The sequence below is a fragment of the Treponema saccharophilum DSM 2985 genome (genome assembly GCF_000255555.1).
GTDB lineage: Bacteria > Spirochaetota > Spirochaetia > Treponematales > Treponemataceae > Treponema_D > Treponema_D saccharophilum.
The window spans coordinates 57,672-104,623 of the sequence record NZ_AGRW01000040.1 but is presented as its reverse complement, the minus strand read 5'-3'; the positions used below and the strand labels follow the sequence as shown (position 1 = coordinate 104,623).

The following is a 46,952-nucleotide window of genomic DNA, read 5'->3' as shown; positions in this document are numbered from 1 at the left end:
TGGGGCAAGCGTGCGCCGGTACGCGCGGGGGCGCGTGCCTACCGTGGCGGATGCGCGCGTGTTGATGGGGATTTGCCCGTTCTAAGAAGCGCTTGCTTGTTCCCTTGCCCGTTCTAAGTTCGGCTTAGTCGTAGCAAGCGTGCGCCGGCACGCGCGGGGGCGCGTGCCTACCGTGGCGGGGGGGGACGCGGATTGCCTAGTCTTTGCCCGTTCTAAGATTGTCTTGGTTGTAGCGTGCGTGACGACAAAAAAACGCCCTCCCCGAAAAGAGGAGGGCGCTTTCGTAATAGCCGGACGTTAGTTCTTTGCTGCCTTGATGCCGTCAAGTGCGGCGTTCAGGAGCGTGGGGAAGAAGAACGTGTGGGCGGTGCGGTCATAGAAGCCGAAATGCTCGCTCACGTCGCCGTTTTCCGGAATCTCCGTGGAGCCGTTGTCCCAGAGGATGGCGGTTATGCCGTTCTTCTTGGACGTCTCGAAGTAGTAGCGGTACCATGCCTCGCGCTCGGGGAGGTTGTTCTTGTTCGTCGCGCCGCACTCGCCGATTACGACGGGGACGCCGTTCTTCACGAACTTGCCGTTGAGCGCCTCGAACGTTCCCTTGAGACCGTCGCGCGCTTCCTGAGTGAACTTTGAGATGCCCGGGTTCTCTCCGGCGAACGGCCACGGGTCGTACATGTGGACGGAGATAATCGCGCGGTTCTTCGCTGAATCGGCGGGAAGGTGGAACGTGTCCGCCATCGCCGCCCACGGCTGCGCGACGTATCCCGGAATCATGAGGAAGCGGTCGGCGTTTTTCCCGCCGCTCGCGCGGATTGTCTTGATGCAGGCTTCCTCAAGCTCGATGACGATTCCCTGTGCCTTCGCGCAGTCGGGATGGCCCGCGTCGTACCACCATTCGCGCTCGTGGCCGACAAGGCGCGGCTCGTTGAGGAGCTCGAATATGAGGTGCTCGTCGTACTCGTTGTTGAACGTCGCGGCGACCTGCTCCCAGACCCTTGTGAGGAACGCGACAGAGCGCTCCTTCGCGGCTTCCGTCGGGTAGTACCCGCGTCCCATCTCGAAATCCTCGCTCGGGGCGGTGTCGTGGTGGACGTTGATGATGACGTAGAGCTTCGCCTTTATCGCCATGTCCACGACTTCCTTGCAGCGCTTGAGCCATGCCGGGTCAACGGTGTTGTTCCCGTCGATGATGTGGTTGTGCCACGTTATCGGAATCCTGACCGCGCCGAATCCTGCCTTCTTCAGCCCCTCGAACATGTCCGCGGTCGTTTTTGGCTGACCCCAGCACGTCTCCGACTCGATTCCGAGGTTGTCGTCGCTCCAGGCGTCGAGCGTGTTCCCGAGGTTCCAGCCGATTTTCATCTCGTCTACGATTTTCTGTCCGTCGACTTCCGGTGCCGGCGCGGGCGTGCTTGCGCATGATGTCGCGGCTACCGCCAATGCTGCGGCAAGCGTTGCCGCCACGGCAGACCGAACGAATCTTTTCATAATGCATCCTCCTATTTTTTTGCGGCGTCATCGTGTTCCGCCGCTCATGCGCTCCACCGTAACACGGTTTTTTGTCGGCGCGATAATAATTTTTTCCGTCATTTGCCAAAAAATTGCATTTTTCTTTCGCGGCCGGGCTTTTCGCGCGCGCTTGATTTTGTCGGGCGAAAAAGCTATCATCCGAATCCTGCATCGGGATTGAATCTCGGAACATTCCCTCCGTGTCTCATGCGCCATCTTTCCGGCGTAGTTTAACAATCTTTGCAAATCCATTTTTGAGGCAAGGAGTTTTTATTATGCCCAAATCGCTTTTTCAGGAAATTGTTTTCACAATCATCATGGTTTTCTTCATGGTCTACGCGCTCGTCTGCTACAACATTTCGCTCGCGACGGGCGGCATGTCGAACGCCGTCTTCCTCGGCGCGTTCCGCGAGCTTCCGATAATGGCGCCGATTGCGTTCGTCCTCGACATGCTCGTCGCAGGCCCGCTCGCAAAGCGCTTCACGTTCCGGATTTTTGACCCCAAGAGCGACAAGCCGCTTTTCATCATTCTCTCGATTTCCGTCTTCTCTGTGATTTTCATGTGCCCGATGATGAGCCTGTGCGCGACGCTGATTTTCAAGGGCGGGTTCCAGCGAGAGGCGGCCGCCGTGTGGCTCCAGACAACCGCGATGAATTTCCCGATGGCGTTCTTCTGGCAGCTCTGCTTTGCCGGCCCGATTGTCCGCAGGATTTTCTCGCTCGTCTTCCGCAACCGCTGATAGCCGCCCCGTCGATTTGCCGCCGGAAACAGTTTTTGTTGCGTGTCTACTTTTTTTTTATATAATGGTTCCATTCTTTATAAGGAGGAGTCACTATGAAAAAGTTGGCAAAATCAATCCTGGCGGCGGGGGCGGTCTGCATCGCGCTTTCCTTCGCGGCTTGTTCCGAAGACGACGAAGATGACGGAACGCCCGAAACGAAAGTCGAGCTTCCCGCGAGCAAGGGAGAAAACCCGTTCACCGGAAAATCGTGGAAAAAGGAATCTTCTGGGGAAGGCTATTCTGCTTCAACTACGTACGCGTTCGAAAGCGGGACTGTGACGAAGACAGATGCATGGAATGATGGCGAGGATTCCGGCAATAGCGAGACGACGTACAAATACACGTACGACGCGGACAAATCGCTCGTCTATCTTGCGCCCTCAAAGTTTTCCGGAACTGCGCAGGACGGAAAAGAATACAGCTATTCAAGCGTCAGCGAGGCAGAAGCTCTGCTGAAAGAATATGGATATACGGGCGACAATTTTGCTGCGGAAAAAGCCGGGTTTGCAGCAGATTTTGCGACAAAGACCGTGTACAAGTACGAGATTGCGGACAAGGCGCTCAAGCTTACGGAATACTTCGACGGGACGTTCCCGATAAGCGTGGAATTCGGTCGTTATGATTCCGAGAGCGGTCTTGCGATTTGGCTTTTAGGCGGTAAAATTTCAGTTTCCAAAAATTCCGAAGAGGGCGGGGAAGAAAAGTATTCCGTCTATCCTACGTTCGAAGGCGAAACGTTCAGCGGAACCGTCTACTCAGTCGGCGAGGACGAGGAGACCGATAGCCGCACGTTCACCAGTGTGGGCACGGTATCCGGGACTTATGCTGCTTCCGGCACCGGAACGGAAGGCTGCACGGTAAAAATCACATTCACCGCGATTCCGGATTCGATAAGCATAGTGGCTAAGAACACGGAATATACCCTCACGCAGGAGACAGGGGAAGACACATACACGCTCGTAGAGTAGCGCGCAGAAGCAAAAACAGCCCGCCGTTTGGGGATTTCCCATTTGGCGGGCTGTTTTTGTTTCCTGAATACGTCTTATTTCTGCGCCTCGTCGAGCATCCTGTACTGGGCATTTATCTCGGCGAGGATTGCCGTTCCGCCCTGCTTGTTCCACTGGTCGAACGCGTCCTGAAGCCCCTGCTCGTTGATTTCTCCGCAGATATATTTCGTCCGCGCCTCGTCAATCAGCTTGTCGAGCGACGCGCCCGATTTTGCGTATGTTGGCGAATTCACGAGGAACGACAGCGCGGGGTTGAACACGGCGTGCCGCTCGTTCTCCTTCAGGACGGAAAGCTCCTTGATTTTCCTGTCGTTCTGCTGTATCGACGGTTTCGCGTCGGAAAGCATGTGCGGTATGAAGCACTGCGTCTGGTTGAGCGCGGAATAATCCTTCGACGACGCCTTGTCGCCGTTGGGGACGATGTATCCCCGCTCGTTGAGCGTGTAGTTCACGTCTTTCATTCCGTATCCCGCGAGGACAATCATCTCGTCGTCGCACATTTTGTCGAGGTAGCGGAGGCACGACTCGACCTGCTCGCGCGTTGCCGCCGCCTTAGTTATCGCGAGGAATCCGTTGTATCCGCTTGTCGCGAGCGTGCGTCCGTTTATCGGCCCGACGAGCGTCATCTGCGCTGTTTTTGACGGGTCGACCACGGAAGGCGTCTTCGAGTTGATGAACGAATCCCAGATGCGGCGGCTTCCGTCCATTACGTCGATGAACATTCCCGCCTCGCCTTTCTTCACCTGGTCCTGCCATTTCTTGCTCTCGCGGCTGCGCCAGTCGCGGGGGATAAAACCCTCGTCGTAGATTCTGCGGAACCAGTCGAGCGCGTCCTTGTACTCGGCTGTCTGGTGGATGGGGATGATGTTCCCGTTCTGCTCGACCCAGCCGTTCCCGCAGCCGAACCATGTCTGCATGATGTCGAACGGTCCCGTGTAGTTGCACATCGCAAGGGCGAACGTGTCGTCGATTCCGTTTCCGTCTGGGTCGCCTTCCTTGAACGCCTTCATCATGTTGTAGACGTCCTCCGGCGTGCGCGGCTCGCCCAGCCCGAGCTTCTCCGCCCAGTCCGTCCTGTACGCGAACCCGTTCCTGCCGATGTCGCGCGCCTTGTAGAGCCCCACGAGCTTTCCGTTGACCTCAAGGCTTTTGCAGACGTTCTTGTTCGCCTTCGACAGGTTCGGGAATTTCTCGGAATCCCAGATGAATTCGTTGAGGTCCCAGAAAAGCCCCTTGTTCGCGGCGGCGACGATGGTCTGATCCATTTTGTTGATGTGCATTATCATCGGAAGCCCGGATGATGAGCCGAGCAGCGATTTCACCTTGTCGTTGTACTGGTCCATCGGTATGAACTGGAACTGCACCGATTCGCCCGTCCAGCGCTCCATCGTCGAGATGACGCGGTCGGAGTGTGGCCCGGCAAGCGGGTTTCCCTCCGTGTCGACGAGCATGAACGTTATTTTACCTTTTGACGAATTCTTTTGCGTCTCCCTGCATCCCGATATCGAAAGAAGGCAGACTGCGGCAATGACCGTGACAAAAAAATGCTTCATGCGGATGTTCTCCAAATAAAAATAGAATTGTATGGAATGAGCCAAAACCATTGCATCATAAATCCATAATGGCGACCTCCGCAAGAAGAGGGCAGTGCGTTTTGGGAATATTCCGTCATAAAAATCGTTTTTTTGTCAAAAAAATGAAGTTTTCCGGGGGATTTTTCTTCTTAAAATAGACTTGGAGGATAAAAATATATCAAAAAACTATTTGAAATATTATTATTCTGTCATAACCGTGATTAATTTTATAAAAAACCGTTTTTTTTTATATTAAAATAAATAAACATGACTTAGAATGATATTATGCGCAGTTTGAAATCAAAGTTGCTTGTAGTAATAATATCTGTCGTTGTCTTGTCGAACGTCCTTATCGGTATGGTTTCGCAAATAGTATCGCTGAACGTCGTCACGAAATCCGTGAATGAGAATCTTTCAAACGTCGCCTCGAAAATCGCATCGGAAATTTACGCGGTGAACGAGAAGCAGTTTTCTATGATGGAGTCGCTCGCCACCCAGCCGTTCATGAAGAATCCGGACGTCTCGCTTGAGGAAAAGAACGATGCTGTCGGCGCCATTGCGCGGCGCAACTTGACGAAATTCAAGAACGTGAGCTTCATCTCGAAGGAAGGACTTACGTATTCGCTCGGACATACGCTCCAGAATTCCGCGGGCGAGAAATTCTTTCAGGAGGCGATGGGCGGCTCGCGCGTCGTCCTCGACCCGGTGTTCGACAAGGCGGCGGGGCAGACGCTCATGTATTACGCCGTGCCCGTCTACAACGCGCACCACGTCCCGCAGGGAGTCATCGCCGCGATAACGTTCGGAGACACGCTCTCGCAGATTGTGTCCGTCATGCAGGTGGGAAAGAATTCGCATCCTGTTGTCGTCAACATGAAGACGGGCGCGATAATCGGAAGATTCGAGGGGGAGGGCGGTTCCGTCAGCATCCCGAGCGACATAATGCTCGATTTGCGCGCGGGAAGGAAAGGCTCCGCCTCGTACAAGGATTCGTCCACGGGGCAGCGCATGACGTGCGCGTTCCGTCCCGTCGGCGAGAACTGCGACTGGGCGGTGTTCTGCGCCGCACCGTATGAGGACTATTTCGGCGGGCTGACGCTCCTCTCGAAGCTCATTCCCATAATCCTTGCGCTCACCGTGTTTTCGGCGACCGTGGCGTGCGTCATCCTCCTTTCGAGAAGCCTCCGCCCGCTCAAGAACGTTGACGGCTCGATTCACGAAATCGCGACGGGAAACGCCGACCTCACGAAGAGAATCGACGTCAAGACGAAGGACGAGATTGGCTCCGTCGTCAATGGTTTCAATATTTTCGTCGGCAAGCTCCAGGCGATAATCTCGCAGGTCAAGACTTCCCGGAATTCGCTCAGCCGCGCGGGCGACGACCTCGACACGAGCACGCAGGAGACGGCAAGCTCGATTGCCGAGATTATCGCGAACATCCAGAGCGTCCACCGGCAGATTTCGATGCAGAGCGGAAGCGTGTCCGAGACGGTCAGCGCGGTCAACCAGATTGCGTCGAACATCGAGTCCCTGGAGAAGATGATTTCCCGCCAGTCGGAGGGCGTCTCTCAGGCGTCAAGCTCCGTCGAGGAGATGATTGGAAACATATCAGCCGTGACGCAGTCCGTGGAAAAAATGGCGGATTCTTTCAGCATTCTCCACGATGACGCGAAGCTCGGCGCGGAGAAGCAGGTCGCTGTAAACGACAGAATCAGCAAAATCGAGACGCAGTCGATAATGCTTCAGGAAGCGAACAAGACGATAGAGAACATCGCCTACCAGACGAACCTTCTGGCGATGAACGCCGCAATCGAGGCTGCCCACGCGGGGAATGCAGGGCTCGGGTTCAGCGTCGTCGCGGACGAAATCAGGTCGCTTTCCGAGACGTCGCGCGTCCAGTCGAAGACAATCGGAACGCAGCTCAAGGCGATAAAGGAATCGATTGTCGAGGTCGTCGGTGCGAGCGCCGATTCGAGCAGGGTGTTCAATTCCGTTTCCGAAAAAATCGAGGAGACCGACCAGCTCGTGCGCCAGATTAAGGCGGCGATGGCTGAGCAGAGCGTCGGCTCGAAGCAGATAATCGGGGTTCTTCGCACGATGAACGACAGCACAAGCGAGGTTCGGACGGCATCGCGGGAGATGTCGGAAGGAAACCGCGCGATTCTCGATGAGGTGAAGAACCTCAAGCAGGCGACAGACGCGATGCTCACGAGCATGGACGAGATGTCGATTGGCGCGCGCAAGATAAACGAGACGGGAACGGCGCTCAGCGAGATTTCGACGAAGCTGCGCGACTCGATTTCCGAAATCGGTGGCCAGATAGACCAGTTTACTGTCTGACGGGCTTCAATAAGAAATCGCTTTGCCCGGCTTTCCGGCTGGTGCATGATTTCTGGTGTTGTTCCGAATCGAGTTCAGCATGGCAAAATGTAAGTCAACCGTTTTTGCCGACAGAGCCGAGGCGCTCCCCCTGCCGTCATTGGCAGAATTGGGGGCGCATTTTTTTTTGCGCGCGTCTCTTTGAAAAGTGCCGGATGAAGTGGACGGTTCGGCTGTTTTTTATTATATTTGATACAATATAATTTTAGGGAGAACGATTTGCGATGGAAGAAATGAAGAATCAGGAATCGGGACGGACTGTTTTTAAGGGGCTATCTCTTGACGAGGAGCGCGCGCTGTATGGAATATCGAATGCCGATGTCGTCGACTGCCGGTTTGACGGTCCCGCCGACGGGGAATCCGCGCTCAAGGAGGCATCGCTCGTCAATGTGAGCGGGTGTTTCATGAACCTCCGCTATCCGTTCTGGCATCTTTCAGGCTCGAAAATAGCGGACTGCATTCTGACGGAAAAATGCCGTGCCGCCCTCTGGTATGACAAGGACGTGGAAATCGAGGGATGCCGGCTCGGCGGAATCAAGGCGCTGAGGGAATGCGACGGAATCTCAATCAAGAAATGCACGGTCGATTCGCCCGAATTCGCGTGGAAATGCCGCGATGTCGTTGTCGATAACGTCGAGATTCTCGGCTCCGAATATCCGTTCTTCGAGATTGAGCGCGCGCGCATGAGCAACCTGCGCATGAAGGGAAAATACTCGTTCCAATACTGCCGCGACATCGAGATTTCCTCGTCCGACCTCGACACGAAGGACGCGTTCTGGCATTCGAAAAACGTCACGGTGCGCGACAGCGTTGTGCGCGGGGAATACCTCGGCTGGTATTCGGAGAATCTCCGCCTCGTGAACTGCCGCATCATCGGGACGCAGCCGTTCTGCTACTGCAAGAACCTCGTCCTAGAGAACTGCACGATGGAAGGATGCGACCTTTCCTTCGAGCGGAGTTCAGTCGTCGCCGATGTTTCCGGGCGGATTGACAGCGTGAAGAATCCGCTTTCCGGAAGCATCCGCGCCGACGAAATCGGCGGGCTTATCCTCGAAAAGGGCGTCGTCGGTTTGTCGCCCGCAGAAATTTCGTGCCCGTCAATCTCCTCCGTCACGTCCGACATTCCCGAGGCGTGCTGATTTTTTGAATCTCGGTCGCGAGCGCGTTCGGCTGCAAAAAGGCGCTCGCGACCTGCTTTTCGACGGCCGTGAAGCCGGACAAGAATCTTTCCGAGTCCGAATGCATCCGTTACGCGAACGACTGGAACTGCAATCATATATTCTCAAGGTTTTTCTGGAATTCGGCCGCGTACCAAATCGATTGTCATGCGGCGCACAAAGGCGGAATCCGCGCGGACAATTTGGACGGAATCGTCGGATAGGAAAGGCCGCTTCTTAACGTGTTCCCGGTTTTGGGGCGGTCTTTCCTTTAACTAAATTGAAAACTTCCGCCGCCACAAAAACGGTGATATAATACGCGTATTTTATTATTCGATTCGGAAATGCGCCAAAACCGCCTGAGCGTGCGGGACGGCGCATAAGGAAAATGAAATGCGTTCGATAAAAAAAATCGTCTCGGCGCTCGCCCTCCTTTCGGCGCTGCTTCTCAGGATTTCTGCGCAGGAATGCGAGCTGATGGCCGCCGACAATTCGTTCCTGCAGAATTTCGTGGTGAAGAACTACACGACGTCGGACGGGCTTCCCGGCATGACGATAACGAACATAATCCAGGACGTGAAAGGCTACATATGGATTGGAACGTATGACGGCCTCGTCCGTTTCGACGGCGTCGATTTCACGACGTACAACAGGACGGCGGGCGACAAATTCGACTTCGCCTCGGCACGCTCGCTGATGCAGGACTCGCGCGGGAACATTTGGGTCGGGCACAACGACGAGGGCGTCTCCCGGATTTCCGCGGACGGCACCGTCACGAAATTCACCTCGGATGACGGAATCCCGAACGACAAGGTGAATTCCCTCTGCGAGGACAAATTTGGAAACATCTGGGTCGGCACGGCATCCGGCTTGTGCTATATCAGCAAGGACGGCGGTATTGTGATTCCGGGCGGGCTCGACGAGCTTGCGCTTCGGAACATCCTCGTCCTCAGGCTTTACTGCGACATGACGGGGCGCGTCTGGATAATGACGGGCGTCAAGGACGACTGTTTCGTGTATGACGGCGCAAAAATCGCGCGGTTCGGGGGGCTTTCGTCGTTCAGCCACCCGGCCGTGACGGACGTCATGATGGAGGAAAGCGGGACGGTTTGGTTCGGGCTGTCGCCGTGCTATATCGTTCGCGCCGAGAACGGGAAGGAGACCGTGTTCGATATCGGGCACGGCGGGAAGAGCAGCTTCGTCGTCGGCTCGATAATCAAGGATGCGGACGGGAACATCTGGGCAGGCTCGGACGAGGGGGTCTCCGTCATCCACGACGGGAAGCTGACCCTTTACGATGCGCGCAACGGGCTTCCCGACGGCGGCGTCACGCGCATGATAATCGACCACGAGGGAAATATCTGGATTGGGCTCAACAGGGGCGGCCTGCAGAAGCTCAGCAAGGGAAAAATCCGCACGATTCCGATGAAGTCGAGCGTGAATTCGGTATGCCATGACGAGGAGAGGGGAATCACGTGGCTCGGGACGGATTCAGGGCTTTTCTGCATGAGGGACGGGGAATTTATCGCGAACGAGCTTACGAAAATGCTTTCGGGCATCAGGATTCGGCATATCGCGCTGACGTTTGACGGGGAGCTTCTTGTTTCCTCGTTCTCGCACATCCCGTTCATAACCGTGCTTCCTTCGGGCGAAATCAAGAAATGGACGCTCGAAGACGGAATTGCGAGCGAGAAGGTGAGGGTCGCGCTCAAGACGAAAAAAGGCGATTATTACGTCGGAACCCCGGTCGGGCTGACGATAATCGGCGCCGACGGCTCCGTGTCGACGATGACGCGCGCGGACGGGTTCATGAACCATTACGTCATGTGGCTTTTTGAGGATGACAGCGGGCGCGTCTGGGTCGGAACTAACGGCGGCGGAATCCACATCTTGCGCGACGGAAAAATCGAGCGGATATTCAATACCGAGAGCGGGCTTGCGGGAAACGTGATATTCAAGATTTCCGAGCAATCCGGCGCAATCTGGATTTGCACGGGAACGGGAATCTCGAAGTACATCGCGGAGACGGACTCGTTCGTCAATTTCAATTCGCGGAACGGGTTCGGGACGGACAGCATATTCCAGATGATTGTCGACGAGACCGGCGTCGCGTGGCTTACGACGAACAAGGGAATATTTTCCGTGCCGTTCTCCGAGCTTGAGGAAGCCGCTTCGGGAAAGCGCAAGAAGTTTTCGGTGCGCTTCTACGGCGATTCTGACGGGCTTATAACGAACGGCGTGACTTCCGTGTCGATTTCCGCGAAGGACGCGTTCGGGCGGATTTGGTTCACGCTGACGGACGGATTCGCCATTTACGATGCGCGGAAGGCGGGAAGCGGGGAAAATGCCCCAAAAGTCGAAATCCAGACGTATTTCATCGACAACAGCGTGGAGGATTATTTCGGCTCCGAAATCGTCATGGCGCCTTCGGCACGGCGCATTTCCATAAAATATACGGGGCTGAGCTACATCTCCTCCGACAGCATGACGTTCAGCTTCAAGCTCGACGGCTTCGACAAGGAATATTCGGATTGGACGCCGCAGCGGCTCGTCTCGTACACGAACCTGAAGCCCGGGACGTACAAGCTGCACGTTCTCGCGAGAAACGGGGACGGGCTCGTCAGCAGCCCGCACATTCCCGTCACGATAATCAAAAAGCCGTACATCTGGCAGCTGGCGTGGTTCTGGGCGGCAATCGGCGCGACTGGCGCGGGAATCGTCGCCCTCGCGATATTCCTCAAAATACGGGCGATGAGGCGGTATCAGATTGAGCTTGAGAAGAAGGTCGAGGAGCGCACGCGCGATTTGAGAATCGCGAACGAGAAGGCGGAGAAGCTCCTCCTGAACATACTGCCGTCCGACGTCGCGAAGGAGCTGACGGAGAATCCGGGAAAGACAATTGCGCAGAATTTCCCGAACGTGACGGTTCTTTTCACCGATATCGTCGGGTTCACGAAGATGAGCGGCGGGATGAGCGCGAAGGAAGTCGTCACGATGCTCAATTCGATGATTTCGATGTTCGACGAGCGCGCAAAAAAAGAGGGAATCGAGAAAATCAAGACAATCGGCGACGCGTACATGGCGGCGAGCGGTCTTACATTGCGCGCGGACAACGACGGCGCGCTTCGGATGATGCGGTTCGCGCGCGGGCTTCTGAGCGATGTGGAGGAATTCAACAGGAAATCGCCCGTCCAGATAAAAATCCGTCTCGGAATCAACACGGGAAACCTCGTCGCGGGCGTCATCGGGAAATCGAAGTTCATCTACGATATTTGGGGCGACACGGTAAACGTCGCAAGCCGCATGGAAAGCACCGGCGAGCCGATGCGAATCCACGTCACAGAAACGACATGGGCGCAGACGAAGGACGAATACTCCTACAGCGCCGGCGTGGAAGTCGAGGTGAAAGGAAAAGGAAAAATGCGGACGTTCTTCTTGTAAGGGCATTTGCTTGGTCTTTTGTGCGTTCCCAGTTCGGCTTTGTTGGAGCAAATGTGCGCCGATACGCGCGGGGGCGCGTATCTTCCGTGCCCATGGGGCGGTTGCTTGTTTTTTTTGGCGTTCCCAGATTGCCTTTGCGCTGGAGCCTTCCGAGCGGGTGAGGGACGATACGACGGAATCGAATTCACCGCGGGAAAGTGGTTTTTCCTTTATGTCGATTGACTGGAACGCAATCCGCCTTTCCTTGAAAAATCGTTCCGCCGCCTTGCAGTCAAAGCTTTTTTTTGTGCCAAAAACTTGAATCATGAGAAACTCCTTATCGTTCGCGGATGGGCACGAGCGCGCGCGATTATGCCATTTGTGCGGATTTTTTTCTGATAAGATAAAAACGACCTCTGCCTGTTTTTTTTGCTTTCCGTATTTCCGGAAAAACGTATCAAAATATTTGCATTTGTCGCAAAAAATTGCGCGATGAATTTCATTCGTCGTGATAGCGTTTCTATCATGGAAAAAATCACGGCAAATACAAACGCTGAATTGTACAAAAGTATTATGAATTTAAAAAATTACAACAAAAGTGACTTTTTTATGAAAAAAATAAAAAAATTTTTGACCGCGTTTTTTTTAGGATGTAATTTTTAATTACAAAAGCCCGAGGCAAAGCGAGTTCGCTTCAAATCGGGTTCAAAAAAAACGGAGGACAAAGATGAAAAAATGTCTTGCTCTTTTTTCTTCATTGATGATGCTTTCCGCCGCGGCTTTCGCGGATATTTCGGCAAAGCAGCTCGATGATGGCAACGTGGAAGTTACGTTCTTCTACGGAAATCCCAGAGCAACAGAAGTGAAGGTGGCGGGAGACTTCACGAACTGGGCGGATGGCGCAATCGCCATGACGAAAGGCGAAAAGGGATTCTCCCTTACGCAGGTTTTCCCTGCCGGTACTGTTCTCAAGTACAAATTCATTGCTGACGAGAACTGGACAGAGGATATGCGCGCGCCTGACAAGGTTGACGACGGATTCGGCGGTCACAACGCGCTCGCCGATTTGGACGTTCTCGTGGAGAGCTCCGCATCAAGCGATGGTTCCTCTTCTGCTGCCGGAAATGGAAACGTTTCCAAGAAGCCGCGCCCGAGCATCAAATTCCAGACATGGAGCATGGTCGGATTCCAGAACAAGTGGAACATCAGCGACTATAAAGAAGGCAACACCGAGAAGAAGGCCGGCGAGGATTCTTCGGGAATCGGAGCAAAGTCATATTGGAAATTCAGCGGAAACGTCACTCCGCACGTTCCGGTCTATGTTGAGGTCGCGCTCTGCGAGAACGACGGGTTCAACAATCTCTACAACCGCGACGTCCTCCAGCTTAAGGACGGAACGCGCGAGGTCGGAACTGACCTTGCGTTCGATCCGCTCTACATGCTCAACAGCAACGCGTCCGAGGCTGAGAAAACATACCTCGGCCACTTCAAGACGGGCGTCGAGTTCCCGTGGGTGAAGTACACGACAGGCTACAAATACGCGAAGCTTCCGCCGCACTCGAACGTCAACTGGACGACAATCGACAACGAGTGGGAGGCCGGATACTCAGCGACCGGCGGATACACGCAGTGGGAGACGGGAGACAAGGTTAAGGAATCGCTCGCAAACGCGACGAACGGCGCGGTCTCCGACTTCAACGCGGTGTTCGCTCCGAACCGCACTGCTGACCGCGCGGGAAACCAGTACGGTTTGTACGCATACGCGAACGCGAACTTGTTCGACAACCACTACGTCGATTTCCAGTACAACGGCGCGTACGGAAAAGAGTTCGACAAAGTGTTCGACAGGGTGTTCGAGAACGACTACATCCTCGGTTACAAGGGAAAATTCGGGCCGGTTGTCGTGAAGGCGAACGGACTTTTGAATACGTACGGAAACTATCTCGACGAGGAGAAGGACAAGGTTTCATTGTACTCTCCGTCAAGCTCGGATGTCGGAGCTGTTGACCCGTTCGTTGACAATAAAATCGACGACACCGCGGCAAACGTCAACGTCTACTATGAGAACGACCTTCTGGACGCGACTGTCGGATTCCGCTACAGAGGAAACCAGGCGAGCATGATGTATGTCGAGCAGGGCGCCGACGACCACGACCACATCACGGACAACCTCGGCGACAGGAACAGATGGCGCGGATGGTTCGACGTCCACGTGTTCCCCACCGACATGTTCTCAATCGGCGTGAACCCGTACATCGAGAAGACGCTCAACAAGGATTCGACATCGTCATTCGCGGACAAGGACAACACGCTCGTTTACGTCAAACCGTACGGCGACGTCATCATCGACGACGACACGAAAATCAACTTCTACGCTGAGACAAAGTACAACACGAAAGATGCCGACCATCTTGCACGCGGCGGCCGCGAGGCGAAGGCGTTCGTCATCGAGGAAGCGGGAGTGCGCTTCGAGACGAAACTCGACGGACTGCTCAACTCTCTCGCCGTCATGTACGGATACGACGCGAACGAGACATCTGTCGATTTGCACACCCTCATCGTTGACATGGGCCTCCCGCTCGGAATCAACGCGCAGGTCGGTGCCGGTTTCCGCACTGTTGACAACAGCGCGGCCGACGACAACCCGTTCGGCTTCTTCCTCGGAATGAACAAGCAGGTCTGCAAGTCATACAACACGGTCTTCTACACGAACTTCGTCTACGGCGTCGACCCCTACAAGGCGTTCGGCGACGGACAGGACACGCTCAACCTCGACGGCTACACGCTCGACAGCGATGCTGACTACTTCTGGCACAACGCGGCGCTCCGCATGGGACTCAAGTTCGACTTCTAATCGGATGAATGAAGGGGGAAAATGAAGATGAAAAAAATAGGAATCGCGCTCAAAGCGCTCGCTGTCCTTGCCGCGGCCGGAATCGGCTTTGCGGGCTGCTCGACAGCTGATGACAAGCCGCTCGACCTGCTCGAGCCGGGATGGTTCTGCAGCAGCCAGGGATACTTGCCGATTGCCTATACGGAAACGGATGTCGCTACCGGAACTGTTGAGTTCACGTTCAGCGCTGATAACGACGAGTGGGGCGATGCGTCAAGGGTTGAGAACGGAATCCTTGAGTTCGGAGTTTGCACCGATAAGAATTGGTCAACGAAGTACATTGGCGCGACGGATTTGACCGTCGGCGGCGGCTTCGCGAACTGCAAGCAGGGCGATGGTGCCAACAACAAAGCCACCGGTCTTGAGGCCGGCAAGAATTACGTCATAACGGTGCGGGGAACGGCGGACACGATTTCGGTGAAAATCGACGAAGCCGACTGACCGTAAAAACAACCTTTGCAATTTTTCCCGCCCGAATCATACCGGCGGGCGGGGATGCGGAAATCTGGTAACGGTTTCCGCAATAAAAGAGGATTCATGGAAGGGGGCACCCTCCTAGGCTTCCTTCCGGAACAGGCACACGGCAACAGGTGCGCCTTCTTTTAGGGGAAGAGCGAAAGCTCTTCCCCCTTTCAGGAGACGATTTATGAAAATGAGCATTGCAAAAAAGATTCTGCCGGTTTTCGGCGCATTTCTCTCGGCGGTGTTTGCCTCCGCCGAGCATGGGCAGCCCGGTTCGTTCCGGGACGCTTCGCCAAAGGAAATGAAATCCGTTTTGGCGCTTGACGGGAAAATAAAGCCGGGCGACGATGAGCTTGTTGTTTATTACGTTCGCCAGGATAAGAAATACGAGCCGTGGGCTCTCTGGATGTGGGCGATGCCCGGCGGGGACGGCGGCGCAAACTGGGAATACACGAAGGACTGGAAAGTCGAGGACGGAATCGGATACATGCGCTTCAAGCTCGACGGCTCATCCACTGGCGGGAACAAGCCTGTGTCATCCGACGGCGTTGTCGGGCTCATCGTTCGGCAGGACGCGGGATGGACAAAAGACGGCAACGATGACCGCGTTTGGGACATCAGCAAGTCGAGGAAAGTCGCGATATTTTCCGGCGACGGGAACACATACGCCGCGATGCCGTATCGCCCGTCGATTCTTTCCGCGGAGCTTGTCGCCGACGACAAAATAGCGCTCACGCTCTCAGGTGAGTACGGGCTTGGCGCGGGAAATTCCGGATTCAAGGTCGTTTCCGGCGGAAAAAGCGTTCCGATTTCCCGCGTCGAGAACAGCAAATCGAAAAATGTGGAGGACAACATGGCAAAGGACGTGACAATCACGCTTGCCGGGAAGATAGACGTGAGCGAGTCGCTTTCCGTGGGAAATCAGGATTTCCTCGGCGACGCGAAGGTCAACAGCCAGAAGCTTGCGCTCGCGCTCGCGGAAAAGACCGTTCCGGGATTTGACGTTGAGCTCGGCGCGCGCTATTCGGCGAAAAGCGCTTCGTTCAGCGTGTGGGCGCCCACCACGTCAAAGGCGACGGTGAACATCTACAGGAAGGACGACGCGAAGACGCCCGATTTTACCGTTCCGATGACGAAGAACGCTTCGACGGGCGTCTGGTCGGCGACGTTCGACAAGGTTGACCCGGACGGGATGTTCTACGATTACACGCTCGTCAACGCGAAGGGAACGGTGACCGCGCTCGACCCGTACGCGAAATCGATGGCGGCGTACAAGAACGACGGGACGGTCGGGCGCGGCGCGATTGTCGATATGAAAAGCCCCCGCGCGATTCCCGAAGGCGGCATGGACGCTCCGTACTATCCGCTTGAGAAAAGGGAGGACGCGATAATCTACGAGATATCCGTGCGCGACTTTACGATAAGCCCCGATTCCGGCGTCAAAGCGGAGAAGGGAACGTACCGCGCGTTCATCGAAAAGATTCCGTACCTCAAGGAGCTTGGAATCACGCACGTCCAGCTCATGCCGGTCTTAAGCTTCTACAACAACAACGAGACGGACAGGCGGTACGATTCGCGCGGGGCTGTCAACAATTCCAACTACAACTGGGGATACGACCCGCACAACTACTTCACGCCCGAGGGATGGTACGCGACTGACGCGGCCGACCCGTATTGCAGGGTGAGGGAGCTGCGCGAGCTTGTCAACGAATGCCACAAGGCGGGGCTGGGAGTCCTCCTTGACGTCGTGTACAACCACATGGCGATAACGAAATTCCTCGACGACATCGTTCCCGGCTACTATTTCCGCACGGACGCGAACGGAAAGCTCAAGAGCAATTCCGGCTGCGGAAACGACACCGCGACGGAGCGCGCGATGATGGCGAGAATAGTCCGCGACTCAACGGAATTCTTCGTCCGCGAGTACAAAGTTGACGGGTTCCGCTTCGACCTCATGGGCTTGATGGAGGCGAAGTGCGTCGAGAACGCCTACGAGAATTGCGCGAAAATCAACCCGCACGTCCTTTTCGAGGGCGAGGGATGGAAGATGTACAACGGCGAGGGCGGAACCGTCGGAATGGACCAGGGCTACATGCGGAAAACGGACCGCGTGGCTGTTTTCAACGACGATTTGCGCGACCTGCTCAAGGCGGGCGGGTTCAACGAGACTGGGCTCGGGTTCATCACGGGAAAGGAGACGAACGGCGCCGATTTGTTCAGGAGCATACTCGGAAATCCGAAAAGCTACGGAACGAACCAGCCTGGCGCGAACATCCAGTACATGACATGCCACGACGGTCTTACGCTCCACGATTTGATTGCGCACAACGTCGGGCTTGACGAGTCGAAGATGGAGGAGAAGGCGGAAATCATCAGGCGCATAAAGATGGGCAACACGCTCGCGCTGACGGCGCAGGGAATCGCGTTCCTCCACGGCGGACAGGAGCGCGGCCGCACGAAGCCGAACGTGATGCTCGCGACGAACGAATGCGTGGGCGAGTTCGTCAGGAACAGCTACGACTCAAGCGACAACATCAACCAGATTGTCTGGACGCTTGATGACGATTACAGGAGCGTGCTCGAATTCACGAAGGGGCTGCTCGCGCTGAGAAAATCGACGGGCGCGTTCAGGATTGCCGACGCGAAAAAAATCAAGAAGAACGCGACGCTCCTTTCGGGAACGGACAAATCGCTCGTGTTCGCATACAGCATCAGCGCGGATGACGGGGACTGGATTGTCGCCGTGAACGCCGGAAAGAAAAAGGCTACCGTCAAGGCGGGAATGTCGCTCAAGGGCGCGGAGGTTCTCGTCGACTGCCAGAAGGCGGGGACTGAGGCAATCTCGGAGCCTGTCGGAGTGAAGATTTCCGGAAAGAAGCTCACGCTTGAGCCGCTCACGATGACGGTTATCAGGAAAAAGTAAAAAACGAGTCCAGATACCCGGCGGATGTCCGGTCGCCATTATCAGGTGAAAAAAAACGGCCTGCGGGAGGGGTGGGGATTCCTGCGGGCCATCAAAAAAAGATAAGAAACGGCGCTTGCCGTAAAAATAGGAGGCTTTTATGAAAAAAATCGTTTGTGCAGCTGCTGCTCTTGCGCTCATCATTCCGACCGTGTTCGCGGCTCGTGACCGCAAGGCGCGCGGCGGGAAGAATTCCGGAAATGTCGTAATCAAGGTGTGGGAGTCCGACGATTCCGCAAAGACCTACATCGAGTGGGCCGCAAAAGAATTCATGAAGACGCACAAAAAGGTGAAGATTGAGTACGAGCACGTCGAATCGACGGATGCCCGCGCGAAGATTGAGCTTGACGGACCGGCCGGAGTCGGTGCCGACGTTTTTGTCGCGCCGCACGACCATATCGGCGCGCTCGTCAACGGCGGGCACGTCGCGGAGAATACGGACGGCGGATACATCTCGCAGTTCATCAACGCGGCGCAGGTCGCCTCTCAGTACAAGGGAAAGACATACGGCTACCCGCTCGGAATCGAGACATACGCCCTCTTCTATAATAAGGACCTCATCAAGACTCCGCCCAAAACATGGGAGGAAGTCGCCGAAATTGCGAAGAACTACAACGACGAGACACAGCGCAAATACGCGCTCGTCTGGCCTGTCGCGGACAGCTACTTCGACTATATGTTCATGAGCGCATACGGCGCGCAGCTCTTCGGACCAAACGGAAACGACCGCAAGCAGCACAACATCAACAGCGAGGCTGCCGTAAAAGGACTCCAGTATTTCCAGAGCCTGAGGAAGAAGCTCCTCAACGTTCCGTCGGCAGACATGACCGCCGACTTCTGCAACTCTTCCTTCACGCAGGGAAAAGCCGCGATGCTCATCACCGGCCCGTGGATGATTGAGACGCTGAGCCGCCTCGGAATGAACTTCGGAATCACGACGCTCCCGGCGTTCCCCGGGCAGAGCAAGCCCGCGACATCGTTCTCCGGTGTCCGCCTTGCATTCGTAAGCTCATACAGCGAGCATCCTGCCGAGGCGACCGAATTCGCGCGCTTCCTCACCTCAAAGTCAAGCCTTGAGCAGCGGTTCAAGATTACGAAGCAGATTCCGCCGCGCCGCGACATCACGACGAACGACCCGCTCAGCAACGGAATCCTTGAGCAGACATACCATGCGATTCCGATGCCGACGATTCCGCAGATGAACACATACTGGTCGGCGATGGGCTCTGCCTACTCAGGAATCTGGGACGGCGACGATGTCAAGACTGACCTGAACACGGCCGCCGCTGCTATGGATGCAGCCAAATAACAAAAAAGTGCGGTTTTCCGCATTCGCCGCTGCGGTGCTGTAGCGCGGGCGGCGAAAAGAAATGGGGACTGTCCAAAAAGATGCAGTAAACCTGTTCGGAAACTTCAGTTTCTGAACAGGTTACTTTGAAAAAACTCGTCGGCCTGAGCGATAACGAAGGTGTCGAACAGGTCTAGTGGTTAAGCATGTCGAAGCCACTGCATTTAGCGTACAAGGTCATTTCGGCTGATTTTTGTGGAATGCGCTTCACAAAAATCGCGGCGAATGGCAGCGCAAACAGAATTGTGGGGACAGTCCTTCCAATGCAGGAGCTATTCATGGCAAATACAACTATAGACCCCCGGCTTCCGGACAGGGCCGCCCGCGCGTCTTGCTGCTTCATGGGATTGGGGCAGTTCGCGGTTCTTAAGCAGCGCGTGCGCGGAACGCTCCTCATGATGTTCGAGGCGTATATCATAATCGACATCTTGCTCGGGCTGCTCGATATCTACATTCCCGGCGATGCATACGACTCGCTCTATTACGAGGGCGGGAACATCATAATGAGGATGCTGAACGGAATCCTGTTCTTTTTCATGGATTTCGTGAACGTCGTTTTCTGCAACAACACGATAATCGACGGAATAAAAGGTCTTGTCACGCTCGGAGATCCGCATCCGGAGCTTCCGGTAAACGAGCGCGACCATTCGATTTTCATGATGATAAACGGTCTCGTCGTCATCATCGTTCTCGCAATCTTCGCCTATCTGTACGTCAACTCGGTTTTTGCCGCGCGCAAGGACGGCAACAGAATCCTCGAGAAGGGAAAATTTCCGTCGGCAAAGGAGACGCGCAACGACCTTTCGCAGAACGCGTTCCCGACGCTCGGCGTGGCTCCCGCCGTCGTGATGATGCTGTTCTTTACGGTAGTCCCGCTTCTTTTTGCGGCGCTCATCGCGTTCACGAACTATTCCTCGCCCGACCACATTCCGCCGAACAACCTCGTCGATTGGGTCGGCTTCGAGAATTTCCGCACTATGTTCTCCTCGTCGTCCGGCACCGGCGGCGGCGAATGGCTCTATGCGTTCGGAAACGTTGCCGGATGGACGCTCACCTGGGCTGTCTTCGCGACATTCACCTGCTTTTTCGTCGGGTTCTTCTTTTCCGTCGTGCTGCTCGACAAGAGAATCAGGCTTCCGCAGGTTTACCGGACGATTTTCATCCTTCCTTACGCGATTCCGCAGATGCTCTCCCTTTTCGTTTGGGCGAACCTCCTCAACGGAACGCTCGGGCCGATAAACGTCATGCTGCAGAATATCGGCTTCCCCGCAGTCCCGTGGCTTTCCGACCCGAAGATGGCGAAGGTTACGCTGATTCTCGTCAACATCTGGATTGGTTTCCCGTACTCGATGATTCTCACTACAAGCTCGATGACGGCAATCTCGAACTCGCTTTATGAGGCGGCTGAAATCGACGGCGCGAGCAAATGGATGCAGTTCAAGTCGATAACGTTCCCGCTCGTCATGTACCAGCTCAAGCCGACGCTCATCATGCAGTTCGCGGGCAACATCAACAGCTTCGGCGCGATATTCTTCCTTACGGGCGGCGGTCCCTCGCTCAAGATGGGAAGCGGAACGGACGTCCTGAACCTCTCCATCGCGACTCAGGCGGGCGCGACGGACAACCTCATCACGTGGATTTACAAACTTACGATGAATTCGAACCAGTACTGCATCGCGTCCGTCCTTTCGATTCTCGTATTTGTCGTGCTTGTTCCGTTCGGCCTCTACAACTTCATGCGCACCAAATCGTTCAAAGAAGGAGAAATCTGATGAACAACAAGAAAAGCAGCTGCCGCGCAATCACGACGATGTTTCTGACTGCGATACTGATAATCCAGGCAATCCTTATTCTGTATCCGATTGCCTTCACCGTAAGCGCGTCGTTCATCAAGGACAACTCGCTTTCCGCCGTCGGTACGGTTCCGTTCTCTCGGCCGTTCTCGCTCGTCCAGTACCACAGGCTGTTCACGGAGACGAACTACGGCCACTGGTACCTCAACACGCTGAAAGTCGCCTGCATGAACACGATAATCTCCGTTTTCGTGTGCAGCTTCACGGGGTACATATTCTCGCGCTTCTGGTTCCCGTTCAAGAAAACGGTCATGGCCTCGATGCTCGTTTTGCAGATGTTCCCGAGCTTTATCGGAATGATTGCAATCTACGTCATCCTCTGGAAGCTCAACGCGCTCAACACGCTCTGGGGGCTTGTCCTCGTCTATTCGGCGGGAAGCATCCCGTTCAACTCGTGGCTGATGAAAGGGTATTTCGACACCGTGTCGAAGGATATCGCCGAGGCGGCCTACATCGACGGCGCGACGCCGTTCACCGCGTTCGTCCGCGTCGTAATCCCGACCGCCCGCCCCGAGATAATCTTCCTCGCTCTCACGAGCTTCACGGGGCCGTGGATGGACTACATTTTCCCGCGCCTTATTTTGCGGAGCGACGAGAAAAAAACGCTCGCCGTCGGTCTTTTCGAGCTTATAAACGGAAGGTCGAACGATAACTTCACGATGTTCGCTGCGGGAGCGCTCCTCGTCGCGGTTCCGTTCATCATCCTGTTCGTAAAGGGGCAGAAATCGCTTCTCATGTCTTTGGCAGGAACAGGAGGAAAAGAATGATGAATAGGAAAGCCTGGCTCGCGCTTTCGGCGGCGTCCCTGTCGGTTTTCGCAGCCGGCTGCGCCTCGACCGGCGCCGGAAAAAACGCGTCGTCATCGCTCGTCCCCGTCGCGCGCGCCGCCTCGGGCGCGAACGAGGGCGTGTACTACAGCCTGTTCGTCCGCTCGTTCGCGGACAGCGACGGTGACGGAATCGGCGACTTCAACGGAATAACGGCGAAGCTCGATTACCTGAACGACGGCGACGACTCGACGACGGGCGACCTCGGCATAACGGGAATCTGGCTCCTGCCGATTTTCCCGTCCCAGTCGTACCACGGATACGATGTCGATGATTATTTCGACGTGAACCCGCAGTACGGGACGATGGCCGATTTCGAGAACATGCTCCGCGAATGCAAAAAGCGCGGAATCTCGGTCATCATCGACATGACGTTCAACCATTCGTCGACGTACACGGAATGGTTCAAGGATTCCAAAAATCCCGACGACCCGCACCGCTCGTACTACCGGTGGATTACCGCCGACGATACCCGCTACAACATAAACCAGACGATGTGGGGGCACAAAGTCTGGAACGAGGACAAAAGCCATCCGGGGAACTACTACGCCGGGCTTTTCGGGAACCACATGCCCGACTTCAATCTCGACTCGCCGGAATTGCGCGATGAATTCAAGCGCGTCGTGAAATTCTGGCTCGACAAGGGCGTTTCTGGCTTCCGCTTCGATGCCGCGGGGCACGTCTACAACAGCGCGAAGTCCCCTGCCGGCACGAATTCGACAGGCAAGGCCGTCGCCTGGTGGAAGGAAATCGTCGACTACGCGCATTCCGTCAATCCCGGTTCGTACTGCGTCGGCGAGGTCTGGGAACCGAATTCGATACGCGCGCAGTACATTGCGGGGCTCGGCTCCGATTTTCATTTCGACATGGGGAATCGCATCGTGGACACGCTCAAGGAAGGCGATGACGGGAACAACGCATACGCGAACGGCCTTGAGGGCGACTACAAGCGCCTTGCCCAGTCGAACCCGGACTACATCGACGCGCCGTTCCTGTCGAACCACGACCAGGCGCGCGCGGCGGGGCTTCTTCGCGGGAATGCGGAGATGTGCAAGGCTGCCGCGAGCATGTACATGCTTGCCGAGGGAATCCCGTTCGTCTATTACGGCGAGGAAATCGGCATGAGAAGCGGCACCGACGACCCGTCGAAGCGCACCCCGATGCTGTGGAACAAGACGTGGGAGGACAACGGAAAACCCGTGGACAAAAAGCAGACGACATGGGCTGATTCCCGCTACAACGCGAAGACGCTTCCCGTTTCCGTCCAGACGCGCGATCCCGATTCGCTGCTCCAGTTCTACAAGCGCATTATCAGGCTCAAGACGTCGCACCCCGCGCTGTTTGCCGGGCGCTTTTCCGCCGTCGCGGTCGGGACGCCGAACGTCTCGTCATGGCAGATGAAATCGGACAACGAGACCGCGCTCGTCATGGTGAACGTGACTTCGGCTCCGTTGGATGTCGAGATTCCCGAGAAGTACAGCGGATTCGGCGTCGCGTTCGCGTCGGATGAGAGAAGCAGCGCGCCCTCCGTATCGGCGGACGGGAAGACGCGCTTTTCTATTCCCGCATACGGAACGCTCGTCCTCTCAAAAACGGAGTAGGGCTTTTTGGCAGGCTTAAAATGAAACGGGGCTGCCCCCAAACGTATTGGACCTGTTCGGAAAATTCAGTTTCCGGACAGGTCCATTTTCATGCTGAACTTGCTTCAGCGCAGCGGGCGTTTTGGACAGCCCTTTTTTACGCCCAGCCTGAAAAGCGGCTGGGTTGCTTTTTTCATGATGAAGGATTTTTATGAAAACGTGTCCGCCATCCATGTTTTCTGCGCGCATGGATGGTGAGCCTTCATTCCGGACTTAAAGCGAATTCTTCCGCTTGAAGAACGATTCCGTCTCGCGGGCTGCGATTCCGGAAAGGACGATGAGCGAGATGCAGTTCGGAATCGCCATGAGCGCGTTCGTGATGTCGGCAATCTGCCAGACCTGGCTTATCGTGAAGTACGGCCCGATGAAGACGGCCGCGATGTAGAGCCAGCGGAACACCTTCACGACGGTAAGGTTCCCGTTCGTCAGATACTCAAGGCATTTTTCTGAATAATAGTTCCATCCGAGAATCGTGGTGAACGCGAAGAAGACAAGACAAATCATCAGAAGGAACTGCACGCTCTTTCCGTCACCGCCGAGGACGCGGCTGAATGCCGCCGACGTAAGCTCGATTCCCTTGAGCCCGTGCTCGTAATTCGCGTCCGCGCCCGAATAGAATGCGATTACGATTGCAAGTCCCGTCATCGTGCAGATGATAATCGTGTCGATGAACGTGCCGAGCATGGACACAAGCCCCTGCTCGACCGGCTCCTCGACTTTCGCCGCAGATGCTGCAATCGGCGCCGAACCGAGGCCTGCCTCGTTCGAGAAAATTCCGCGCGCGATTCCCTTCTGCATCGATTCCGTTATCTGCTTCATGACGAATCCCATCGCGCCGCCTGCGACAGCCCTCATCCCGAAAGCGTTCCTGAAGATGACCGCGAACGCGTCCGGGATTTTCGTCGCGTTCATGAGGAGGACGGAAAGCCCGAGGAAAACGTAGATGACAGCCATGGCGGGAACGACTTTTTCCGCGACTTTCGAGATTCTTTTGAGGCCGCCGATGAGGACGAGCGCGACGAAGAACGTCACGATAAGACCCGAAATCACGACAGACCACGTGTATTCGTCGCCGAAAAGCGAGAACGCGATGTTGCGACCTTCCGAGTCGAACGCGTTTTTGACGGCGGTGGTGATTCCGCTTATCTGCGTGAACGTTCCGATGCCGAAAAGACCGACGCAGACGCCGAAAACCGCGAAAAGAACCGCGAGCCACTTCCAGCTTATGCCCGTGCGCTCCTTCATTCCCTTCTCAATCGTGTAGAACGGGCCGCCGAGAATGTGCCCGTCCTCCGCGTGGCTCCTGTATTTGAGCGCGAGCATACATTCCGTGTATTTCGTCGCCGTCCCCAGAAGAGCCGCGAACCACATCCAGAAAAGCGCGCCTGGGCCGCCTTCCGCGATTGCCGTCGCGACGCCGACGATGTTTCCTGTTCCGATTGTTGCCGAAAGGGCTGTGCAGAGCGCCGCGAACGGGCTGAGCTCGCCTTTTCCGGCGCTGTCCGATTTTTTGAACATCGATTTGAATCCGAGGGTGAGCTTGGTGAACTGCATTCCCTTGAGCCGGATTGTAAGCAGGATTCCCGTCGCGAGGATGAGAATGATTGTGGGAAGTCCCCAGACGAAATCGTCAATCGCCGAGAGGACCGCATCGAAAGTAAGCTGTTCAGTTCCTTCCATTTGAACACTTCCTGAAAAGACTTGAGCGCGTCAAAAATTCGCGCGCCCAAAAAAAATAAGAGCTTCGGCATGATTCCGGAAAATCAGCCTCGGCTCTCCAAAGAGTTGAACAGAAAAATCCCCTGTCCTTTTTGCCTGAGATATAAGCTCTAATAGCCGTAACCCTTCGGCGCCCCGCACAAAAACGGGGACTCTCCAGAGAATCCTCCGCCGGAACACGCCGCGCGAAAGGACGCGGCAATAATAGCGTTTTTGAGTGCGTTTTTCAACGCCGACAGACCCACGGCAGAAAATCGGTTTTTCCTCTCAATCTCCCTCTTTCTTTGTTGTGCTTCCGAATGCCGCGGGATGCTCAATCCCCGCTCTGCCGGTTTGTTTTCAGGCTTCTCAGGTATTCCTTGTGCGCTTCCGTAACGCGGAAACTTTCGAGCGCCTTCTGGATTGCCTTGTTGTGCGTCCACGGCTCAAGGCGGTGCTTTTCGATAAAAGGAACGGCGGCGTCCCACTGTTTCGCGAGCGCCGTCGCAAAATACCATGATGCCATCATCTTCAGGTAGTAGTCTTCGTCCGCGCCCTTCGCGTCCATGCGCTCCGCGACGATTTCGGGGAATTCCTTCGAAAAATCCTCGTCGAGGAATTCGTTCATGAGAATGCGCATTCCGTAGCGGGATGTGTAGACGTGCGCGGAAGAAATCCACTGTTTGATGTGCGGCAGAAGCCGCGCGTGGTTCTTTCTGAACGATTTCGGGCTTGCCTGGTCGCAGACCGGCCAGCAGTCGACATAGGGGAGGAACCGCTCAACCTCGGCGACGCACGCGTCGAAGTCCTTCATCTCCGCGACGACAAAAAAATGGATGAGGTTCTCCTCGAAATACGCGTGCGGAAGCTCCCTGAGGAAAACGCCCGCCGTCTTTTCGTCCCGTGCCGCCGATTTCGCGATTTCCCGAAGGCGGGGAGTGCGCACCCCTATCATCGTCTCCGCGGGAATCGTCGGGACGAGCCTGCTCTGGAAGTCCCGGTACTGCAAGTCGGCTGCTGCGCGCAGCGCGTCACGTATTTTTTCCATGCGGCTATTCTCCGTTGACGGTTTCTCCGGTGCAGGCGGCGCGCTGCATCAGAATCGCCATGTATGAATCGCGGACTGCCTCCTCAAGCGGATACGGATGACTGCCTTTGCCGCGCATGTACGCGACAGCCCGCTGCATGAGAACGGAAATCGCCGTCTCGTCCTGGCCGAGGCTGCTTTTTTTGAAGCCGATTTCGATTTCCCGCGCCTCATTTTGCTCGTCGAGGAAATACGCCTGCCTGCCGATTATCTCTCCGCGGATTCCCTGTATTTTCAGCGCGTTCTTCCTGATTGGCGAGCGGTACTGCTCTGAATCGAAATCGTAGAACGCGGCTTTTCCGTTTTCGAACTCGAATGTCGCGACCGTCCTCTTTTTTTCTGCGACGCGACCGTCCGTGAACCGCTCGTATCGGGTCATCGTCTCCGTCGTCGGGAATTCGTATGTTTTCGCGCGGACGGAGAATTTCATGCCGAGCGGAATTTTCAGGAACGCGCGGATGAGGCTTGCGGCGTGGTAATCGTGCGCGATGGAGATGTTCAGCGCCGTAGGTTCCCCGATAAGCCCTTTTCTGACGGCGGAAAGGATTGCATCGTATTCGGGATAGAGGCGGTATTGCTCGGCGATGATGAGCCGTTTCCCCTTTTCCCCGAGGTTTTCCAGTTTTCCGATTGTCCCGAAATCGAGCGCGGCAGGCGTTTCGGCGATGACGAAAAAGCCGCGCCCGAGCCATTCAAGGCTCACCTGCGACATCGACGGCTTAGTCACGGCAACGACGACAAAATCGGGATGAGCGTTTATGCAGTCGTCGGCCGATGTCGTCGTCGGGATGCCGAGCTCCGCCGCACGCTTTTCCGCCTTCTCGGGCGTGCGGCAGAGCATGTATAAAAGCTCGAACCGCTCGGGGAACGCTTTCGCGACCCTGACGTAAAAAGCCGCCCGCCAGCCCGAGCCGACTATGACGAACCGCGCTTTTTCAGGTTTTTCCTCCCGCCCGTCTTTTTTGATACATTTTTCCATAAAATCCCCCCGTATGTTTTTTGCGCGCCGCAATCAGGATGAATGCCCGCCCCGCGCCCCAGAACAGGTTGCTTTGAAATGCGATGTTCAAAAACGTGCTATCTGCGCGTTTTTGAAGTCGTCGACCTGAGCGATAACGAAGTTGTCGGACAGGCCTATTTTTTTGAATGGCGCTTTCCGGTGATTTCGTCGACCTCGATTTTCACGACGGCTGTTTTTGCGAGCGCCATCGCATTGTACGCGATGAATTTGATTCCCGCGGGAAGCTTGTAGCCGTTGTGGAGCATGATGGCGTCGAGCCCCGCTGATTTTTCCCTCGCGCCGAAAAGAATTTCCGCCTTCCCGAACCCGATGACGCTCTCGTAGTAGCATGTCCACGCGCACGGCTCTTCCCCGCCTTCTGCGCCGAAAAAACGCTCCGCGCAGAAACTGACGCGCGCATTTTCCGTGAGCGCGTCGATTTTCTTTCCCTCGCCCGCGCCGTGAAAATACACGGACAGTTTTTTCCGCCCGTCTTCCTCTCGCACTTCATAGCCGAAATTGACCGGCACGGAATACGGCATGCCGCCGCTCACAAGCGCAAGGTGGAGCACGCGGCACTTTGCCAGAATCGAGACGATTTCGTCGAAATCAGTTACTTCACGGTCTTTCCTTCTCATTCGTTCTCCTTCGCTGCCTGCCGCACATCGTTTCCGAGGCGGAACCAGCGTTTTGGCGGTGTTGCAAAAGTTGGCTGAGCGTAGCCGAGGTCCGCTCATTGCCATGCAAGAATTGGTCGTTTCGGCTTCGCTCAACAAACCTGTTCGGAAATTTCAGTTCCGGAACAGGTTACCTTAAAATGCGATGTTCAAAAACATGCTGCCTGCGCGTTTTTGAAGTTGTCGGACAGGTCTGATGACCGTTTTTTATTTCGGGATACTTGCCGTAACATCTCCGGCAGGTTTTGATGCAGCATACTTTTCGTAACGCCGTCAGCGTTTTTTCTCCCAATAATCCTTGTACGCGTAGCCGTCCTGCGTCCCGATGAGGAAACTTGCTGATTTTTCGAAGCCAATCGCCGCGAATGCCGCCGCCCGCTCGACCGCGTAAACGGGAACTTTCGTGATGATTCGTTCCGTTCCGAAAAGCCCGTACGAATGCGGGACAATCAGCGAGGCAATCTCCGCAATCGAATCCGCGCGCTCGTAGCCGCTTCCCACATCGAGCCGAAGGACGCCGGCGTGAGCGAAATCGTCGTCGGCCGCGCGTCGGAAAAGCTCTGCCGTGCCGATTGCGTTCCCGACGTCCTTGTCGATTACCGCCCAGCGCACGAACCATTTCGATTTGTAAGATTCGAGCCAGAAATCGATTGCTTTCTCCATCCGCTCAAGAGTCGGATAATAGAAATTGTCCCCGTGGCAGTTGTCGCTGTTGAAGAACGGAAGCGAATTCTTGTCGCCGTAAACGTTCAGGAGCGATTCCGCGTCTTTTTTCTCCACGAAACGCAGGAGAAATCGCTCGTCCTCAAAAAGGGGAACCTCGTCATACACATTCTGCATGTTTTTCCTCCGATGCGGAAACCGCTATTTTTTCCGGGCGAAATCGGCGGCTCCTTCATCACAATCGCCGATTTTATCAGAAAAGACGAATCGTTTTCTGATTCCGAGCGCGCTTTCCGACCAATATTGGATTTCCGTGAAGCTGAAACCCGCGCCGTGTTTTCCCCGCGTGCGTGTATCTGCTTCTCTTGCAGACACGTTTTTTCGGCTGCTTGACGCTGGCTTTTAGGCTGTGCAATCATCAGACTGTTATTTAGGAGTAAAAATGACAAAAATACATGACGCGATAATCTTCGCGACGATTAAACATCAGAACCAGAAACGCAAGGGAACTGAAATCCCCTACATCGTTCACCCCATGGAAGTTATGCAGATTCTCACCGAAAACGGCTGCTCGGAGAACGTGATTGTCGCGGGAATCTTGCATGACACGCTCGAAGACACGGACACACGCCCGGAGGAAATCGAAAAGCGGTTCGGAAAAGAGATACTCGCGATAGTCCAGACAGAGTGCGAGGACAAGTCAAAATCATGGAAGGAGCGCAAGCAGGTTTTCATCGATTCTCTGAAAAACGATTCGCTTGAGGCGAAACTTGTATGCTGCGCCGACAAACTGTCGAATGCCCGAAGCATGTACGCCGATTTCCAGTCTTGCGGGGACGAACTCTGGAGACGCTTCAACGCGCCGAAAGAGCTGCTTGCGTGGTACTACTTCTCAATCGCCGGTTCATTGTCGGATTTGGACGGCTACAAGATGTACGCTGAATACAAACGGATTTTGGAAGACCTGTTCGGAATGTAGGTTCCAGTTGTCTGGAGCGTTTTTGTTCATGGAGCGGCCGCCGCGTCTGAAAGGCGAAGGAAATTGCGGCGCTAAAACATCAGAATCAGGAACGCAGGGGAACTGAAATCCAATGCGTTTTTTTCGTGTTCGAAAGCGACGCCCTGTCAGTCTCAAGCGTTTCCGAAAAGGATTTTTCCCGAAGACAGGGGGCGTGACGGGCTTTTGGGGGCGTCGCGCTCGTTTTCCCCGCTAGAATTTGAACCCGTCGATTTTCTTCGCGATGTTTCCGACGGCCTCCGCGGTCTCGTCCGAGACGTCGAGCAGGCCGTCCTTTATCGTTATGACGGAATTCGTCACGTTGAGCGCGCGGGAGAGCGTCTCCTTCGTGTTTTCCGTCTGCGCGTTGAGGAATGCGATTTCGTCGAGGATTTTTTTGTTCCCGCCCTGCATGTTTTCCGAAGCCTGCTTGACTTCCGTCGTGGAATCGGCGAGCGAGCGCAGCGCCTCCGTTATCTGCTGCGAGCCTGACGACTGCTCCGCCATCGCGTTGCTGATGGTGACGACGAGCTGCGACGTCTGCTCCATCATGCGCCCCGTTTCCGCGTACACCGAATCGGCGACGGCGGACGACGCGACGATTTCCTCGATGAGCAGTTTTATCGAATCGATTTGCGACGAAATCGCGCGCGACTGCACCGACGAATCCTCCGCAAGCTTCCTGATTTCGTCCGCGACGACGGCGAATCCCTTGCCCGCCTCGCCCGCGTGCGCTGCCTCGATAGCCGCGTTCATCGCCAGGAGGTTCGTCTGCTCGGCGATGTTCGAGATTATCATGTTCGCCTCGTTCAGGCTCTGCGACTGGGACTCGACCTCTGAGATTTTCTTCGAGACCTCGTTGCTCGTCTCGATTCCCTTCTGCGCGTTTTCCTTGAGGCTGTCGAAGGCGCATGACATGTTTTCCGTCGATTTCGTCACGGAATGGATGTTCCCTATCATCTCCTCGACTGCCGCGGATGCTTGCGATGCCGCCGCCGACTGGGATTCGACGAGCCGCTCCAAATCCTCGATTGAGACGGAGATGTTCTTTATCGCGTCCGTCGTCTGCCCGACGCTCCGCTCCTGGCTCTGCACCTGGTTCGTGACGTCGTCGAGGTTGTACGTGAGGGACGATATCGCCTTGTCCGTGGACTCGATGTTCGCGCGGAGACTTTCCGACGATTTCATCATCGAGTCGCGCGCGATTGCGACGTCCTTTATCGTCTCCTGGAGCTTTCCGATGAACATGTTGAAGTTTTTCGTTATCTGACCGATTTCGTCGTTTTTGCCCTCGTTGAGGCGCACGGACAAATCCGCGTTCCCCGTGGAAATCCTGACGAATTCCTTGTTTAGAGCCTTGAGCGGCCTGAACGACACGACGAGGAGCAGAACCGTTATGAGGAGAATCATCACGAGCGATGCGAGGTTCGACATAATCAGCGATTTTGCGAGGACAATCTCCGCCTCGTGCACGGTTGTCTCGGGTATGAGAAGGACGAGCTTCCATGTCGTTCCGGAAATCTGCTTGAAGAACGTCTCGAACGCCTTCCCGCTGATTGTGAGCGCACCGCGACCTTCCTTCTTCGTCTCGAATTCGCGGATGAAATCGTCGGAGAGCGTGACCCCGCCGAGGTTGTCGAGCTTCCTCGACATGCTGTGCGTGTTGTCGGGAGCGCACATGACGAGCCTGTCCTTCGTGAGGAGCATCGCGAAGCCGTTCTTCGAGTCGATGCTTCCGCCCTTTATGTTGCAGATTCCCTCGTTGATGTATGACAGCGGCGTGAGCCCGACGTAGAAGCCGTAGCGCATGTCCCCGTTTTTCTTCGGCGATGATGATTTGCAGACAGGTATGTACGTGTTCTCGAACGTCGTTCCGCACGGGTCCCCGTAAAGCTGCGACAGGTTCTCGTTTTTCATCTGCCTGAAGTAGGGCAGCCCCGACACGTCCTCGATTCTTCCGTCGTCGAAATAGCAGAGCCCGGAGTCGTAGTCGGCGTACCCGATGTTCGTGAAATTCTTCTGCCGCTCTTTCGCGCGCTTTATGAGCATTTCCTGAATCTCGACCGGGTCGGTTGATTTCCTGCCGACGTCGTCGAGCATCGTGTAGCTCCGCATCTGCTGCATCTGTATGTTGTTCCGGTACAATGTCGCGACGCCCAGCTGCTTTATCAGCTCCTTGTTGTCTTCCGTGAACGAATTCCGTGTCGCTTTTACGGCGTTTCGTGCGCTGATGACCGCCGATATCGTGATGAATGCGATTACTGCAAGACCAATTTTCCAGCTCAGGCTGAACGCCAGACTTCTCTTCTTCATAGTAACTCCATCCTTTGTCTTTTGACGTGAAAATCGATTTGCGGAAGAGAGTAATTTATTTGTTTGCGTTTTATATTAAAAAGACACCCGATTTCTATAAAAATAGATGGATTTTTTTGGAAAATTGTGTCAAACGAATGAAAATCCCGCAGTTGGTACCGTTTTCTCCGGGTCTGGCTACGGGATTTTTTTCCTCATCCTGCCTTTCTCCGCGCGGATTGTTCAATCATGGCGAGGAAAAGCTCGTGAATTCTCGTGTCCTCCCCGATTTCCGGATGGAACGCGAGCGCGAGTTGGTTTTTGAACCTGACCGCGACAATCCGCCCGTCAACCTCGGAAAGAACATCGACGTCGCGGCTTTCCGTTTTCTCGACGAACGGTGCGCGTATGAACGCCATCTCGAATTCGCCGATTCCGCTGACGTTTCCTTTCCTGACGAAGCTGCCGAGCTGCCGCCCGTATGCGTTCCGCCTGACCGTTACGGGAAGAGTTCCGAAATGGACAGTCCCGTCGCCGCTTATGTGCTGCGCGAGGAGAATCATCCCGGCGCACGTCGCCAGAACGGGGACGCCCGATTCGATGAGCCGTTTTATCGGCCCGAACATGCCGAGCTCCCTCAAAAGCTTCCCCTGGACGGTGCTCTCTCCGCCGGGAAGGACGATTGCGGAAATCTCGTTCCTCTCGATGTCCTCTTTTTTGCGTAGCTCGACGCATTCGGCTCCGAGGGACGCGAGCATTTTTTCGTGCTCGATGAACGCCCCCTGAACCGAAACAATCCCGATTTTCATTTACTGACCCCTCGCTTCCATTATGAGCTTTATCTCGTTCTCGTTGATTCCGACCATCGCCTCTCCCAAATCCTCGGAAAGCTCGGCGATGAGCTTGGCGTCCGTGAAATTCGTGACGGCCTTGACGATTGCCTGCGCCCGTTTTTCCGGGTTTCCCGACTTGAAGATGCCGGAGCCGACAAAGACGCCCTCCGCGCCGAGCTGCATCATGAGCGCCGCGTCCGCCGGAGTCGCCACTCCGCCTGCCGCAAAATTCACGACGGGAAGCTTCCCGTTCTTGTGGACGAACTGCACGAGCTCGAACGGAACCTGAAGCGATTTCGCCGCCTCGAAAAGCTCGTCCTCCCTCATCGCGCTGATTTTCGCAATCTCGGAATTCATTTTGCGCATGTGCCTCACCGCCTGTACGACGTCGCCCGTTCCCGGCTCTCCCTTCGTCCGTATCATCGAGGCGCCCTCGTTGATTCTTCTGAGCGCCTCTCCCAAATCACGCGCCCCGCACACGAACGGCACTTTGAATTCGCGCTTGTTGATGTGGTAGAGGTCGTCGGCGGGGGAGAGAACCTCGGACTCGTCGATGTAGTCGATTTCGATTGCTTCGAGGATTTGCGCCTCCACGAAATGCCCGATGCGGCACTTCGCCATGACGGGAATCGAAACTGCCTGCTGGATTCCTTTTATCATTTTCGGGTCGCTCATGCGCGAGACGCCGCCTGCCGCCCGTATGTCTGCGGGGATGCGCTCAAGCGCCATGACGGCGCACGCTCCTGCTTTCTCGGCGATGACTGCCTGCTCCGGTGTCGTGACGTCCATAATCACGCCGCCCTTGAGCATTTGGGCAAGCCCCTTGTTCAGTTCGTACTGTGTGTTTTCCATAATTCCTCCTGAAGGTTTGCGGAATCTTATCCGTATTCTGGTATTGAAGTAATGTTCAAATTGATATTTTTCTCGTATGCCAGTTTGCGGCTCAAGGTTTTTCTTATTGCCGCGCTTTCATTTTGTTGCGGTTCCGGATATTTGGCGATATAATTTGTTTCTATAAATAAGAACAAAACAAAGGCTTTGCCCGCTGTCCTGCTATGCAGGAGTTCGTCCGCCGCTTCCGCTTGTTTATTTTGCGTGATGCCGCGGAATTCGGGCATCGCACGCAAAAAGGAGAATTTTTTCCATGTCAAAAGAGATTCCGTACAAGATTTATCTTTCTGAGAACGAGCTTCCCGAGTCGTGGTACAACGTCCGTGCGGATATGAAGAACAAGCCGGCGCCGCTTTTGAATCCTGCGACGCACAAACCGATGACGGCCGAAGAGCTGGGGCATGTTTTCTGCGACGAGCTGGTGAAGCAGGAATTGAACGACACGGACGCCTATATCCCGATTCCGGAAGAAATCCGCGAATTCTACAAGATGTACCGCCCGGCGCCGCTCGTCCGCGCGTACTGCCTTGAGAAGAAGCTCGGCACGCCGGCAAAAATCTACTATAAATTCGAGGGAAACAACACGAGCGGAAGCCACAAGCTGAATTCCGCGATTGCGCAGGCGTATTACGCGAAGAAGCAGGGGCTTAAGGGCGTCACGACGGAGACGGGTGCCGGACAGTGGGGAACTGCGCTGTCGATGGCGTGCTCCTATTTCGACCTCGACTGCCACGTGTACATGGTCAAGGTTTCCTATGAGCAGAAGCCGTTCCGCCGCGAGGTTATGCGCACATACGGCGCGCAGATAACGCCGAGCCCGAGCGACACGACGGAAGTCGGGCGCAAGATTCTCGCCGAATTCCCCGGGACTGGCGGAAGCCTCGGATGCGCCATCTCGGAGGCTGTCGAGGCTGCGACGAAACGCGAGGGATACCGCTACGTTCTCGGAAGCGTCCTCAATCAGGTGCTGCTCCATCAGACGGTCATCGGTCTTGAGACGATGACGGCGATGGACAAATACGGAATAAAGCCGGACGTGATAATCGGATGCGCGGGCGGCGGCTCGAACCTCGGCGGTCTCATTTCCCCGTTCATGGGAAGGAAGCTCCGCGGCGAGGCTGATTACCAGTTTATCGCTGTCGAGCCGGCGTCATGCCCGAGCCTTACACGCGGCTCGTTCGTCTACGATTTCTGCGATACGGGACACGTCTGCCCCCTCGCAAAAATGTACACGCTCGGAAGCGAATTCATGCCGTCGGCAAACCACGCCGGCGGTCTCCGCTATCACGGAATGAGCTCGATCCTCTCGCAGCTTTACGACGACAAGCTTATCGAGGCGCGCTCCGTCGAGCAGACGGCTGTGTTCAAGGCGGCGCAGGATTTCGCCCGCGTCGAGGGAATCCTTCCCGCGCCGGAGTCGAGCCACGCGATAAAGGTCGCGATAGACGAGGCGCTTAAGTGCAAGGAAACGGGCGAGGAGAAGACGATTCTCTTCGGGCTTACCGGAACAGGATATTTCGATATGTACGCATACAAGGCGTACAACGACGGAACGATGAGCGACTATATCCCGACCGACGCCGAAATCGCGAAAGCCCTCGAAAAAGCGCCGAAGGTCTGACGGATGAGAAGAACAAAACAACACGGGGACCCGCGGCTCGGAGCGGCAATTTTCATAATACTCGGCATTTTGTCGCTCGTTGCGGGGCTCGTGTTTTTTGTTGTGACAAGGCGGAAACGAAAACGGTGCAGCGCGCCCGTCTCGGCGAAAGTCGCGGAGAATCTTTTTGAGCGATCCACCATCGGGACGGGAAGCAACAAAAGTTCTGTTTCCGTCTATTATCCTGTGTTCGAATTCACTTTCCGCGGAAAAAAAATGCGGGTGAAGTCGAACACGGGTTCCTATCCGCCCGAATACAAAATCGGCGATATCGAGGAAATCCGCGTGAATCCGGACAATCCGCAGGAACTCGTTTCCGGAAGCGGAAAAATAGAGGTTATCGTCTCGGCTGCCCTGATTGCGTTCGGGCTGCTTTTTTCCGGAATCGGTGTCCTGATTGCGCTTTCCATATGACATATCTTTAAACGGCGGAGGAACGTATGAGGATGCACAGGCTTCAAAAAGAGCCTTCGAAACGATTTTTTGTCGTTTTCGGAATCATTGCCGCGGTGTTTTCGATAGGCGGCGTCAATCTTTTTCTTTACGATTGCAATCTCAGAAAATCGTGCAGCGCGCGTGTTGAGGCGGTCGTCGTTGAGAACGTCAGGCATGGCGGAAGCCGCAGCAGGAACTCCGTCGCGCCGGTGTTCGAGTACGAATTCAACGGGACGGCATTCCGGATAGAGAGCAATGTCGCGACGTATCCGCCCCGGCTGAAAGTCGGCGAGCGCGTGAATCTTCTGGTGAATCCCGAAAATCCGGGAACGTTTGTGGAGGAGGGAAGCGTGCTCTTGCGGCTTGTGTCCGCGGTGATGGTCGCGGTGGGCGCGCTTTTTCTGGGAACAATCGTTTTCGTGTTTGCCCGGGAAAAGCGCGCCTGAATCCGTCCCCTTCCGCTTTACGCGAAAATCTCCTTGTGGTTTTCCATCCACGCGAACAGCTTTTTCAGCTGGAACATGAACGAGAGCAGGTCGCCCGTCTGTATCGTGCTCTGCGCCGCCTTTGCCGCGATGCGCTTCACTTCCTTAAGGTTCTCCTCCTCTGCGTTTTTCGCCGCCGTAAGAATCTGCATCTGGCTTTCCTGCATTTTTCCGAGCACGTCGTACATGAAGCCGATGTTTTCCGAATTCGCGTTGTTGATTTTCGTCAGCTGCTCGTTCGACGTCACTGCCGTTTTCTGGATTGAGTCCATGAATTCGTCGTGCCTGTGGTTGTCCTCCACAAGCGACTTCACTTCTTTTCCGATGTCCCTGACCTTCGCCTCGATTTCGCCCGAAATTCCGCTCGTGCGCCCCGAGAGCGTCTTGACCTCGTTCGCGATTATGCGGAATCCCTTTCCGGCGTTGCCCGCGCGCGCCGCCTCGATTGACGCGTTGAACGAGAGGAGCCTCGTCTGCTCGGAGACTTCCTGGATGCTCCGGATGTAGTTCCCGATTTCTTTTATCCGCTCGTCCAGCTTCTTGACTTTCGCGTCGAGCTCCTTCCGCTCCTTCTGCGCGTCCACAATCGAGCGGCTGAGGTTCTGGAACTCCTCGCATATCGCTTTGAGCGACTCGCTGTTCGCGCGCGATGTGTTGAGCATGGTGTCGGCTTCCTTTTTGGAGTTTTCGCTCGACTCCGAGAATTTGTCCATCGCACTCTGAAGCTTTTTGTAGACGCCATCGTCGGACGTCAGCATCGCGATATATTCCTTGAGGAACCCGCCGATGTTGTTCGTCGAGTTGCAGTTTTTTATCAAAGTGTCCACCAGCTCCGTTCCTGCCTGGAGAAGCTTCTCTTTTGTGTATGTTTTTTCCATTTTATTCTCCTATTACAAGCGTGACGAGCGTCTGGTTTGAATTCATGTGCCCGAACTGTTCCCCGTACGTCGAGAATCCGCTGTAGGTGGGGAGATACCGCCTCCAGACCTCGCTGATTTTTCCCGTAAGCCCTTTTTTCTGGAATCCGACCGTCCTCAGTATGCAGTTGAACAAAATGATGCAGCCGGGGCGCGGAATCTCGCTCGTTATTTTCCGGCAGGTGCTTTCCGTCATCTCGACGGGGTCGTGCGGCATCAGTATTTCCTGAAGCGAATCCTGAAGGACGCGCGCGTACATGGTGAGCTTGCCGTCCTTGTCGAAGCTGACGAGCGAAGCTATGAATATCTCGTCGCCGAAAACGCGCCCGAACGGATGGTCGAGGAGCGCGTCGTTCACCTGTCCCTCCGTTATGCCGAGAACCTGCGCGTACCTTCTCCGCGGGTTCTGCCCGTCAATCGCGTTCACGATGTGCTTCTCCGTGTTGACGTCGGTGAGCTTCACGTTTTTTCCCGTGCGCTGGAAGATGTTCTCCTTGTATATCCTGAATGCGCACGATGTTTTTACGAACAGGACGACAGCCGCATTCGAAGACGTGACGCCGTTGCAGCTTACCGCAGTCGAGGCGAATTTCATGTCGTCGCCCGCCGAGCCGCCCGCAATCATGAAATTCTGGTCTTTGATAAGCGAATACAACTGCGAGAGGATGATTTCCTCTGCCGACATGAGGCCGCAGATAAGCGTTATCGCGAAAGCGTCGCGCGAGCAGTTTTCCGACGACAGGGAGATGCCGATTTTCGATGCTGCGCTTGTGATTTCTTTGTTGCCCAGGATGGGAAATTGGTCGATGCCGTCGATGAGAACCCCGCTGAATTGCGACTTTCCGTTGTCGTAAATCGCGTTGAGCACTATCGAGTTCGTCGTGAACCCGTCTTTCGTGATTTCGCCCGCCGTTGTCGCCCCTATAACCTGCGCCCTCGGGAATTGTTCGTGGAGGAGCGACGAGAGCTTTTCGAAATCATACCTTGTGCTTGCGAAAAAGAGTATCGCGCTGTAGGATGACGGCGTTTTTTTGAGCCGCGAGCATAAATCTGTCACTGCCTGTGCTTCGTCTTCTTTTTGAGTCTGGACGACTTCCTGATTCATCTAAAAACTCCTTGTCTTTCCTAGTTATGGAAAATATAGCCCTGTGCGGAATCGCTTTTGCGTTTTCGTATGGAAGGTAAAAATTTTAGTGGAATAACGATTTAGTATAACATCCTTTCCGCCATATTCAAATTTTTTGAAATTAAAGGCTATATATTGAAAAAAAACGATTTTCTATGAAAAAAACGTCAATTTTCCGATTCCTGGCGATTTCGCGCGTGCGTTCCTCCCGGAAAGCGCATTTGCGGAAGGGGAACGCGCGCGTTCTGCCGGAAATCCGATGATTCTGTTCGGTTTTTTGCCTATTTTCGGGCTTTGTCGGGATGGAGGGCGTAGAATTCGTTTTTGTCCGCATACATCGCCTCGTCGGCAATATGCATGCACAGGCGCAGGTCCTTCTCTCCCTGGCTCCAGTCGGCGCCGATTGCGAGGCACACATCCGCGCCGTATCCGCAGCTGTCTTTAAGTTTTTTGACTGCGGAATCGAATTTTTCCCTGTCGCAGTCCTGCATAATCACGATGAATTCGTCGCCGCCCGAGCGGTAAATCTCGTCGTTGGCGAACTGAGCCTTCAGCAGGGCGGCGGCATTTTTGAGGAGCTTGTCGCCCGCCTCATGCCCTCCGCTGTCGTTGCACTGCTTCAGCCCGTTCAAATCCGCGAATATGATTCCGAACGGCGCGCGCACGACGTTCCGCCCGTCGACGTGGTAATCGACACGGGCGTTCATCGAGTTGCGGTTCTTCACGCCCGTCAGGAAGTCGATGTTGCTCATGTATTCGAGCTTTTCCATGAGGTCGTTGTTCGCGATTTCCGCGGAAAGGAAAAACGCCGTCAATTCTATGAAGTCCTTGATTTCGATAAGTTTTTCCGTGTTGAAATTCGTTATGAAAAGCACGCCGAACATTTTCCGCCCCTGGGACAGCGGGACAAGCACGAGGCTTTCCACTTTCGAATTCCTGAGGCTTTTTACCCAGATGGGATTCTGCTCGGCAAGCTTCTGCATGTCGAAATCATCCTTGATTATTATGAGGTCGCGGTTCTCCAGCGTTTTTTCCCAAGAGAACACGACATCAGGCGTCAATTCGGGCATAAAATCATCTATTTTTGCCTCGTCGTTCCGGAATTTCGAGCAGAGCGGCGCGTATTTCCGCTTCTCGCGGTCAATCATTATTATGCAGCTGCAGAACGACTGCGTGTTTTTCTGTATGTCCGTGATTACCGTGTTCATCGCCTCGTAGAAGTTGTCGGCGCCGCGCAGGTTTATGCACGTTTTGATGACCTGCTGCGCGACTTCGAGGGACACGTTCGACATTTTTTCCGATTCCGGGCCTTTCGTGAATTCGAAGAAAAACATTAGGTAATGGAGCCTTTCGTCATTTCTGTCGTATGAGAGCGGAATGTAGTCGCTGTCAGTCCAGACATTCAGAGCCTTGACATCGACGTACGCGTGAAGGTGCTGCTTGAGAACGGCACAACGGTAGCAGAATTCCTCGAAATTCGGCTCCTTCGGAAGCAAATCCGAATAAATCATATCGTCGCGGTATTTTTCGCCCATTATATGCTTGTACATCGCGTTTGCGCGGACAATCCGTATCTCGCCGCAATGGTTGTCTTCCGTATTTTTGACGGAAAGAACGGCTGCCGCCATTCCGCATGAATCTACAATGCTCTGAAAGTCCATGAAACTATTTTAGATTCGATTCGGAAAATTTCAATCTTTTTTTATTGTATAATCTCCGCAATTTGCCGCAATGCAGAAGCCCCTGCCCGTCCGTCAACGCGCACACTTTCGCTAGCAAGAGCCGCGAGCGCTCCGCAAAAACCGCCCGTCCGTCAGACAAAAATCGCCCATCCGCCAATGCGCACACATGCGCCAGCAAGTGCTGCGTGCGCAAAAAAAACCGCCCGTCCGTCAAACAAAAATCGCCCATCCTCCAACGCGCACACTTTCGCCAGCAAGAGCCGAGAGCGTGCGCAAAAAAACTCGCCCGTCCGTCAAACAAAAATCGCACATCCGCCAATGCGCACACATGCGCCAGCAAGAGCCGAGAGCGCGCGCTCCGCAAAAACCGCCAGTCTGTCAAACAAAAATCGCCCGTCCGCCAATGCGCACACATGCGCCAGCAAGAGCTGCGAGCGCGCTCCGCAAAAACCGCCAGTCTGTCAAACAAAAATCGCCCATCCGCCAATGCGCACACTTGCGTCAGCAAGTGCTGCGCGCGCGCGCTCCGATAACTAACGATAAACGCGAGTGACCAATGCGCGCGCCTTTTTCCAGAATTTAACAGAATCTTCCTTTTGTTTTTACACAGGCCGTGTAGATTTTCCCCAGCAAAAGCAAAGGACTGTGTCCTTGGGGAGTTTTTATGAAGAACAATGTGAAGAAGGCAATCGCGGGAATCGCCATCGTGTCGTCGGCGTGCGCGGTTTTTGCCGCGGCAAAATTCAGCGCGAGGAAATCGATTTCGGTCCTGAGCCGCGAGGACGGGAGCGGCACGCGCAGCGCGTTCGTGGAGCTTTTCGGGATAGAGAAGAAGGTGGCGGGCGGAATCAAGGTCGATTACACGACTGACGAGGCGGCTATAACGAATTCTACTGCGGTCATGATGGCGAACGTTGCCTGCGACCGGTACGCAATCGGCTATATCTCGCTCGGCTCGCTCAACAATTCGGTCAAGGCGGTGAAAATCGACGGGGCGGATGCCTGCGTATCGAACATCGACAACGGCTCCTACAAAATCAGCCGCCCGTTCAACATCGTCGTCAGGGACGGGATTTCGGATGCCGCGCGCGATTTCGTCAGTTTCATTTCGAGCAGGGAAGGGCAGTCGGTAATCGCGGCAAACAACTACATAAAGGTTCCCTCGACGAAGGCGTTCGTCTCGAACAACGCCTCCGGGAAAGTCGTCGTCGCCGGTTCCTCTTCCGTGTCGCCGGTGATGGAGAAGCTCGTCGAGGCGTACCGGTCCCATAACGAGAACGTCAGGATTGAGCTTCAGACGAGCGATTCGACGACGGGCATCGCGAACGCGATGAGCGGGACATGCGACATCGGAATGGCGAGCCGCAGCCTCAAGCAGACCGAGAGGGCGGGCGGCGTCTACGAGATTGCAATCGCCGTCGACGGGATCGCCGTCATAGTGAACAAGGAAAACCCGGTCGGGAATCTTTCGCGCGAGCAGGTGGAGAAGATTTTTACGGGGGAATACACGAAATGGTCTTCTGTCTCCAGGTGATATGAAAGCGAAAGAGAAAATTTGGGAAATGATATTCCTGCTGGCGGCGGCTTTCAGCATCGTCGCCGTCCTGCTTATTTGCGTGTTCCTTTTCGCGAACGGCATTCCGGCGATGAGGGAAATCGGGGCGGGAAAATTCCTGCTCGGGACAAGATGGAAGCCGGGGAACGGGATATTCGGAATCTTTCCGATGATTGTCGGAAGCCTGTACGTTACGGCGGGCGCGGTCGTCGTCGGCGTCCCCGTCGGATTCATGACGGCGGTTTTCCTCTCGCGCTTCTGCCCGAGGCGGCTTCGCGGGATACTGAAACCGGCAATCGATTTGCTCGCGGGAATTCCGAGCGTCGTGTACGGTTTCTTCGGGCTCATGATTATCGTCCCGTTCGTGCGGAACGTTTTCGGGGGGAACGGCTCCTCGATTCTGACGGCGAGCCTCCTTCTTGGAATGATGATTCTCCCGACAATCATATCCGTTTCGGAAAGCGCGCTCAACGCCGTGCCGCAAAGCTACTACGAGGGAAGCCGCGCGCTCGGCGCGAGCCACGAGAGGAGCGTCTTCCTTGCGGTCGTCCCCGCGGCACGGTCGGGAATCCTTGCCGGCGTGATTCTCGGAATCGGGCGCGCGATAGGCGAGACAATGGCGGTGATAATGGTCGCCGGAAACCAGGCGCGCATTCCGGCGAGAATATTGAAGGGCGTGAGGACGCTGACGGCGAACATCGTAATCGAGATGGGCTATGCGGCGGAGCTTCACCGCGGCGCGCTCATCGCGACAGGCGTCGTCCTGTTCGTCTTCATACTCATCATCAATCTGGGATTCAACATCCTGAAAAACAGGAGCGCAAGATGAAAAAAGCGACAAGTGGATTTGCATCGGCGTCCGCGCCTTGCGGGAAAAAGGACGGCGCGGTTCGGTGCGCGGTGTATGCGTGCGCGTTCGTGACGATGCTCTCGCTGCTTTTCATGCTCGCATACATCCTCGCGAAGGGGGTGCCGCACATCGGCCCGTCCCTTTTCCGCCTCAGGTACACGTCGGAGAACTGCTCCGTCATTCCCGCGCTCGTGAACACGGTCGTGATGACGGGGATGGCGCTTCTGATTTCGTGCCCGCTCGGAATCGGAAGCGCGATATACCTCGTCGAGTACGCGAAAAAGGAGAACAGGTTCGTGAAAATCGTGCGGATGACGACGGAGACGCTTACGGGCATCCCCTCGATAGTGTACGGGCTTTTCGGGATGCTGCTGTTCGTCGGCTTTCTCCGCTGGGGATACTCGCTTGCGGCAGGGGCGGGGACAGTCTCGATAATGATTCTCCCGACGATAATGCGGACGACGGAGGAATCCCTGCTTGCCGTTCCCGATTCATACCGCGAGGGAAGCTTCGCTCTCGGCGGCGGAAAGCTTCGCACCGTTTTTTCGGTCGTCCTTCCGGGCGCGATGCCGGGAATCCTCGGCGGCATCATCCTTGCCGCGGGGCGCGTCGTCGGCGAGACTGCCGCGCTCATCTACACCGCGGGAACCGTCGCGCAGATTCCGCCGAACGTGTTCGGCTCGGGGCGGACGCTTGCAGTCCACCTGTACGTGCTCAGCTCCGAGGGGCTGCGCACCGAGCAGGCGTTCGCCACGGCTGTCGTCCTGCTCGCCGTCGTCATCGGAATCAACATGGCGGCGGGTGCGCTGGCAAAGAAAATCGGAAGAAGGAGCGGAGCATGAATTTCGGGAAGCAGATAAAAATCGAGAATCTCGATTTGTTCTACGGGAATTTCCACGCGCTGAAGGGCATAAACCTCGGCATAAACGAGAACGAGATAACGGCTTTCATCGGGCCGTCGGGATGCGGAAAATCGACGCTACTGAAATCGATAAACAGGATGAACGACATGGTCGAGGGCTGCCGCATAACAGGAAAAATCATGGTGGGCGGCTGCGACATCCTCGACCGCCGCGTTGACGTGAACAGCCTCAGGAAGAACGTCGGCATGGTGTTCCAGAAGCCGAACCCGTTCCCGATGAGCATCTACGACAACATCGCCTACGGGCCGCGGACGCACGGCATGAAGAAGAAGGCGGAGCTTGACGAGATTGTCGAAAAATCGCTCAGGAACGCCGCAATCTGGGACGAGCTGAAGGACGACCTCAAAAAATCTGCGCTTGCCTTGAGCGGAGGGCAGCAGCAGCGGCTGTGCATCGCCCGCGCGCTTGCCGTGCAGCCGGAAATCCTCCTGATGGACGAGCCGACCTCCGCCCTCGACCCGATTTCCACGTCGAAAATCGAGGACTGCGTGCTTGAGCTGAAGAAGAAGTACACGATTGTAATCGTCACGCACAACATGCAGCAGGCGGTGCGCATCAGCGACAGGACGGTGTTCTTCCTTCTCGGCGAGATTGTCGAGGTGGGGCGGACGGAGCAGGTTTTCAGCAGACCAAAAATGAAGAGGACAGAGGATTACATTACGGGACGCTTCGGATGATGCGCGCCCGCTTTGTGCGGAATGTTTTTTATGGAGGAAAATATGCGCGAAAGATACGCTGAGGAGCTGAGGAAACTCAACTGCTCGATAGTGAGCATGGGAAAGATGATTGAAATCGCGATTCAAAGCTCGGTGCTCGCGCTTATGGGGCGCGACAGGGATGCCGCCGCCCAGGTGTCTAAGAACGACGACGCGATAAACGCGATGGAGCGGGACATCGAATCCCAGTGCATGAGGCTGCTTCTCCACGAGCAGCCGATGGCAACCGACCTGCGCATGATTACGGCCGCGCTCAAGATGATTACCGACATGGAGCGCATCGGCGACCATGCCGTCGACATAGCCGACCTCGTCCTGAGCATCCCCGACTGCACGTACGGCAGGATGTGCGAAATCGAGGAGATGTCGTCGGAAATAATCGGGATGTTCGACGACGCGATTCAGTCGTACATCGGGAAGGACTACAACAAGGCGAAGAACGTCATCGCCCGCGACGACGTCATCGACGAGCTGTACCATTCGATAAAGAAGGATTTGGTGGAGCGCATCCGGCAGACGGACGACGGCGAGACAATCCTCGACTATCTCCTCATCGCCAAATACATCGAGCGAATCGGCGACCACGCCACGAACATCGCCGGGTGGGTTGTCTTCGCGCTTACCGGCGAGCGCGAGTGACGGCCTTCCGCGCAATCCGCGCCTGAAAAAAGAAAAAAACGGGGATTCCGTTTTCAGCACGGCATCCCCGCTGCCCGTCCGCGACGCATCTCCACGCGGCCGGGCATTTTTTTCGCCGTGCCTGATTCCGGCGGGGGCGTCCTGTATGCTGCACAAATCGGTTCGGCGACTATACAATAAGCTGAGAAGCTTGAAATGGGAATCAATCTGAAGCCGAACGACGAGAACTTCAACGAAATCGCGAATCAAGAAATTTTTGTTGACAAAACGATGATGATAGGCGTTTTGAACAAGATAATGAAATCGCCAAGCAAATACGCTTGCTTTTCCCGTCCACGGCGATTCGGGAAAACGATTGCGGGCAACATTCTTTCGGCGTATTTTTCAAAGGGTGCGGATTCACGCGGGCTTTTTGCTCCGTACAAAATCAGCAAAGACGCGTGTTTCGAGAGCAGCCTGAACGCGCTGAACGTTATGAAAATCGATATGAACAATGAATTTCAGAATGAGAGAAATAAAGGTGAGGTGCCTGATAAGCTTCAAGACAGAATCGTCGCGGAGTTCGCAGTTCAATTTCCGGATATTGCGTTCGGCGGGCGGGTATCCGTGGGAAACTGCATCCTGGCGGCATGCGCGCGAAAAGGCGAAAGATTCGCCGTGCCGGTGTGAATTATGACGAGGACGCAAAAACGCACGGGTGCACAATCGAGGAATTCGTGAAGCGGGCGTGTGAAAAACGCTGAAACCCGCTTGCATCTTTCTCACGCAGTCAAACGCGGATGCACGCGGGCTGCTCGTTCCGTGCCAGCCGAACTTGTTCCGGGGGCGCCCGGGATGGCGCATGTTTTTCCGTCGGGGATGCCGCTACATCCCGAAAATAACCGTGAAGACGCTGCCCTTGCCTTCCTCGGATTTCAGGATTATCGACGCGTCGTGGTATTTTGCCGCGTGCTTCACTATGCTCAGTCCCAGGCCCGTCCCGCCGAGGGAGCGCGAGCGGCTTTTGTCGATTCTGTAGAAGCGCTCGAAAATCCGCTCGCGCTCGCTTTCGGGGATTCCGATTCCGCTGTCGCGCACGGTCAGGATTACGCGGTTCTTGTCGGAATCCTTCGCCGCCATGAAATTCTGTATGTTGATTTCCACGGAGCCGCCGGTCTTGTTGTATTTTATCGCGTTGTCGATGAGGTTGTAGGCCATCTCGTAAATCACCGGGCGGACCCCGTTTATTAGCCCCGAGTCCCCGCTTATCTTCATCGTCACGTTCTTCTCGAGCGCGCTTGCGGAAAGGACCTCCATCGCCTCGAGGCAGATTTCCCTGAGGCTCAGAGCCTCCCGCTCAAGGCTGATTGATTTCTCGTCGAGCTTGGACAGCTTTATGATGTCGTTCACGAGCGTAATCATGCGCTGGCTTTCCTCGAAAATCGAGGAGGCGAAATCCTTCGTCGTCTGCGCGTCCGTTCCGCCTGCCTTGAGAATTTCCGCGAACCCGCTTATGCTCGTCAGCGGCGTCTTCAGCTCGTGGCTCACGTTCGCGGTGAACTGCTGCCGAAGCTCCTCCCGCTGCTGCTTCTCGAAATTCTCCTCGGCGATGCGCTTCGTGAACGGCTTGAGCTCGTCGTAGACGTCGGATTTCTCGGGGTTCTCCAAATCGATTTCGTTCAGCGGCGTTATTATCTTCTTCGCGAGGTAGCTTGCCGACGCGCCGGAGATTATCATCGCGATGATGAGCATGAGTATGAGCGTCTGGCTCATCCCGAGCACGAGCACGAGCACCGAGCGCTGGTTGCAGCTTATCCTCATGACGTCGCCGTTCGACAGCCGTGCCGCGAAATAGAGCGTTTTTTCCGTCATCGTGGACGAGTAGCGCGTCTTTTTCGCGCTTCCCCTGCTCATCGCCTCGATGAATTCGCTCCGCCGCCCGTGGTTCTCGAGCGCGAGCGCGTCCACCGTGTTGTCGAAGAAGACCGTCCCGTCGGGATGAATCAGGGTAATCCTGTTTTCCGTTTTTATCTT

At 55.3% G+C, this 46,952-nt stretch carries 37 protein-coding genes and 1 riboswitch (1 of these 38 only partly in view); of the genes, 22 read left to right on the top strand and 15 right to left on the bottom strand.

Annotated elements, in window-relative coordinates; translation table 11 throughout:
* Positions 1–297: 297 nt before the first annotated feature.
* Positions 298–1,488, bottom strand: coding sequence for a glycoside hydrolase family 5 protein (locus TRESADRAFT_RS04525; protein WP_002703275.1), 1,191 nt, complete (start codon positions 1,486–1,488; stop codon positions 298–300).
* Between the two features lie 296 nt (positions 1,489–1,784).
* Here TRESADRAFT_RS04525 and TRESADRAFT_RS04520 point away from each other — a divergent pair, with 296 nt between their 5' ends.
* Positions 1,785–2,249, top strand: coding sequence for a DUF2798 domain-containing protein (locus tag TRESADRAFT_RS04520; RefSeq protein ID WP_002703273.1), 465 nt, complete (start codon positions 1,785–1,787; stop codon positions 2,247–2,249).
* 95 nt (positions 2,250–2,344) lie between these two features.
* Positions 2,345–3,259: a hypothetical protein gene (locus TRESADRAFT_RS04515; RefSeq protein WP_002703272.1), complete on the top strand. Its 915-nt coding sequence runs from the start codon at positions 2,345–2,347 to the stop codon at positions 3,257–3,259.
* A gap of 74 nt (positions 3,260–3,333) precedes the next feature.
* Here the strand turns inward: TRESADRAFT_RS04515 and TRESADRAFT_RS04510 are convergent, their stop codons facing one another.
* On the bottom strand, positions 3,334–4,851 hold the full coding sequence (locus TRESADRAFT_RS04510; RefSeq protein ID WP_002703270.1) for an extracellular solute-binding protein: 1,518 nt from the start codon (positions 4,849–4,851) through the stop codon (positions 3,334–3,336).
* A 306-nt stretch (positions 4,852–5,157) separates the two neighbouring features.
* Here TRESADRAFT_RS04510 and TRESADRAFT_RS04505 point away from each other — a divergent pair, with 306 nt between their 5' ends.
* The 10 genes from TRESADRAFT_RS04505 (at position 5,158) to TRESADRAFT_RS04460 (ending at position 23,774) form a co-directional block, all read left to right on the top strand.
* On the top strand, positions 5,158–7,212 hold the full coding sequence (locus TRESADRAFT_RS04505; RefSeq protein WP_002703268.1) for a methyl-accepting chemotaxis protein: 2,055 nt from the start codon (positions 5,158–5,160) through the stop codon (positions 7,210–7,212).
* A gap of 263 nt (positions 7,213–7,475) precedes the next feature.
* Positions 7,476–8,390, top strand: coding sequence for a DUF3737 family protein (locus tag TRESADRAFT_RS04500; RefSeq protein ID WP_002703266.1), 915 nt, complete (start codon positions 7,476–7,478; stop codon positions 8,388–8,390).
* Between the two features lie 411 nt (positions 8,391–8,801).
* On the top strand, positions 8,802–11,849 hold the full coding sequence (locus TRESADRAFT_RS04495) for a ligand-binding sensor domain-containing protein (protein ID WP_002703264.1): 3,048 nt from the start codon (positions 8,802–8,804) through the stop codon (positions 11,847–11,849).
* Between the two features lie 706 nt (positions 11,850–12,555).
* The gene (locus TRESADRAFT_RS04490) at positions 12,556–14,682 is read left to right on the top strand and encodes a glycogen-binding domain-containing protein (protein ID WP_002703262.1); all 2,127 of its coding nucleotides are present in this window, start codon (positions 12,556–12,558) and stop codon (positions 14,680–14,682) included.
* A 27-nt stretch (positions 14,683–14,709) separates the two neighbouring features.
* Positions 14,710–15,162, top strand: a complete 453-nt coding sequence (locus TRESADRAFT_RS04485; protein ID WP_002703261.1) for a hypothetical protein — start codon at positions 14,710–14,712, stop codon at positions 15,160–15,162.
* A 205-nt stretch (positions 15,163–15,367) separates the two neighbouring features.
* Positions 15,368–18,106 (top strand): alpha-amylase family glycosyl hydrolase, encoded by a 2,739-nt coding sequence (locus tag TRESADRAFT_RS04480; protein ID WP_002703260.1) that lies wholly within the window; start codon positions 15,368–15,370, stop codon positions 18,104–18,106.
* A 139-nt stretch (positions 18,107–18,245) separates the two neighbouring features.
* Positions 18,246–19,454, top strand: coding sequence for a sugar ABC transporter substrate-binding protein (locus TRESADRAFT_RS04475; RefSeq protein WP_002703259.1), 1,209 nt, complete (start codon positions 18,246–18,248; stop codon positions 19,452–19,454).
* A 317-nt stretch (positions 19,455–19,771) separates the two neighbouring features.
* Positions 19,772–21,265 (top strand): carbohydrate ABC transporter permease, encoded by a 1,494-nt coding sequence (locus TRESADRAFT_RS04470; RefSeq protein WP_002703258.1) that lies wholly within the window; start codon positions 19,772–19,774, stop codon positions 21,263–21,265.
* Positions 21,265–22,113: a sugar ABC transporter permease gene (locus tag TRESADRAFT_RS04465; RefSeq protein ID WP_002703257.1), complete on the top strand. Its 849-nt coding sequence runs from the start codon at positions 21,265–21,267 to the stop codon at positions 22,111–22,113. The genes TRESADRAFT_RS04470 and TRESADRAFT_RS04465 overlap by 1 nt, the downstream gene beginning before the upstream one ends.
* Positions 22,110–23,774 carry an alpha-amylase family glycosyl hydrolase gene (locus TRESADRAFT_RS04460; protein WP_002703256.1) on the top strand — a complete coding sequence of 555 codons (1,665 nt, stop codon included), beginning with the start codon at positions 22,110–22,112 and terminating at the stop codon, positions 23,772–23,774. The genes TRESADRAFT_RS04465 and TRESADRAFT_RS04460 overlap by 4 nt, the downstream gene beginning before the upstream one ends.
* A 252-nt stretch (positions 23,775–24,026) precedes the next feature.
* Here the strand turns inward: TRESADRAFT_RS04460 and TRESADRAFT_RS04450 are convergent, their stop codons facing one another.
* The 5 genes from TRESADRAFT_RS04450 to TRESADRAFT_RS04430 all read right to left on the bottom strand — a co-directional run bounded on the left by TRESADRAFT_RS04450 (position 24,027) and on the right by TRESADRAFT_RS04430 (position 29,115).
* A complete protein-coding gene (locus TRESADRAFT_RS04450) occupies positions 24,027–25,493 on the bottom strand; it encodes an alanine/glycine:cation symporter family protein (RefSeq protein WP_002703255.1) in 1,467 nt (488 codons plus the stop codon).
* A 112-nt stretch (positions 25,494–25,605) separates the two neighbouring features.
* Positions 25,606–25,702, bottom strand: a riboswitch (glycine riboswitch).
* 143 nt (positions 25,703–25,845) lie between these two features.
* Entirely contained in the window at positions 25,846–26,559 is a 714-nt protein-coding gene (locus TRESADRAFT_RS04445; protein ID WP_002703254.1) for a DNA alkylation repair protein, read from the bottom strand.
* 4 nt (positions 26,560–26,563) lie between these two features.
* A complete protein-coding gene (locus TRESADRAFT_RS04440; RefSeq protein WP_002703253.1) occupies positions 26,564–27,577 on the bottom strand; it encodes a Gfo/Idh/MocA family protein in 1,014 nt (337 codons plus the stop codon).
* 155 nt (positions 27,578–27,732) lie between these two features.
* Entirely contained in the window at positions 27,733–28,236 is a 504-nt protein-coding gene (locus tag TRESADRAFT_RS04435; RefSeq protein ID WP_002703251.1) for a pyridoxamine 5'-phosphate oxidase family protein, read from the bottom strand.
* Between the two features lie 312 nt (positions 28,237–28,548).
* A complete protein-coding gene (locus TRESADRAFT_RS04430) occupies positions 28,549–29,115 on the bottom strand; it encodes a GNAT family N-acetyltransferase (protein ID WP_002703249.1) in 567 nt (188 codons plus the stop codon).
* A gap of 265 nt (positions 29,116–29,380) precedes the next feature.
* Between TRESADRAFT_RS04430 and TRESADRAFT_RS04425 the strand changes: the two genes are divergently transcribed.
* A complete protein-coding gene (locus TRESADRAFT_RS04425) occupies positions 29,381–29,917 on the top strand; it encodes an HD domain-containing protein (RefSeq protein ID WP_002703247.1) in 537 nt (178 codons plus the stop codon).
* A gap of 231 nt (positions 29,918–30,148) precedes the next feature.
* On the opposite strand, the gene TRESADRAFT_RS14955 is transcribed toward TRESADRAFT_RS04425, so the two are convergent.
* The 4 genes from TRESADRAFT_RS14955 to TRESADRAFT_RS04405 all read right to left on the bottom strand — a co-directional run bounded on the left by TRESADRAFT_RS14955 (position 30,149) and on the right by TRESADRAFT_RS04405 (position 34,211).
* On the bottom strand, positions 30,149–32,248 hold the full coding sequence (locus TRESADRAFT_RS14955; protein WP_002703245.1) for a methyl-accepting chemotaxis protein: 2,100 nt from the start codon (positions 32,246–32,248) through the stop codon (positions 30,149–30,151).
* A 194-nt stretch (positions 32,249–32,442) separates the two neighbouring features.
* Complete coding sequence (gene pdxT / locus TRESADRAFT_RS04415) at positions 32,443–33,036, bottom strand: pyridoxal 5'-phosphate synthase glutaminase subunit PdxT (protein WP_002703243.1); 594 nt, start codon at positions 33,034–33,036, stop codon at positions 32,443–32,445.
* Positions 33,037–33,912, bottom strand: a complete 876-nt coding sequence (gene pdxS / locus TRESADRAFT_RS04410; RefSeq protein ID WP_002703242.1) for a pyridoxal 5'-phosphate synthase lyase subunit PdxS — start codon at positions 33,910–33,912, stop codon at positions 33,037–33,039.
* 26 nt (positions 33,913–33,938) lie between these two features.
* A complete protein-coding gene (locus TRESADRAFT_RS04405) occupies positions 33,939–34,211 on the bottom strand; it encodes a hypothetical protein (protein ID WP_141607117.1) in 273 nt (90 codons plus the stop codon).
* Between TRESADRAFT_RS04405 and TRESADRAFT_RS04400 the strand changes: the two genes are divergently transcribed.
* From TRESADRAFT_RS04400 to TRESADRAFT_RS04390, 3 genes are read left to right on the top strand one after another with little or no spacing between them, the layout of a single operon-like run.
* A complete protein-coding gene (locus tag TRESADRAFT_RS04400) occupies positions 34,205–35,572 on the top strand; it encodes a TrpB-like pyridoxal phosphate-dependent enzyme (RefSeq protein WP_002703240.1) in 1,368 nt (455 codons plus the stop codon). The genes TRESADRAFT_RS04405 and TRESADRAFT_RS04400 overlap by 7 nt on opposite strands.
* Before the next feature lie 3 nt (positions 35,573–35,575).
* Entirely contained in the window at positions 35,576–36,025 is a 450-nt protein-coding gene (locus TRESADRAFT_RS04395; protein ID WP_002703238.1) for a DUF3592 domain-containing protein, read from the top strand.
* Between the two features lie 26 nt (positions 36,026–36,051).
* The gene (locus TRESADRAFT_RS04390) at positions 36,052–36,492 is read left to right on the top strand and encodes a DUF3592 domain-containing protein (RefSeq protein ID WP_002703236.1); all 441 of its coding nucleotides are present in this window, start codon (positions 36,052–36,054) and stop codon (positions 36,490–36,492) included.
* A gap of 17 nt (positions 36,493–36,509) precedes the next feature.
* Here the strand turns inward: TRESADRAFT_RS04390 and TRESADRAFT_RS04385 are convergent, their stop codons facing one another.
* The 3 genes from TRESADRAFT_RS04385 to TRESADRAFT_RS04375 form a co-directional block, all read right to left on the bottom strand.
* Entirely contained in the window at positions 36,510–37,409 is a 900-nt protein-coding gene (locus TRESADRAFT_RS04385) for a methyl-accepting chemotaxis protein (RefSeq protein ID WP_002703235.1), read from the bottom strand.
* A gap of 1 nt (position 37,410) precedes the next feature.
* Entirely contained in the window at positions 37,411–38,553 is a 1,143-nt protein-coding gene (locus TRESADRAFT_RS04380) for an FIST signal transduction protein (RefSeq protein WP_002703227.1), read from the bottom strand.
* A 302-nt stretch (positions 38,554–38,855) separates the two neighbouring features.
* Entirely contained in the window at positions 38,856–40,235 is a 1,380-nt protein-coding gene (locus TRESADRAFT_RS04375) for a GGDEF domain-containing protein (protein ID WP_002703226.1), read from the bottom strand.
* A 685-nt stretch (positions 40,236–40,920) separates the two neighbouring features.
* Here TRESADRAFT_RS04375 and TRESADRAFT_RS04365 point away from each other — a divergent pair.
* The 6 genes from TRESADRAFT_RS04365 (at position 40,921) to TRESADRAFT_RS04340 (ending at position 45,608) form a co-directional block, all read left to right on the top strand.
* A complete protein-coding gene (locus TRESADRAFT_RS04365) occupies positions 40,921–41,790 on the top strand; it encodes a substrate-binding domain-containing protein (protein WP_002703224.1) in 870 nt (289 codons plus the stop codon).
* Between the two features lies 1 nt (position 41,791).
* Entirely contained in the window at positions 41,792–42,640 is an 849-nt protein-coding gene (gene pstC, locus TRESADRAFT_RS04360; protein ID WP_002703222.1) for a phosphate ABC transporter permease subunit PstC, read from the top strand.
* Positions 42,637–43,503, top strand: coding sequence for a phosphate ABC transporter permease PstA (gene pstA / locus TRESADRAFT_RS04355; RefSeq protein WP_002703221.1), 867 nt, complete (start codon positions 42,637–42,639; stop codon positions 43,501–43,503). Before pstC ends, pstA begins: the two co-directional genes overlap by 4 nt.
* On the top strand, positions 43,500–44,261 hold the full coding sequence (gene pstB / locus TRESADRAFT_RS04350) for a phosphate ABC transporter ATP-binding protein PstB (RefSeq protein WP_002703220.1): 762 nt from the start codon (positions 43,500–43,502) through the stop codon (positions 44,259–44,261). Before pstA ends, pstB begins: the two co-directional genes overlap by 4 nt.
* A gap of 42 nt (positions 44,262–44,303) precedes the next feature.
* Entirely contained in the window at positions 44,304–44,939 is a 636-nt protein-coding gene (gene phoU, locus TRESADRAFT_RS04345; RefSeq protein WP_002703219.1) for a phosphate signaling complex protein PhoU, read from the top strand.
* Positions 44,940–45,134: 195 nt separating this feature from the next.
* Complete coding sequence (locus TRESADRAFT_RS04340; RefSeq protein ID WP_002703218.1) at positions 45,135–45,608, top strand: AAA family ATPase; 474 nt, start codon at positions 45,135–45,137, stop codon at positions 45,606–45,608.
* Positions 45,609–45,803: 195 nt separating this feature from the next.
* Here the strand turns inward: TRESADRAFT_RS04340 and TRESADRAFT_RS04335 are convergent, their stop codons facing one another.
* A protein-coding gene (locus tag TRESADRAFT_RS04335) for a sensor histidine kinase (protein WP_002703217.1) crosses the window boundary here: on the bottom strand, positions 45,804–46,952 show its 3' portion. Its footprint extends 195 nt past the window's final position; only the last 1,149 of its 1,344 coding nucleotides appear in the window; the start codon falls outside the window, past its right edge — the gene reads right to left on this strand; it ends in the stop codon at positions 45,804–45,806.

Bases quoted from the DNA above. Each gene is read 5' to 3' on its own strand.
- TRESADRAFT_RS04525 (WP_002703275.1), bottom strand. From the start codon at position 1,488: ATGAAAAGATTCGTTCGGTCTGCCGTGGCGGCAACGCTTGCCGCAGCA.
- phoU (WP_002703219.1), top strand. From the start codon at position 44,304: ATGCGCGAAAGATACGCTGAGGAGCTGAGGAAACTCAACTGCTCGATA.
- TRESADRAFT_RS04375 (WP_002703226.1), bottom strand. From the start codon at position 40,235: ATGGACTTTCAGAGCATTGTAGATTCATGCGGAATGGCGGCAGCCGTT.
- TRESADRAFT_RS04460 (WP_002703256.1), top strand. From the start codon at position 22,110: ATGATGAATAGGAAAGCCTGGCTCGCGCTTTCGGCGGCGTCCCTGTCG.
- TRESADRAFT_RS04500 (WP_002703266.1), top strand. From the start codon at position 7,476: ATGGAAGAAATGAAGAATCAGGAATCGGGACGGACTGTTTTTAAGGGG.
- TRESADRAFT_RS04400 (WP_002703240.1), top strand. From the start codon at position 34,205: ATGTCAAAAGAGATTCCGTACAAGATTTATCTTTCTGAGAACGAGCTT.
- TRESADRAFT_RS04490 (WP_002703262.1), top strand. From the start codon at position 12,556: ATGAAAAAATGTCTTGCTCTTTTTTCTTCATTGATGATGCTTTCCGCC.
- pstC (WP_002703222.1), top strand. From the start codon at position 41,792: ATGAAAGCGAAAGAGAAAATTTGGGAAATGATATTCCTGCTGGCGGCG.
- TRESADRAFT_RS04520 (WP_002703273.1), top strand. From the start codon at position 1,785: ATGCCCAAATCGCTTTTTCAGGAAATTGTTTTCACAATCATCATGGTT.
- pstA (WP_002703221.1), top strand. From the start codon at position 42,637: ATGAAAAAAGCGACAAGTGGATTTGCATCGGCGTCCGCGCCTTGCGGG.
- TRESADRAFT_RS04485 (WP_002703261.1), top strand. From the start codon at position 14,710: ATGAAAAAAATAGGAATCGCGCTCAAAGCGCTCGCTGTCCTTGCCGCG.
- TRESADRAFT_RS04470 (WP_002703258.1), top strand. From the start codon at position 19,772: ATGGCAAATACAACTATAGACCCCCGGCTTCCGGACAGGGCCGCCCGC.
- TRESADRAFT_RS04440 (WP_002703253.1), bottom strand. From the start codon at position 27,577: ATGGAAAAATGTATCAAAAAAGACGGGCGGGAGGAAAAACCTGAAAAA.
- TRESADRAFT_RS04430 (WP_002703249.1), bottom strand. From the start codon at position 29,115: ATGCAGAATGTGTATGACGAGGTTCCCCTTTTTGAGGACGAGCGATTT.
- TRESADRAFT_RS14955 (WP_002703245.1), bottom strand. From the start codon at position 32,248: ATGAAGAAGAGAAGTCTGGCGTTCAGCCTGAGCTGGAAAATTGGTCTT.
- TRESADRAFT_RS04435 (WP_002703251.1), bottom strand. From the start codon at position 28,236: ATGAGAAGGAAAGACCGTGAAGTAACTGATTTCGACGAAATCGTCTCG.
- TRESADRAFT_RS04365 (WP_002703224.1), top strand. From the start codon at position 40,921: ATGAAGAACAATGTGAAGAAGGCAATCGCGGGAATCGCCATCGTGTCG.
- TRESADRAFT_RS04450 (WP_002703255.1), bottom strand. From the start codon at position 25,493: ATGGAAGGAACTGAACAGCTTACTTTCGATGCGGTCCTCTCGGCGATT.
- TRESADRAFT_RS04340 (WP_002703218.1), top strand. From the start codon at position 45,135: ATGGGAATCAATCTGAAGCCGAACGACGAGAACTTCAACGAAATCGCG.
- TRESADRAFT_RS04515 (WP_002703272.1), top strand. From the start codon at position 2,345: ATGAAAAAGTTGGCAAAATCAATCCTGGCGGCGGGGGCGGTCTGCATC.
- TRESADRAFT_RS04505 (WP_002703268.1), top strand. From the start codon at position 5,158: ATGCGCAGTTTGAAATCAAAGTTGCTTGTAGTAATAATATCTGTCGTT.
- TRESADRAFT_RS04480 (WP_002703260.1), top strand. From the start codon at position 15,368: ATGAAAATGAGCATTGCAAAAAAGATTCTGCCGGTTTTCGGCGCATTT.
- TRESADRAFT_RS04510 (WP_002703270.1), bottom strand. From the start codon at position 4,851: ATGAAGCATTTTTTTGTCACGGTCATTGCCGCAGTCTGCCTTCTTTCG.
- pstB (WP_002703220.1), top strand. From the start codon at position 43,500: ATGAATTTCGGGAAGCAGATAAAAATCGAGAATCTCGATTTGTTCTAC.
- TRESADRAFT_RS04380 (WP_002703227.1), bottom strand. From the start codon at position 38,553: ATGAATCAGGAAGTCGTCCAGACTCAAAAAGAAGACGAAGCACAGGCA.
- TRESADRAFT_RS04390 (WP_002703236.1), top strand. From the start codon at position 36,052: ATGAGGATGCACAGGCTTCAAAAAGAGCCTTCGAAACGATTTTTTGTC.
- TRESADRAFT_RS04395 (WP_002703238.1), top strand. From the start codon at position 35,576: ATGAGAAGAACAAAACAACACGGGGACCCGCGGCTCGGAGCGGCAATT.
- TRESADRAFT_RS04465 (WP_002703257.1), top strand. From the start codon at position 21,265: ATGAACAACAAGAAAAGCAGCTGCCGCGCAATCACGACGATGTTTCTG.
- TRESADRAFT_RS04425 (WP_002703247.1), top strand. From the start codon at position 29,381: ATGACAAAAATACATGACGCGATAATCTTCGCGACGATTAAACATCAG.
- TRESADRAFT_RS04495 (WP_002703264.1), top strand. From the start codon at position 8,802: ATGCGTTCGATAAAAAAAATCGTCTCGGCGCTCGCCCTCCTTTCGGCG.
- pdxT (WP_002703243.1), bottom strand. From the start codon at position 33,036: ATGAAAATCGGGATTGTTTCGGTTCAGGGGGCGTTCATCGAGCACGAA.
- pdxS (WP_002703242.1), bottom strand. From the start codon at position 33,912: ATGGAAAACACACAGTACGAACTGAACAAGGGGCTTGCCCAAATGCTC.
- TRESADRAFT_RS04475 (WP_002703259.1), top strand. From the start codon at position 18,246: ATGAAAAAAATCGTTTGTGCAGCTGCTGCTCTTGCGCTCATCATTCCG.
- TRESADRAFT_RS04385 (WP_002703235.1), bottom strand. From the start codon at position 37,409: ATGGAAAAAACATACACAAAAGAGAAGCTTCTCCAGGCAGGAACGGAG.
- TRESADRAFT_RS04445 (WP_002703254.1), bottom strand. From the start codon at position 26,559: ATGGAAAAAATACGTGACGCGCTGCGCGCAGCAGCCGACTTGCAGTAC.